The 54,253-nt window shown below is 71.1% G+C and carries 45 protein-coding genes, 3 tRNA genes and 1 rRNA gene; 11 read left to right on the top strand and 38 right to left on the bottom strand.

Annotated elements, in window-relative coordinates:
* Nucleotides 1-154: 154 nt before the first annotated feature.
* Nucleotides 155-1,618, bottom strand: a complete 1,464-nt coding sequence (locus AC5020_RS12815) for an NAD(P)H-quinone dehydrogenase (RefSeq protein ID WP_494564438.1) — start codon at nt 1,616-1,618, stop codon at nt 155-157.
* A gap of 79 nt (nt 1,619-1,697) precedes the next feature.
* On the opposite strand from AC5020_RS12815, the gene AC5020_RS12810 reads away from it, so the two are divergent.
* Nucleotides 1,698-2,552, top strand: a complete 855-nt coding sequence (locus AC5020_RS12810; protein ID WP_464988587.1) for a purine-nucleoside phosphorylase — start codon at nt 1,698-1,700, stop codon at nt 2,550-2,552.
* Nucleotides 2,549-4,336, top strand: coding sequence for a phospho-sugar mutase (locus AC5020_RS12805; protein ID WP_464988586.1), 1,788 nt, complete (start codon nt 2,549-2,551; stop codon nt 4,334-4,336). Before AC5020_RS12810 ends, AC5020_RS12805 begins: the two co-directional genes overlap by 4 nt.
* A gap of 30 nt (nt 4,337-4,366) precedes the next feature.
* Here the strand turns inward: AC5020_RS12805 and deoC are convergent, their stop codons facing one another.
* Nucleotides 4,367-5,032, bottom strand: a complete 666-nt coding sequence (deoC, locus tag AC5020_RS12800; RefSeq protein ID WP_377792907.1) for a deoxyribose-phosphate aldolase — start codon at nt 5,030-5,032, stop codon at nt 4,367-4,369.
* A 160-nt stretch (nt 5,033-5,192) separates the two neighbouring features.
* On the opposite strand from deoC, the gene AC5020_RS12795 reads away from it, so the two are divergent.
* The 3 genes from AC5020_RS12795 to AC5020_RS12785 all read left to right on the top strand — a co-directional run bounded on the left by AC5020_RS12795 (nt 5,193) and on the right by AC5020_RS12785 (nt 9,101).
* On the top strand, nt 5,193-6,752 hold the full coding sequence (locus tag AC5020_RS12795) for an HNH endonuclease signature motif containing protein (RefSeq protein ID WP_464988585.1): 1,560 nt from the start codon (nt 5,193-5,195) through the stop codon (nt 6,750-6,752).
* Nucleotides 6,753-6,854: 102 nt separating this feature from the next.
* Nucleotides 6,855-7,928: a glycoside hydrolase family 113 protein gene (locus AC5020_RS12790; protein WP_464988584.1), complete on the top strand. Its 1,074-nt coding sequence runs from the start codon at nt 6,855-6,857 to the stop codon at nt 7,926-7,928.
* Nucleotides 7,929-8,024: 96 nt separating this feature from the next.
* Nucleotides 8,025-9,101, top strand: a complete 1,077-nt coding sequence (locus AC5020_RS12785) for an NUDIX domain-containing protein (protein WP_464988583.1) — start codon at nt 8,025-8,027, stop codon at nt 9,099-9,101.
* Between the two features lie 28 nt (nt 9,102-9,129).
* On the opposite strand, the gene AC5020_RS12780 is transcribed toward AC5020_RS12785, so the two are convergent.
* From AC5020_RS12780 to AC5020_RS12745, 8 genes are all read right to left on the bottom strand, one after another.
* Nucleotides 9,130-10,452 (bottom strand): thymidine phosphorylase, encoded by a 1,323-nt coding sequence (locus tag AC5020_RS12780; protein WP_464988582.1) that lies wholly within the window; start codon nt 10,450-10,452, stop codon nt 9,130-9,132.
* Nucleotides 10,445-10,879, bottom strand: a complete 435-nt coding sequence (locus AC5020_RS12775) for a cytidine deaminase (RefSeq protein ID WP_377019862.1) — start codon at nt 10,877-10,879, stop codon at nt 10,445-10,447. Before AC5020_RS12775 ends, AC5020_RS12780 begins: the two co-directional genes overlap by 8 nt.
* A gap of 57 nt (nt 10,880-10,936) precedes the next feature.
* Nucleotides 10,937-12,274, bottom strand: a complete 1,338-nt coding sequence (locus AC5020_RS12770) for an ABC transporter permease (RefSeq protein WP_464988581.1) — start codon at nt 12,272-12,274, stop codon at nt 10,937-10,939.
* Nucleotides 12,271-13,728, bottom strand: coding sequence for an ABC transporter permease (locus tag AC5020_RS12765; RefSeq protein WP_464988580.1), 1,458 nt, complete (start codon nt 13,726-13,728; stop codon nt 12,271-12,273). Before AC5020_RS12765 ends, AC5020_RS12770 begins: the two co-directional genes overlap by 4 nt.
* The gene (locus AC5020_RS12760) at nt 13,725-15,296 is read right to left on the bottom strand and encodes an ABC transporter ATP-binding protein (RefSeq protein WP_464988579.1); all 1,572 of its coding nucleotides are present in this window, start codon (nt 15,294-15,296) and stop codon (nt 13,725-13,727) included. The genes AC5020_RS12765 and AC5020_RS12760 overlap by 4 nt, the downstream gene beginning before the upstream one ends.
* 124 nt (nt 15,297-15,420) lie before the next feature.
* A complete protein-coding gene (locus AC5020_RS12755; protein WP_464988578.1) occupies nt 15,421-16,539 on the bottom strand; it encodes a BMP family lipoprotein in 1,119 nt (372 codons plus the stop codon).
* Between the two features lie 215 nt (nt 16,540-16,754).
* Nucleotides 16,755-17,996, bottom strand: a complete 1,242-nt coding sequence (locus AC5020_RS12750; protein WP_464988577.1) for a M20 family metallopeptidase — start codon at nt 17,994-17,996, stop codon at nt 16,755-16,757.
* A 29-nt stretch (nt 17,997-18,025) separates the two neighbouring features.
* Nucleotides 18,026-19,192, bottom strand: a complete 1,167-nt coding sequence (locus tag AC5020_RS12745; protein WP_464988576.1) for a mannose-1-phosphate guanylyltransferase — start codon at nt 19,190-19,192, stop codon at nt 18,026-18,028.
* 279 nt (nt 19,193-19,471) lie between these two features.
* Here AC5020_RS12745 and sdhC point away from each other — a divergent pair, with 279 nt between their 5' ends.
* The 4 genes from sdhC (at nt 19,472) to AC5020_RS12725 (ending at nt 22,956) form a co-directional block, all read left to right on the top strand.
* Nucleotides 19,472-19,849 (top strand): succinate dehydrogenase, cytochrome b556 subunit, encoded by a 378-nt coding sequence (gene sdhC, locus AC5020_RS12740; protein ID WP_377019869.1) that lies wholly within the window; start codon nt 19,472-19,474, stop codon nt 19,847-19,849.
* A gap of 2 nt (nt 19,850-19,851) precedes the next feature.
* Entirely contained in the window at nt 19,852-20,319 is a 468-nt protein-coding gene (sdhD, locus tag AC5020_RS12735) for a succinate dehydrogenase, hydrophobic membrane anchor protein (RefSeq protein WP_377019870.1), read from the top strand.
* Nucleotides 20,320-20,431: 112 nt separating this feature from the next.
* Entirely contained in the window at nt 20,432-22,207 is a 1,776-nt protein-coding gene (sdhA, locus tag AC5020_RS12730) for a succinate dehydrogenase flavoprotein subunit (protein ID WP_377804687.1), read from the top strand.
* Nucleotides 22,207-22,956, top strand: a complete 750-nt coding sequence (locus AC5020_RS12725; RefSeq protein WP_377792920.1) for a succinate dehydrogenase iron-sulfur subunit — start codon at nt 22,207-22,209, stop codon at nt 22,954-22,956. Before sdhA ends, AC5020_RS12725 begins: the two co-directional genes overlap by 1 nt.
* A gap of 106 nt (nt 22,957-23,062) precedes the next feature.
* On the opposite strand, the gene AC5020_RS12720 is transcribed toward AC5020_RS12725, so the two are convergent.
* From AC5020_RS12720 to glyA, 3 genes are read right to left on the bottom strand one after another with little or no spacing between them, the layout of a single operon-like run.
* Nucleotides 23,063-23,884 (bottom strand): exodeoxyribonuclease III, encoded by an 822-nt coding sequence (locus AC5020_RS12720; RefSeq protein WP_464988575.1) that lies wholly within the window; start codon nt 23,882-23,884, stop codon nt 23,063-23,065.
* A complete protein-coding gene (locus tag AC5020_RS12715) occupies nt 23,881-24,780 on the bottom strand; it encodes a bifunctional methylenetetrahydrofolate dehydrogenase/methenyltetrahydrofolate cyclohydrolase (RefSeq protein WP_464988574.1) in 900 nt (299 codons plus the stop codon). Before AC5020_RS12715 ends, AC5020_RS12720 begins: the two co-directional genes overlap by 4 nt.
* Nucleotides 24,781-24,817: 37 nt before the next feature.
* The gene (gene glyA / locus AC5020_RS12710) at nt 24,818-26,086 is read right to left on the bottom strand and encodes a serine hydroxymethyltransferase (RefSeq protein ID WP_464988573.1); all 1,269 of its coding nucleotides are present in this window, start codon (nt 26,084-26,086) and stop codon (nt 24,818-24,820) included.
* A 194-nt stretch (nt 26,087-26,280) separates the two neighbouring features.
* On the opposite strand from glyA, the gene AC5020_RS12705 reads away from it, so the two are divergent.
* Nucleotides 26,281-27,183 carry an oxidoreductase gene (locus tag AC5020_RS12705; RefSeq protein WP_464988572.1) on the top strand — a complete coding sequence of 301 codons (903 nt, stop codon included), beginning with the start codon at nt 26,281-26,283 and terminating at the stop codon, nt 27,181-27,183.
* A gap of 26 nt (nt 27,184-27,209) precedes the next feature.
* Here the strand turns inward: AC5020_RS12705 and AC5020_RS12700 are convergent, their stop codons facing one another.
* From AC5020_RS12700 to AC5020_RS12665, 8 genes are all read right to left on the bottom strand, one after another.
* On the bottom strand, nt 27,210-28,079 hold the full coding sequence (locus tag AC5020_RS12700) for a helix-turn-helix transcriptional regulator (RefSeq protein WP_464988571.1): 870 nt from the start codon (nt 28,077-28,079) through the stop codon (nt 27,210-27,212).
* 40 nt (nt 28,080-28,119) lie between these two features.
* Nucleotides 28,120-29,247, bottom strand: a complete 1,128-nt coding sequence (locus AC5020_RS12695) for a UDP-N-acetylmuramate dehydrogenase (RefSeq protein WP_464988570.1) — start codon at nt 29,245-29,247, stop codon at nt 28,120-28,122.
* A complete protein-coding gene (locus AC5020_RS12690; RefSeq protein WP_464988569.1) occupies nt 29,244-29,711 on the bottom strand; it encodes a MaoC/PaaZ C-terminal domain-containing protein in 468 nt (155 codons plus the stop codon). The genes AC5020_RS12695 and AC5020_RS12690 overlap by 4 nt, the downstream gene beginning before the upstream one ends.
* Nucleotides 29,712-29,814: 103 nt before the next feature.
* On the bottom strand, nt 29,815-30,264 hold the full coding sequence (locus tag AC5020_RS12685; protein ID WP_464988568.1) for an FAS1-like dehydratase domain-containing protein: 450 nt from the start codon (nt 30,262-30,264) through the stop codon (nt 29,815-29,817).
* 164 nt (nt 30,265-30,428) lie between these two features.
* The gene (gene rpmG, locus AC5020_RS12680; RefSeq protein ID WP_114855632.1) at nt 30,429-30,599 is read right to left on the bottom strand and encodes a 50S ribosomal protein L33; all 171 of its coding nucleotides are present in this window, start codon (nt 30,597-30,599) and stop codon (nt 30,429-30,431) included.
* A 97-nt stretch (nt 30,600-30,696) separates the two neighbouring features.
* Nucleotides 30,697-30,773: transfer RNA gene (locus AC5020_RS12675), tRNA-Met, on the bottom strand.
* A gap of 54 nt (nt 30,774-30,827) precedes the next feature.
* Nucleotides 30,828-30,900 (bottom strand) — tRNA-Thr (locus tag AC5020_RS12670).
* Nucleotides 30,901-30,986: 86 nt separating this feature from the next.
* Nucleotides 30,987-31,068, bottom strand: a tRNA-Tyr gene (locus AC5020_RS12665).
* A gap of 279 nt (nt 31,069-31,347) precedes the next feature.
* Between AC5020_RS12665 and AC5020_RS12660 the strand changes: the two genes are divergently transcribed.
* The gene (locus tag AC5020_RS12660; protein ID WP_377019882.1) at nt 31,348-31,836 is read left to right on the top strand and encodes a YajQ family cyclic di-GMP-binding protein; all 489 of its coding nucleotides are present in this window, start codon (nt 31,348-31,350) and stop codon (nt 31,834-31,836) included.
* Between the two features lie 206 nt (nt 31,837-32,042).
* On the opposite strand, the gene AC5020_RS12655 is transcribed toward AC5020_RS12660, so the two are convergent.
* The 17 genes from AC5020_RS12655 to rrf form a co-directional block, all read right to left on the bottom strand.
* On the bottom strand, nt 32,043-32,312 hold the full coding sequence (locus AC5020_RS12655) for a hypothetical protein (protein ID WP_377019883.1): 270 nt from the start codon (nt 32,310-32,312) through the stop codon (nt 32,043-32,045).
* 61 nt (nt 32,313-32,373) lie between these two features.
* Nucleotides 32,374-32,637, bottom strand: coding sequence for a hypothetical protein (locus AC5020_RS12650; protein WP_377019884.1), 264 nt, complete (start codon nt 32,635-32,637; stop codon nt 32,374-32,376).
* A 312-nt stretch (nt 32,638-32,949) separates the two neighbouring features.
* Nucleotides 32,950-33,216 carry a hypothetical protein gene (locus tag AC5020_RS12645; protein WP_377019886.1) on the bottom strand — a complete coding sequence of 89 codons (267 nt, stop codon included), beginning with the start codon at nt 33,214-33,216 and terminating at the stop codon, nt 32,950-32,952.
* Nucleotides 33,217-33,263: 47 nt separating this feature from the next.
* On the bottom strand, nt 33,264-33,530 hold the full coding sequence (locus AC5020_RS12640; RefSeq protein WP_377019887.1) for a hypothetical protein: 267 nt from the start codon (nt 33,528-33,530) through the stop codon (nt 33,264-33,266).
* Nucleotides 33,531-33,843: 313 nt separating this feature from the next.
* Nucleotides 33,844-34,326: a hypothetical protein gene (locus AC5020_RS12635; protein ID WP_464988567.1), complete on the bottom strand. Its 483-nt coding sequence runs from the start codon at nt 34,324-34,326 to the stop codon at nt 33,844-33,846.
* A 119-nt stretch (nt 34,327-34,445) separates the two neighbouring features.
* Nucleotides 34,446-34,715, bottom strand: a complete 270-nt coding sequence (locus tag AC5020_RS12630) for a WXG100 family type VII secretion target (protein ID WP_377019889.1) — start codon at nt 34,713-34,715, stop codon at nt 34,446-34,448.
* Between the two features lie 155 nt (nt 34,716-34,870).
* Complete coding sequence (locus AC5020_RS12625) at nt 34,871-39,334, bottom strand: type VII secretion EssC family protein (protein ID WP_464988566.1); 4,464 nt, start codon at nt 39,332-39,334, stop codon at nt 34,871-34,873.
* Between the two features lie 73 nt (nt 39,335-39,407).
* Complete coding sequence (locus AC5020_RS12620; protein WP_464988565.1) at nt 39,408-40,121, bottom strand: FHA domain-containing protein; 714 nt, start codon at nt 40,119-40,121, stop codon at nt 39,408-39,410.
* Nucleotides 40,122-40,232: 111 nt separating this feature from the next.
* Nucleotides 40,233-41,879, bottom strand: a complete 1,647-nt coding sequence (locus AC5020_RS12615) for a serine/threonine-protein kinase (protein ID WP_464988564.1) — start codon at nt 41,877-41,879, stop codon at nt 40,233-40,235.
* On the bottom strand, nt 41,876-44,677 hold the full coding sequence (locus AC5020_RS12610; protein WP_464988563.1) for an FHA domain-containing protein: 2,802 nt from the start codon (nt 44,675-44,677) through the stop codon (nt 41,876-41,878). The genes AC5020_RS12615 and AC5020_RS12610 overlap by 4 nt, the downstream gene beginning before the upstream one ends.
* Nucleotides 44,674-45,552: a PP2C family protein-serine/threonine phosphatase gene (locus AC5020_RS12605; RefSeq protein ID WP_464988562.1), complete on the bottom strand. Its 879-nt coding sequence runs from the start codon at nt 45,550-45,552 to the stop codon at nt 44,674-44,676. The genes AC5020_RS12610 and AC5020_RS12605 overlap by 4 nt, the downstream gene beginning before the upstream one ends.
* Nucleotides 45,549-47,423: an RDD family protein gene (locus AC5020_RS12600; protein ID WP_464988561.1), complete on the bottom strand. Its 1,875-nt coding sequence runs from the start codon at nt 47,421-47,423 to the stop codon at nt 45,549-45,551. Before AC5020_RS12600 ends, AC5020_RS12605 begins: the two co-directional genes overlap by 4 nt.
* Entirely contained in the window at nt 47,420-49,930 is a 2,511-nt protein-coding gene (locus AC5020_RS12595; protein WP_464988560.1) for a transglutaminase-like domain-containing protein, read from the bottom strand. Before AC5020_RS12595 ends, AC5020_RS12600 begins: the two co-directional genes overlap by 4 nt.
* Complete coding sequence (locus AC5020_RS12590; RefSeq protein ID WP_464988559.1) at nt 49,927-51,354, bottom strand: DUF58 domain-containing protein; 1,428 nt, start codon at nt 51,352-51,354, stop codon at nt 49,927-49,929. The genes AC5020_RS12595 and AC5020_RS12590 overlap by 4 nt, the downstream gene beginning before the upstream one ends.
* Nucleotides 51,351-52,325, bottom strand: a complete 975-nt coding sequence (locus tag AC5020_RS12585; protein WP_377019902.1) for an AAA family ATPase — start codon at nt 52,323-52,325, stop codon at nt 51,351-51,353. Before AC5020_RS12585 ends, AC5020_RS12590 begins: the two co-directional genes overlap by 4 nt.
* A gap of 388 nt (nt 52,326-52,713) precedes the next feature.
* Nucleotides 52,714-53,721 (bottom strand): polyprenyl synthetase family protein, encoded by a 1,008-nt coding sequence (locus AC5020_RS12580; protein WP_464988558.1) that lies wholly within the window; start codon nt 53,719-53,721, stop codon nt 52,714-52,716.
* Between the two features lie 431 nt (nt 53,722-54,152).
* Nucleotides 54,153-54,253: ribosomal RNA gene (rrf, locus tag AC5020_RS12575) — 5S ribosomal RNA — on the bottom strand; the annotation flags it as partial.

Raw genomic sequence — 54,253 nt, 5'->3', positions numbered from 1 at the left:
TGAACACCAGGGCCTCCTACGAATGTGCGCACCCCGGCCGCCCATCGACCAGGGTGATCCACGAGTCTTCATAGCGGGGCCCTGGGCCACAAGACCTCTCAACCCCGCCACCCTCATAGCGTCTGAGACCCGGCCGGCTCGACGCCGCTGCGCGTCAGTCGTCCGCGCCGTCGAGCCGCCGCGCCACCTCGGCCAGCGACCCGGCCAGCGAGGGGTAGACGGTGAACGTCCCCGCGACCTGCTCGGCGGTGAGCCGATGGGCGACGGCGAGCGTGTAGGGAAGGATCAGCTCGCTGGCGCGCGGGGCGACCACGACGGCGCCGATCACGGTGTGCGAGCCGGGGCGCACGATCAGCTTCACGAACCCCTCGGAGATGCCCTGCATCTTCGCGCGCGGGTTGGTGTCCAGCCCCAGCACGAGCACCTCGCCGGAGATCACCCCCTCGGCCACGTCCTGCTCGCTGACGCCGACGGTGGCGATCTCGGGGCTGGTGAACACGGCCGAGGACACCTGGGCGGCGATCAGCGGGGAGACCGCCTCGCCGAGCGCGTGGTGCATCGCGATCCGTCCCTGCATGGCCGCGACCGAGGCCAACGGGTACACGCCGGTGCAGTCCCCCGCCGCGTACACCCCGCGCACCGAGGTGCGGGAGACCCGGTCGGTCTCGATGTGACCGCGCTCGGTGATGCGCACGCCCGCCTCCTCCAGCCCGAGGTCGCCGGTGCGGGGGATCCCGCCGAGGGCCATCAGCGCGTGGCTGCCGGTGATCTCCTCGCCGGAGGTCAGCGTCACCACGACTCCGTCGCCCCGGCGACAGGCGGAGGCCGCCCGCGACCGGGAGCGCACGCTCACCCCGCGACGGGCGAAGGCGTCCTCGAGCACGTCGGCGGCGTCGGGGTCCGTCCCCGGCAGGACCTTCTCGCGGGAGGAGACCAGGGTGACCTCGCTGCCGAGCGCCCGGTACGCGCTGGCGAACTCGGCGCCGGTGACGCCGGAGCCGACCACGATCAGGTGCTCGGGCAGATGCTCGAGCTCGTACAGCTGCGTCCAGTTCAGCACCCGCTCGCCGTCGCACGGATCCGAGTCGAGCTCGCGGGGGCGGGCGCCGACGGCCAGCAGCACCACGTCGGCGTGCAGGCTCGCGCTGACGCCCCCTTCGCCGTCGAGGACCTCGACCGTCTCGGGGCCGGCCAGGCGTCCGCGGCCCTCGAGGATCCGGGCGCCGGCCTCGCTCAGGCTGGAGCGGATGTCGGCGGACTGTGCGGCGGCGAGCCGCTTGACCCGGGCGTTGACGGCGGCGAGGTCGACGTTGAGGGTCTGTGCGGTGGGGGCGGAGCCGGTGTCGGCGTCGCGGATCCCGAGGCCGTGTGAGCCGGCGACCACGTCCAGCACATCGGCCGTGGCGATGAGGGTCTTGGAGGGCACCACGTCGGTCAGGACGGCGGCGCCGCCGAGGCCGCGCTCCTCGATGAGCACCGTCTCCGCACCGCGCCGGGCCGCCGCCAGGGCCGCCTCGTACCCGCCGGGGCCGCCGCCGATGATCACCACGCGCGGGCGGTCCCCGGCGCTGGGCAGACGGTGGGGGTCCGACGGGAGGGCGGTGCTGGGATCGCTCACCTCTCCATTGTGGGGCACGACGCCTTCTGCGGGGCACGATCGGGCGCGGACGAGGGAGCGCCTGCGTTACCTTCGATCCATGACGGAATCCGCCCCTGACCCGTATCTGCTCGCCCGCGACGCCGCTGCTGCGATCGCCGAGGCCAGCGGTGTCCCCTCCCACGACCTCGCCCTGGTGCTGGGCTCCGGGTGGGCCGGCGCCGCGGACCTGCTCGGTGAGACGGTGTGGCAGGCCGACGCCACCACCGTTCCCGGCTTCCGGCCCCCCGCCGTGGCCGGCCACATCGGCACCCTGCGCTCGATCCGGGTCGAGGGCAGCGGCGCCCGTGCCCTCGTGCTCGGCGCCCGCACCCACTTCTACGAGGGCGCCGGCGTGGACGCGGTCGTCCACGGCGTGCGCACCGCCGCCGCCACCGGTGCCCGCACCATGGTCCTGACCAACGGCTGCGGCGGTATCAATCCGGACTGGTCCCCCGGCACCCCGGTGCTGATCTCGGATCAGATCAACTTCACCGGCACCACCCCGCTCGAGGGCGCCAACTTCCTCGACCTCACCGACCTGTACACGCCCGCCCTGCGCGAGATCGCCCGCGAGGTCGACCCCTCGCTCGACGAGGGCGTCTACATGCAGTTCCCGGGACCGACGTACGAGACCCCGGCCGAAGTGCAGATGGCAAAGGCCATCGGCGCGAGCCTGGTCGGCATGTCCACCGCCCTCGAGGCCATCGCCGCCCGCGAGGCCGGGATGGACGTGCTCGGCATCTCCCTGGTCACCAACCTCGCCGCCGGGATCAGCCCGGAGGCGCTCAGCCACGAGGAGGTCCTCGAGGCCGGCCGTGACGCGGGTCCCCGGATCTCCCGGCTGCTGGCCGAGACCGTCCGCCGCCTCACCGGTGCACCAGCCGGGGGCGACGACGGGGCGACGGCGCGATGACTCCCCGCCTCGACCCCGCGCTGCGCTCGCGCATCGAGGACTGGATCGCGGACGACCCGGACCCGGCCACCCGGGCCGCCCTCACCTCCCTGCTCGAGCAGGTGTCGGGTGATGACGAGGCGGCGGCCGACGACGAGTCCGCCGCCGGCTCGGTCCTCGACGAGCTGACCGACGCCTTCGCCGGGGATCTCCAGTTCGGCACCGCCGGCCTGCGCGGCCGCATGGGCCCCGGCCCGAACCGCATGAACCTCGCCGTCGTCTCCCGGGCCGCCCGCGGCCTGGCCGACCACCTCATCGGCGACCTCGGTCTCGACCGGCCGCTGGTGGTGATCGGCTACGACGCGCGCTACAACTCCCAGGACTTCGCCCACCGCTCGGCGGCGATCCTCACCGCTGCCGGCGCCCGCGTCCAGCTGCTGGACCGCTTCGGCCCCACCCCGCTGGTCGCCTTCGCCGTCCGCCACCTCGAGGCCGACGCCGGCATCGTCGTCACCGCCTCCCACAATCCGCCTGCGGACAACGGCTACAAGGTCTACCTCGGCGGCCGCGCCGCGGCGGCAGGCGGTCGGGGCGTTCAGATCGTGCCGCCGTCGGACGAGCAGATCGCCGCCCGCATCGCTGCCGTCGGCCCCGTTCGTGAGATCCCCGTCGCCGGGTCCGGCTGGGAGCTGCTGGGCGAGCAGCTGCGTGAGGACTACCTCGCGGCGATCTGCACCCTGCCCGATCTGGAGGGACCACGAGAGGTGCGCATCGTGCACACCGCGATGCACGGCGTGGGCACGGAGACCGCGCTCGCCGCCCTGCACCGCAGCGGGTTCGCGGAGGTCCACACCGTCGCCGAGCAGGCCGACCCCGATCCGGACTTCCCCACCGTGGCCTTCCCCAATCCCGAGGAGCCCGGCGCGATCGATCTGGCCCTGGAGCTGGCCCGATCCGTCGAGGCCGACGTGGTGATCGCCAATGACCCCGATGCGGACCGCTGCGCCGCCGCGGTGCTCGATCCGCATCTGGACGCCTGGCGGATGCTCACCGGCGACGAGCTGGGCGTGCTGCTCGGTGACCACCTGATCCGCCGGCACGAGTACCGCGGCGTCTTCGCCCGGTCGATCGTCTCCAGCCGCTGGCTGGACCGCGTGGTGCAGGGAGCCGGTTCCGCGCTGCAGACGGCTACGACCCAGCCGGCCACGCTCGAGCCGGCCACCACGCTGACCGGTTTCAAGTGGATCTCCCGCGCACCGGGCATCGTCTTCGGCTACGAGGAGGCCATCGGGTACTGCGTGCTGCCGGACGTGGTGCGCGACAAGGACGGACTCTCCACGGCGCTGATGGTCGCCGAGATGGCGGCGCTGGCTCGCGCGGAGGGCACCACGCTGGTGGGCAGGCTCGATGAGCTCGCGCAGCGGCACGGCCTGTACTCCACCGCGCAGCTCTCGATCCGCGTCGAGGACCTCACCGAGATCTCCGTGATGATGCAGCAGCTGCGCACCGCGCCGCCGGCTCAGCTGCTCGGGGCGTCCGTGGTCGAGACCCAGGATCTCTCCGCGGGATCCGTCGAGACGACCGGCCTGCCGCCGACGGAGGGCATGCTGCTTCTCAGCGAGGACGACACTCGCGTGGTCGTGCGTCCCTCGGGCACCGAGCCGAAGCTGAAGTGCTACCTCGAGGTCGCAGAAAGCGTTCCCGCGGGAACGTCCCCGGACCAGCTGGGCGCGATCCGGAGTCGCGCCGCCGATCGGCTCGGGGCCCTGAAGGACGAGCTGAGGGAGGCTCTGGGCCAGGCCTGAGCCCAGCCGGTCGTCACCTCGCGCCCCGGCTCAGTAGCCGGTGCCGGTGCCGCCCTCGAGCACTGCGCGCGATGAGGACAGTCCCAGCCGGCTCGCGCCCGCGGCGACCATCGCCTCGGCGGCCTCGCGGGTGCGGATCCCGCCGGAGGCCTTGACCCCGAGCCGGTCGCCGACGGTGCGCCGCATCAGGGCGACGGCTTCCTCGCTGGCCCCACCGGCGGGGTGGAACCCGGTCGAGGTCTTCACGAAATCGGCGCCGGCCCGCTCGGCGGCCTCGCACACCGCGACGATCTGCTCGTCGGTGAGCGCTGCCGATTCGATGATCACCTTCAGCACGACGGGCTGCGGCGCGGCGGCGCGGACCTGGCGGATCTCGTCCTCGACGGCGGCGAACTCCCCGGCACGGGCGAGTCCGACGTTGAGGACCATGTCGACCTCGTCGGCTCCCTTCTCGACGGAGTCGGCCGCTTCGGCCGCCTTGATCGAGGGGGCATGCTGACCGGAGGGGAACCCGCACACGGTCGCCACCTTCACGGTGGTCCGCACCGGCAGCATCGACGGCGAGATGCACACCGAGTAGGTGCCGAGATCCTCGGCCTCGCGCAGCAGTGCGGTGACATCGGCCGGCGTGGCCTCGGGCTTCAGCAGGGTGTGATCGATGAGTGCGGCGAGCTGGTCGCGGTCGAGATTCGTCATGCGCTGATCTTGGCAGACCGGCCGGTCCCCGCGCATCCACGGGCACCCGCACCCATTCCTCCACAACGCGCTGGTGTCCACATGTCGCCGCGGCGCCTGGTGCGCGGCACCGGATCCTGGTCGGCTGGTCGAACACCCGTTCCCCGACCGGGAGGTCACGATGTCCCTCGCCCCGCCGTCCACGCCGCCGGGCCGCCTCAGCGCAGAGAGGGCGGCCGCGCCATCCGCCGAGCACGCAGCACCGGGCCCGCCCTCCGTACCGGACGGCCCGCTGTCCCGCACCGATGCCGAACGTCTCGGGTCCCGTATCCAGGACCAGGCGGCCCGCATCGCCGAGGCCACCTGCGAGCTGCTGCTCATGGTCGGTGAGTTCGACGCCCGCGGCGGGCTGAGCTGGTTCGTCGGCCTGAAGTCGACGGCGCACTGGTTGGCGTGGGCATGTTCGATGTCGGCCGGGACCGCCCGCGAGCACGTGCGGATCGCGCGGGTTCTGCCCACGATGCCGCGAACTCTCGGGGAGTTCCGTGCCGGACGGCTCTCGTTCTCCAAGGTGCGCGAGATGACCCGGGTCGCCGGGCGCATCGACGAGGACGCCTTGGTCGAGCTCGCCCGCGACTCCACGGCCTCTCAGCTCGCCCGCGCCATCTCCTCCTTCCGAGCGGCTGATGGGAGCCGACTGGACCAGGAGACGATCCGCGAGGCGCGCTGGCGGACCCGGGACGATGGCATGGTCGAACTGCGGGCCGTGCTGCCGGCAGAGGTCGGCGCCGAGGTGACCACCGCGCTGGAGCTGGCCATGGCCCGGGACGGGCACGATGACGCGCCGGCCGCCACGACGGTGACGCCGCATGCACGGAATGTCCCGCCGACTGGTGCGGGTCAGCCCTCCGGCGAACCGACCAGCACCGACCGTGCCGATGCGGAGGTGACCACCACGGCCACTCTCGAACAGCGCCGCGCCGATGCGCTGCTCGACGTGGCGCGGGGTTATCTCGCCGCGGCGCCCGACGACCGCTCCGGGGAGGACCGACATGTGGTGGTGGTCCAGGTCAGCGCCGACGCCCTGAGCCGTGACGTTCCCGCGGGAACGTCCCAGCGGTGCAGCACGACCGGCGGCGGTCCGCTCGAGACCCGCACCGCGGAGCGTCTTGCCTGCACCGGCAAGGTCTCCGTCGCCATCACCGACACGACCGGCGAGGTCCTCCATCTGGGCCGGTCGCGCCGACTCGCCTCCCGCGCCCAACGTCGTGCCCTGAGGCTGCGGGACGAGACCTGCGTGTTCCCCGGCTGCCACCAGAGCAGGCATCTGGACGCTCACCACGTGACGCCCTGGTCCGAGGGCGGCCGCACCGATATAGAAGGACTCGCGCTGCTGTGCCGGCGCCACCACGTCATCGTCCACGAAGGCGGGCTCCGCCTCCAGCCGCTTCCGGCATCAACTGCCGGCCTCTCGCACTTCACGGTGGTGGACGCCGAAGACCGACCGGTACAGGCACGCTGGCCCGCCATGCTCGAGAGAGTCCGGACCAGGCCGTCGCCCGGCGTCCAGGACGATGAGGCCGGCGAGGCCGCCGAAGCCGGGAAGGACGACGGTCACGACACTCCGCCACCAGGCTCTGCAGATCCCCGCCGGATCGCGGCGCGGACCGGCGGGCAGGGGTTCAGCTTGTCGGAATGCGTCGATGCGTTGTGCCAGAACGTCGTCACCCTCGCAGCGTGACCCAGGCCGGTGTACATTTCCGGTGGGGTTGCGAACGGCAGCCGGTACTCGTCGCGACGGCCCCAGCACGACGCCGAACTGGCCTCTCGAGAGCTTCCGACCATGAGCGTCCCCCGTCGTCGAACCGTCCTCACCTCCGCAGCGCTCGGCGTCACAGGCGTGGCGGCCCTCGGCACTCTCGCCGCGACGTCGTCCATCACCGCCGGCGGCGAGCCGTCATCGTCCGCGGGTCGCTTCGGCTTCACGATCGGCTCCCTCGGGCCCGAGGGCGAGGGGTCGTCGGTGGAGCGGGTGCTCGAGGACGTCGCGGAGGTGTCGGCTCTGGGCGGATCCGGTGTCCGGCTCAACGCCGGGAGCGGGACCCTCCTGGAGACCTTCGACGGCCCCGATGACGACCTCATCTGGAACGAGAGCGCCGTCGCCGAGATGCACCGAATCCTGGCCGCCGCCGCGGACGCCGGGCTCCGCGTGTGCCTCATGGTGATCAACCACTACGACGTCCCCGACGCGGGCGAGGATCGCTGGCTGTCGAAGACCACCGCCTGGTGGGAAGGCTTGGCCGTGCGCTTCGCAGCACAGGTCCAGCAGATCCAGGTCTTCAACGAGGCCGACGCGCTGCATTACCGGCGCTACGAGGCGGTGGGCGACCGTCCCCCCGCCGCGTACCTCAGGGAGCTGGCGTCTCGCATCACAGAGGCCGGCCGGATCTTCCGCGCCCACTCCCGGGACGTGCAGATCACCACGAATCTCTACGGCTGGCCGGTGGGCGACGACATCGAGGACCGATGGCACCAGGTGCTCACCGTCCTCGCTCCGACCCTGGATCTGCTCACCGTGGACGCCTACATCGATTGGGCCGATACCGGGGCCGAGACTCTGGGCGGCCTCGTCGACCGGATCGCAAGGCTGCACAGCACATACGGCAAACCCGTCGCCATCGGTGAGCTCGGAGATCCCACGTGCTCGATCTGCAGCACCCAGCAGGAGCAGGCGGAGCATTACGCGACCTTCCTCGACGTGCTCGGGGGTGCCGGCGATGAACTGACCGATGTCTTCTTCTACCAGCTGCGGGACCGCTCCGCCCGGGACCAGAGCGAGGAGACTTTCGGGGTGATGACCGAGTCCGGCTCCGCCAAGGCCGCCTACAACATGCTGCTGGATCGCGGACTGAGCTGACCCCTCCCCGAGCGCACGTGAGCGGTTCGCCTCACCACCGCCCGAACTGCCCGTCGGCCCCGGATCCGGCCCCTCGAGCGCCTAGACTCGTCGCCCGTGACCGAACCCGCCTCCCGCCCTCGCCCGCCGCGACGCATCGTGCTGCTCGCCGGTCCCTCCGGCAGCGGGAAGGGCGAGATGTCCCGCCGCTCCGGGTTGCCGGTGCTGAGCCTGGACGACTTCTACTGCGAGGCCGACGCCCCCGGCCTGCCGCATCGATTCGGGATCGTGGACTGGGACGACCCCGCCTCGTGGGATGCCGGCGCGGCCCTCGATGCCCTCACGGCGCTCGCTCACGACGGCACTGCGGAGGTGCCCGTCTATTCGATCTCCGAGTCTCGGCGGGTGGGGACCGGACGGGTCGACGCGGGTGACGCACCCCTGATCATCGCGGAAGGGATCTTCGCCGCCGAGCTGATCGCACCGCTCGCCGCCGCCGGGCTGCTCGCCGATGCGATCGTGCTGCACCGCCCCGTGCCGCTCGTGTTCACGCTGCGACTGGTCCGGGATCTGCGGGAGAACCGCAAGCCGCCCGCGACGCTGCTGCGCCGGGGCTGGGCACTGGCGCGCGAGCAGCCCGGCCAGGTGCAGGGGTGGATCCGCGCGGGCATGCGCCCGGAAGGTCTACGGGCAGGCACGCGCCACCTGCATCGGCTGACGGAGATGGCCACCGCGGAGATCAGCCAGCGACGCCTCGGCCAGCCGACCGACCTCCTGCGCATCACCGCCGTGAGCTTCCTGCGCGAGGGCTCCCGCGGCACCGAGGTGCTGGCGGTGCGCAAGCGCGGCACCGGTTCGTACATGCAGGTCGGAGGCAAGCTGGAGCCGGGCGAATCGGCACTCGAAGCAGCTGCGCGGGAGGTCGAGGAGGAGCTCGACGTCCGCCTGGATCCGGCCGAGCTCGAGCTGCTCGGCGAGTTCGAGGCCGTCGCCGCGAACGAGCCGAACACCATCGTGCGCTCGACGGTGTTCGTCGCCCGCACGCCTCTGCCGGAGCCGCTGACCGTGCGCGCTGAGATCGACGGCCACCGCTGGTTCGGGGTCGATGAGCCGGGAACCGGTACTCGGCTGGCGCCGCTGATGGCCGATCACATCCTGCCTGCGCTGCGAAAGCTCCCACCTCGAGCGCGCTGACCCGCGTGGTTGTGGTTGTACGGCTCGCTCAGGCGATGCGGTCCTTGACGATGCTGCGCGACGGCACCGGCTCCCCGGAGGGGTACATCGTCCAGGACCCCTCGATCGCCTCGACGGCCCGGGCGACACGTTCCGGGGTGTCGGTGTGCAGGCGCGCCAGGACGTCCCCGGCCTGCACCCTGTCCCCGATGTGGGCGGTGATCTCCACTCCCGCGGCGGCCTGGACGGCCTCCCCCGGACGCGAGCGCCCCGCTCCCAGACGCCACGCCGCGACGCCCACGCCCATCGCGTCCAGGCCCGTCACCACGCCGTCCTCGCGAGCCCGGAACTCCTCGACATGCTTCGCCTCCGGCAGCGGTGCGTCGACGTCACCGCCCTGGGCGGAGATCATCGCTCGCCACGAGTCCATGGCGCGTCCGTCGGCGAGCGCGGCCTCGACGTCGGCGTCGTGGACCCCGGCGGCGGCGAGCATCTCGCGGGCGAGGGCGCAGGTCAGCTCGACCACGTCGGCCGGTCCCCCGCCGGCGAGAACGTCGAGGGACTCACGCACCTCCAGGGCGTTGCCCGCGGTCCGGCCCAGCGGCGCGGACATGTCGGTCAGCAGGGCGACCGTGTGCACGCCGGCGTCGGTGCCGAGCTCGACCATGGTGCGGGCGAGCTCGCGGGCGTCGGACTCCTCGCGCATGAAGGCGCCGGCCCCGGTCTTGACGTCGAGCGTGAGCGCAGCGGTGCCCTCGGCGATCTTCTTGGACATGATGGAGCTGGCGATCAGCGGGATCGACTCGACGGTGCCGGTGACGTCGCGGAGGGCGTAGAGCTTCTTGTCCGCCGGGGCCAGCCCGGAGCCGGCGGCGCAGATGACGGCACCGGCGCTCTCCAGCTGCGACATCATCTCCCCAGCCGTGAGGTCCGCGCGCCATCCGGGGATGGCTTCGAGCTTGTCGAGCGTGCCTCCGGTGTGGCCCAGCCCGCGACCGGACAGCTGCGGCACCGCCACCCCGTAGGACGCGACCAACGGGGCCAGGGGCAGCGTGATCTTGTCCCCCACGCCGCCGGTGGAGTGCTTGTCGGTGGTGGGCTTGGACAGCGCCTGGAAGTCCATCCGCTCACCGCTGGCGATCATCGCGCGGGTCCACCGGGCGATCTCGCCCCGCTCCATCCCGCGCACGAAGATCGCCATGGCCAGGGCCGCCATCTGTTCCTCGGCGACGACGCCGCGGGTGTAGGCGTCGATGACCCAGTCGATGCGCTCGTCCTCCAGCACCCCGCCGTCGCGTTTGGTGCGGATGATGTCGACGACGTCGAAGGGCTCGACGCCGGTGTTCTCGTTGCGGTCGGCGCGATCAGTCATGTGCTCGTGTCTCCTCGAGGTCGTGGGGGCCGAAGGCCTGCGGCAGCACGGCGTCCATGCCGAGCACGCCCTGCGGGGTGAGGATCTCCATGCTCGCCGCGGCGTGCTCGGACAGCAGCTGGCGGCAGCGGCCGCACGGCATGATCACCTCGCCGGCGCCGTTGACGCACGTGAAGGCGACCAGCTTGCCGCCCCCTCCGGCGATGAGGTCACCGACCAGGCCGCATTCGGCGCACAGGGTGACGCCGTACCCGGCGTTCTCCACGTTGCAGCCGGAGACCGTGCGCCCGTCGTCGACCAGCGCGGCGGCTCCCACGTGGTAGCCCGAGTACGGCGCGTAGGCGCGTGAGGCTATGTCCCGCGCCACCTCGAGCAGCTGCGTGAATGGCGCTCCGGGTGCATCGACCCGGACAGCAGACCCCGTCATCGTTCCTCCTTGCCGATGTGCCGATCAGGGCCCCAGCCTGTCACAGCGCCGGCAGTCTCATTGCTTGACGTACGGGGTGCCGTTGGCGGCGGGCACGCGCACTCTGCCGACGATGCCGGCGACGGCGAACAGGGTGACCACGTACGGAAGCATGAGCAGGAAGTCGCCGGGGATGGAGACCCCGCCCTCCGCGGCCGCGAGGGTGCCCAGCCGCAGCTGCAGGGAGTCGGCGAAGGCGAAGGTCAGTGCCGCGAGCAGGGCGCCGACGGGGTGGTAGCGGCCGAGGATCATCGCGGCCAGGGCGATGTACCCCTTCCCGTCGGACATCTCCTCGCCGAAGGCGACACCGGTGCCGATCGTCAGTGTGGCGCCGCCCAGACCCGCGACGGCGGAGCCGAGCAGCACATTGGACCACCGGGTGCGGTTGACGGGGATGCCGACGGTGTCGGCGGCGCGCGGGTGCTCGCCGACCGCTCGCACGCGCAGGCCCCAGCGGGTGCGGAACAGGGCCACGGTCAGACCTGCCACGATGATCCACATCAGGTAGACCAGCACGTTCTGCTCGAACAGGACCCGGCCGACGACGGGGATGTCCGCCAGCAGGGGGATCCGCAGCGTGGGCAGCTTCAGCGGCGAGTTGAACCGGCCGGGGTTCTGGTCCATGACGGTGCCGGCGAAGAACGAGGTCAGGCCGATGGCCAGGACGTTCAGGACCACGCCGACGATGATCTGCTGGACCCGGTAGCCGACGGCGAACAGTGCCAGCAGGGCTCCCATCAGCAGCGCCATGATCGGGGCCGCTGCCAGGCCCACCCAGACGTTCCCGGCGAGCGAGCCGACCAGGGCGGCCCCGAACGCGCCGAAGAGCAGCTGTCCCTCGATCGCGATATTGATGACGCCGGAACGCTCGGACAGCACCCCGGAGAAGGCGCCGAAGGCGAGCGGCACGGCCAGGATCAGGGTGCCCTGCAGCAGGGAGGTCACATCCAGCAGCCGCTGCGAGATCACCCAGGTCAGGAAGGCGAGAACCCAGGCGAGCGCGAAGACGGCCACCAGCCCGCCGCGCACCCGGGCCGACGGCCGGGCGCTGCGGGCGTGCAGCGACCACAGGGCGGCCGAGGCGAGCAGTGCGACCACGGACAGCCCGATGGCGGCCGGCATAGAGGGGACGGTGACGCGCTCGGGCACGATGCCCAGCGGGTTCAGGTCGCCCTCACGGGCGAGGGCGAAGGTCGACTCGGCACCGGGGATCCCGCGCAGACCGAACACGACCAGGGCGATCAGTCCCAGGACGGTGGTGGCGGCCGGCAGGTGCCACCAGTTGTCGGGGCGACGGTCGTCGGCCTCCGCGGTGGTCTCGGTCCCGTCGGGCACGACGGCGGGTGCAGCGGTCATCGTTCCTCTCCCTGCGCGTCGTCTCGATGGCCGGGTCCGTGCTCGCGGGGCGGGTCGGCCCCGGGCGGGGGCGCGGGCGATGCCGCCGCCGGCGCTGCGCCGGGCGGGTCGCTGGGGGCAGTACGAGCGCGCCGGCGCCGGCGCGAGCCCGCCGAGGGATCGTCCACGCCCCTCAGGCCGATCAGGGTGCGCACCAGCGGCGGCGCCGCGATGAACAGCACCACGAGCACCTGGATCACCTGCACGAGCTCCTGCGGCACGTTCTGGTTGCTGTCCATGAACTGGCCCCCCGTGGACAGCCCGGCGAACAGCAGCCCGGCCAGGACGATCCCCACCGGGCCCGAGCGACCCAGCAGCGCCACGGTGATGGCATCGAACCCGATGTTGCCGGCGACCCCCTCGGACAGCCGCTTCTCGGTGCCCAGCACGTGCACGGCACCGGCCAGTCCGACCAGAGCACCGGCGACGGCCAGCACCAGGAACGAGGTGCGGGCCGGGGAGATGCCGGCGACCTGGGCGGCGCGCGGGTTCGACCCCACGGCGCGGAACCGGAACCCGAGGGTCGAGCGGCTCATCAGCCACCACAGGGCGACCGCGGCCCCGGCGGCCAGGAACAGGCCGGCATGGAGACGGAACGCCGAACCCAGCAGGGACGGCAGCTGCGCCGAATCCGCGATCGACGGCGAGGTGGGCTGCGCCTGGTTGGCTCCGGTGAACGCGGCCGTCTTCATGGCGTAGGCCAGCAGATACGTAGCGATCCAGTTCAACATGATGGTGCTGATGACCTCGTTGGCGCCGAAGCGGGCCTTGAGGAAACCGGCGATACCGCCCCACAGGGCTCCGGCGAGAACGCCGGCCAGCAGCGCCACCAGCAGGTGGATCACGATCGGCAGGTCCCACGTGAAGCCGATGTAGCCGGCGGCCATGGCGCCCACGATGAGCTGTCCGGTGCCGCCGATGTTGAACAGTCCCGCGCGGAAGCTGACGGCCATGCCGGCGGCGGCGATGATCAGCGGGGTCGCCACGGTCAGGGTCTCCGTCAGCGGACGCAGACCCGCGGCCAGCGCCGGGAACAGGACGTACGTGCCGGTGCCGCCGGCCTCGCGCAGGTCCGAGGCGACGTCGGCGAACCTGGGGCCGTCGAACACGGCGCCGCGGAACATCGCCCCGTAGGCCTGGGTGACGGACTGCCAGATGGCGATGAGGGCGTCGGAGGGCCGGTCGACGAAGTACCCCAGGGTGGCGCGCACCTCCTGGTCGGCGATGACGATGAACACCGAACCGACGAGGAAGGCGAGGACGAAGCTCATCACCACCACGAGCGTGTCGCCGCGGGCGATGGACTGGACCAGCCTGGTCCAGCGGGCCTCGGCCTCCTGCTCGGGCGGCGGAGGAGTGGGCTCACCGCCGGAGCCGACGCCCGGTGCGGTGCCCTCGGGGGCGAGGGTGCTCATACGATCTCTCCTTCGTCGGCGAGCTCCGAGTCGGTGGTGCGGGCCCCGGCGGCGACGGCCTCGCGGGCGGCCTCGACGGTGTAGCCGGCCATCATCAGGCCGAGCACGTCGCGGTCCTCGTCGCCGGCGACGATCCCGAGGATCGAGCCGCGGTACATGACGGCGATGCGGTCGGCGAGCTGGACGACCTCGTCGAGCTCGGTCGAGACGATCACCACGGGCGTGCCCTTGTCGCGCTCGTCGAGGATCCGACGGTGGAGGAACTCGATGGAGCCGACGTCGACCCCGCGGGTGGGCTGGGAGGCGATCAGCAGCGCGAGCTCACGGTGGAGGGCGCGGGCCATCACGACCTTCTGCTGGTTGCCGCCGGAGAGCGTGGAGACCGCGGAATCGGCCGATTCGGTGCGCACGTCGAACTCGGGGATCAGCGACTTCGCGTTCTCGCGCACGGCCTTCGGGGACATCGCCAGGGCCGAGCCGAACGGGGCGCGGTCGTGCTGGTCCAGCACGAGGTTCTCGGCGACGGAGAAGTCCGGCACCAGGGCGTCGTGGGTGCGGTCCTCCGGGACGAAGCCGACGCCCGCGTCGAGCACCTGCTTGGTGCTGCGGCCGACGAGCTCCCGCCCCTCGAGCCGCGCGGATCCGTGCACGCTGTGCTGCAGGCCGAGCAGCGCCTCGGTCAGCTCCGTCTGCCCGTTGCCCTGGACGCCGGCGATCGCGAGCACCTCGCCGTGGCGGACGTCGAAGGAGACCCCGTCCAGGGTCCGGTTGCCGGCCGCGTCGCTGACTCGCAGGTTCCTCACCGCCAGGGCGACCTCCCCGGCCGCGGCCTCGGTCTTGTCCTGGGCGAGGGAGACCTGGCGGCCCACCATCAGCGAGGCGAGCTGCGCCTGGTCGGCCGACGGGTCGGCTTCGCCGACGACCGCGCCGCGGCGGATGACCGTGATGCGGTCGGAGACGGCTTTGACCTCGCGCAGCTTGTGGGTGATGAAGACGATCGAGGTGCCCTCCTCGCTCAGCTGGCGCATGATCCCCATCAACTCGTCGGTCTCCTGCGGGGTGAGCACGGCGGTGGGCTCGTCCAGCACGAGCACCTCGGCGCGCCGGCTGAGGGCCTTGATGATCTCCACGCGCTGCTGGGCTCCGACGGGGAGGTCCTCGACCAGCGCGTCGGGATCGAGGTCGAAGTCGAAGCGGGCGGAGATCTCGCGCACCAGCTGCCGCGCGGCGGCGAGGTCGAGCAGACCGCCCGAGGTGGGTTCGTGGCCGAGGACGACGTTCTCGGCGACGGTGAAGACGGGGACCAGCATGAAGTGCTGGTGGACCATCCCGATGCCCGCGGCCATGGCGTCCCCGGGGTCGGAGAAGCTCACCGGGGACCCGTCCACGAGGATCTGCCCGCCGTCGGGGCGATAGAGCCCGTACAGCACGTTCATCAGGGTCGACTTGCCGGCCCCGTTCTCGCCGAGCAGGGAGTGGATCTCCCCCGGTTCGACGACCAGGTCGATGGCGTCGTTGGCCACGAGCGACCCGAAGGTCTTCGTGATCCCGCGCAGTTCGAGCTTCACAGCATTCGCTTCCGTCGGCGCCGGCCGTGGACATCGGCCGGGAGATCAAGGGGCATCACAGGCGGTCCCCGCCCACCGGTGCGGGGACCGCCTGCGTCGGGCTGGTCACGTGAGGATCAGCGGGTCAGGCGCCCTCGGGCGTCGCCGCGGACTCGACCACCACGGTGCCGTCGATGATGTCCTGCGTGAGGGCCTCGATCTCGCTGGTCAGCTCCTCGGGGACCTCGTCCTCGAAGTCGTGGTACGGCGCCAGGCCCACGCCGCCGTTCTCCAGGGTGCCCACGTACGGGGTGGAGTCGAAGCTCCCCTCGGCGGCGCCGGTGATGACGTCCTCGGTCGCGGTGGTCATCTCCTTCATGACCGAGGTGAGGATGCGCGACTGGGCCTCGGGATCGGAGGAGTTGGTCTCGTAGCCGTCGCTGTCGACCCAGATCACCATGCGGCCCTCACCCTCCTTGGCGGAGGCGAGGGTGCCGGCGCCCACGGGCCCGGCGACCGGCATGATGATGTCCGCCCCGGCGCTGTAGAACTCGTCGGAGACGGCCTTGCCCTTGGACTGGTCCTCGAAGGTGCCCACGATGGAGCCCTCCTGGGTCTCCTTGTTCCAGCCCAGCGCCTCGACCTCGGCGTCGTGGGTCTCGTTGTAGTGGGCGACCCCGTCGACGAAGCCGTCCATGAAGATGGTGACCGTCGGCAGGTCCACGCCGCCGTAGGTGGCGACCTTGCCGGTCTCGGTGGTGCCGGCGGCGAGGTAGCCGGCCAGGAACGCGGCCTCGGCGGTGTTGAACTCGAGCGGCTTGACGTTCTCCAGCTCGATCGGGTTGCCGTCGGCGTCCTGGGCGGTGGAGTCGACGGTGGCGAAGTTGATGTCCTCGTGCTCCTGGGCGGCGGCGCCGGTGGCCGGGGCCAGCAGGAACCCGACCGTGATGATGAGGTCGCAGCCCTCGGTGACCATGTTGTTGATGTTGGGCACGAAGTCCGCATCGCTGGTCGACTCCGCGGTCGCCTTCTCGATGCCGAGGTCCTCCTCGGCCGCCAGCAGGCCGTTGTAGCTGGACTCGTTGAACGACTTGTCGTCCCAGCCGCCGGAGTCGGAGACCATGCAGGCCTTGTAGTCGCTGGCGGCCCCTCCGCCGTCGCTGCCGCCGCTGCCACCGGCGCTCTCCTCGGGCGCGGTGCCGCACGCGGCGAGGGTCAGGACGCCGGCGCCGGTCAGGGCGAGCGCACGCGTGATGCTCTTCATGGATTCCTCCGGTGGGGATGCAGGGTCGGGCCGGGCAGGTCCGGCACGGGTCTCGGGCGACAGCGCTGTCTCGGTCCGGTTCGGACCCTAGCCGTGCCGTGACCGCGCGGGCGGTCCGGGCGGGGTCCGTGCATCAACCGTTATGAAATCGACGCGGATGACGCCGGTATGACCTCGAGGTGAATCGGCGGGAAACTCTCCGGCCTGGCCGCGGGTCAGGGCCCGCCGACGAGGTCCCGCCGCACGCACGCGCCGGCGAGCACGGAGGCACCGATGCCGATGGCGCGCTCGTCGATCATCAGGTCGCCCATGTGGAGGTCATAGGTGCGCCCGCCGGGGGTCCGCGTGCCCAGCCGGGCGAGCGCCCCCGGGACCTTCTCGAGGTACCAGGCGAAGTCCTCCCCGCCCAGGGACTGGGCGGTGGGATCGAGGTTCTCGCGGCCCAGCACGTCGGCCACGGCCGCGCCGAGCACCATCACGCTGGAGGCCGAGTTGGAGACCGGCGGCACGCCGCGGTCATGGGTCACGCGCGCCTCGACGCCCCAGGGTCGCACCAGGTCGGCGAGCACCGTCTCCAGCAGCTCCTCGGCCCGGTCCCAGGCGTCGTGGTCCAGGCAGCGCAGCGTCCCCTCGAGGGTGCCGTGGCTGGGGATCGCGTTGAAGGCGGAGCCGGCGTGGATGCTGCCCCAGGTGAGGTTCACCCCCGAGCGGGGATCCATGCGGCGGGTCAGAGCGGCCGGCAGCTGGGTGGCGATCGAGCCGAGCGCGTAGACCAGATCCTGGGTGAGGTGCGGCCGGGAGGTGTGGCCGCCGGCGCCGCGCACGTGGATCGTGACCGGATCGGTGGCCGAGGTGATCGGGCCGGGCTTCAGGCCGATGTGGCCGACGTCGACCCCGGGGTCGCAGTGCAGCGCGAAGATCGAGTCGACCCCCTCCAGGACGCCCTGACCGATCAGCTCGAGCGCTCCGCAGGGATGGCGCTCCTCCGAGGGCTGGAAGATCAGCCGCACCCCGCGGCGCAGAGCGCCCGCCTCGGCGACCCGCACCAGGGCGGTGGCGGCGCCGAGGACGGCGCTGACATGGACGTCGTGGCCGCAGGCGTGGGAGACGCCCTCGACGGTGGAGCGGTAGGAGACGGTGGACAGCTCCGGGATGCCCAGGGCGTCCATGTCCGCGCGCAGCGCGACCAGCGGGAGATCGGGATCGCTGCCGGGGATGTCGCAGATCGCGCCGGTGCCGCGCATGCGCTGCGGGCTCAGCCCCAGGTCCGACAGCCGCCGGACGACGACATCGGTGGTCCCGTACTCCTGGTGGGACAGCTCGGGGTGGCGGTGGAGATGCCGGCGCACGTCGCGCAGGTCGTCGGCGTGCTCCTGGATCGTCCGGGCGATGAGTCCGTCCGGGCCCAGCACCGAGGACTGCCGGGCCGTGCCCGCCGCCTGTTCAGACTGCTCCACCTGTACTCCCCTGTTCTGTCACCGCTGCCTCACCGCAGGTGCCCGAAGCCGTTCTCGCCGAGCCGGCCCACGAGCTGCGCGACGGACTGGGCCTGCTCGTCCGCGAGCACCAGCAGAGCATCCTCGGTGTCGACGATGCTGACGCCCTTGAGCCCGACCAAGGCGATGTGGCGATCTGTCGAACCGTACACGGTCGCCGTGGAGGAGATCGCGTCCACGCTCGCTCCTCCCAGCACCCGGACATCGGAGGCGTCGCCGGCCGGGTCTTCCTCCCCGGCCGGGCCCTCCCCGGGTCCGTCGTGACGCAGCTGCCGGGCCAGGGCCGCGAAGTCGCCGACGTCGTCCCAGTCGAACGGTGCCGGGACCACGGCGACCTTCCCGGCGGCCGCGAGCGGCTCGGCCAGGGCGTGGTCGATCGCGATGCTGGTCATGCGGGGCCACACGCCGGCGAGGACCTCGTCGAACTCCCCCGTCCCGTCGGCGGCGGCGATCTCCCGGGCACCGCGGGCGAGACCGGGGATCTGCGCGGCCAGCTCGTCCAGCAGCACCCGGGCACGCACGACGAACATGCCGGCGTTCCAGAAGAAGCCGCCGGCGGCCAGGAACTGCTCGGCCCGGGCCCCGTCGGGCTTCTCCACGAAGCGGGAGACCGGGTGCGCTCCGGCCGCCTGCAGGGCGGGGTCGGTCGCCGGCCCCTGCTCGATGTACCCGAACCCGGTCGCCGGGCGGGTGGGCTCGATGCCGAGGGTGACCAGGTACCCGAGCTCGGCGGCGCGGCACGCGGCGGCGACCGTGCGGGCGAAGGCGTCCTGGTCGGTGATGAGGTGATCCGCGGCGAAGGAGCCGAGCACGGCATCGGGCTGCTCCCGCTCCACGAGCGCCGCCGCCAGGGCGATCGCGGGCATGGAGTTCCGCGGATCGGGTTCGGCGACCACGCGCGCGCCGCCCGCGGCCGGCGCGCTCCGCCCGAGCTGCTCGATCTGGCGCGCCACCTGGGTCGCGTGGTCCGCCCCGGTCACGACGATCGGGGCGCGATCGGCCAGCGGCGCGAGCCGCCGCAGGGTCTGCTGCAGCAGCGAGTCGCCGCTGCCGGTCAGGTCGAGCAGGAACTTGGGGCGCGCGTGACGTGAGAGCGGCCACAGTCGCGTTCCGGCTCCGCCGGCCGGGACCACGGGAACGAAGGGAACCTGGCACATACGGCCAGCGTATAGCGGTCCGCATCGCGCCCGGGCGAGCGGCCCGCGACGCCGTCGGACACCCCTGCGGTGCACAGAAAGTGCACGTCATAGTGCTAGGCTGGCTACGCCCCTGTCGGGGGCGATGATGATGTCGCCGTGTCGTGAAACGGTCGCCCTCGCGGGCGCACCGAACTCCGCGCAGGCGGCCCGGGATCCGTTCCCCGCCGCCCACGCGCCGCACCTCCGCGGCCATGCATCCCGCCTCCCGGCGCCGTCCGACGCTTCTGGAGGATCTCCGTGGCATCCGCCCAATCCGGGACGCTCTATCGCGGTCGCGAGGGCATGTGGTCCTGGGTCGCACACCGCATCTCGGGAATGCTCATCTTCCTGTTCCTGCTCGTGCACGTCCTGGACACCGCCCTGGTCAGGGTGTCCCCCGAGGCGTACAACGAGGTGATCGGTCACTACAAGACCGTCGTGTTCGGCCTCGGCGAGGTGGGGCTGGTCGGCGCGATCGTCTTCCACGCGCTCAACGGTCTGCGGATCATCCTCGTGGACTTCTGGGCGAAGGGCACCGCTCACCAGCGCGGCATGTTCTGGGCCGTCGTGGTCCTCTGGGTCGTGCTCATGGCCGGCTTCGTCCCCCGTCACCTCATGCACATGTTCGGAGGCTGATCATGACCACTCCTCCCGCGTCCTCCGCGACCGCCATCCCGGATCCCAGCACCCGCTACCAGCGCACCGGTCAGCGCGGCATCAACTCCGAGATGATGTGGTGGCTGTTCATGCGCGTCTCCGGCGTGCTGCTGGTCATCCTCATCTTCGGCCACCTGTTCGTGAACCTCTGGCTCGGTCTCGGCGTCAAGGGCATCGACTTCGCGTTCGTCGCCGGCAAGTGGACCAACCCGTTCTGGCAGGTCTGGGACCTGCTGATGCTGTGGCTGGGCCTGCTCCACGGCGGCAACGGCGTGCGCACCATCATCAGCGACTACGCGCGCAGCTCGACGCTGCGGCTGACCCTGAAGGGGCTGCTGTACTTCGCGGTCGTCGTCACGCTGATCCTGGGCACGCTGGTGATCTTCACCTTCGATCCGTGCCCCGCCGGTGCCGAGCCGAGCCTGCTGCCCGCCATCTGCGAGGGCTGAGCCCGCGCCCGCCGGCAGCTGACCGGCCCCCGGCCGCGCCGCCCCTCTCGTTCGCCGCCCCCGTCACAGAACGTCCCACCCGGTCGACCCCGAAACGGAGCAGTCACCCGACATGCAGACCCATAACTACGACGTGGTGATCGTCGGTGCCGGCGGCGCCGGCATGCGCGCCGCCCTGGAAGCCTCCAAGAGCGCCCGCACCGCCGTCGTCACCAAGCTCTACCCCACGCGTTCCCACACCGGCGCGGCCCAGGGCGGCATGTGCGCCGCCCTCGCCAACGTCGAGGAGGACAACTGGGAGTGGCACACCTACGACACCGTCAAGGGTGGGGACTACCTCGTCGACCAGGACGCCGCCGAGGTCATGGCCAAGGAGGCCATCGACGCGGTGCTGGACCTGGAGAAGATGGGGCTGCCGTTCAACCGCACCCCCGAGGGGAAGATCGACCAGCGCCGCTTCGGCGGCCACACCCGCGAGCACGGCGAGGCCCCGGTGCGCCGCTCCTGCTACGCCGCGGACCGCACCGGCCACATGATCCTCCAGACCCTCTACCAGAACTGCGTGAAGCAGCAGGTGGAGTTCTTCAACGAGTACTACGTCCTGGACGTGCTGATGACGGGCGACCCCCGCACCGACGAGGGCGTGCGCGCCTCCGGCGTGGTCACCTACGAGCTGGCCACCGGCGAGGTCCACGTCTTCCGCGCCAAGTCGGTCGTGTTCGCCTCCGGCGGCTTCGGCAAGGTCTTCAAGACGACCTCGAACGCCCACACGCTCACCGGCGACGGGCCCGCGATGGCCCTGCGCCGCGGCATCCCGCTGGAGGACATGGAGTTCTTCCAGTTCCACCCGACGGGTCTGGCGGGCCTGGGCATCCTGCTCTCCGAGGCCGCCCGCGGCGAGGGCGGCATCCTGCGCAACAGCGAGATGGAGCGCTTCATGGAGCGCTACGCCCCGACGCTGAAGGACCTCGCCCCGCGCGACGTGGTGGCACGGGCGATGGCCAACGAGGTGCGCGAGGGCCGCGGCGCCGGCCCCAACAAGGACTACGTCTACCTCGACCTCACCCACCTCGAGCCCTCGCACATCGACGCGAAGCTCCCCGACATCACCGAGTTCGCCCGCACCTACCTGGGGGTGGAGCCGTACACGGATCCGGTGCCGGTCTTCCCCACCGCGCACTACGGCATGGGCGGGATCCCCACGAACATCCGCGGCGAGGTGCTGCGCAACGCGACCGACGTGGTCCCCGGGCTGTACGCCGCGGGCGAGACGGCCTGCGTCTCCGTCCACGGCGGCAACCGCCTGGGCACCAACTCGCTGCTGGACATCATCGTCTTCGGCCGCCGTGCCGGCATCGCCGCCGCGGAGCACGCCGGCACCGTGGACCTCCCGGAGCTGGCGCCGGACGCCGAGGCGCCGACCCTCGAGCTGATCCAGCGGCTGCGCGACCGGCCGGCCACGGAGGACCGCGTCGCCGACATCCGCCGGGAGCTGCAGGAGACCATGGACGCCAATGTCCAGGTCTTCCGCACCGATGAGACCTGCCGGAAGGCTCTCGCGGACATCGCCGCCCTGAAGAAGCGCTACGAGACCGTGGCCATCCAGGACAAGGGCAAGCGCTACAACCTGGACCTCATGGAAGCCGTCGAGCTGGGGTACCTGCTGGATCTCGCGGAGGTCGTGGCCCTGGGCGCCCTGCACCGCAAGGAGTCCCGCGGGGGCCACTTCCGCGAGGACCACGACACCCGCGACGACGTCAACTTCCTCGAGCACACGATGGCCTACCGCACCCTGCCGGGTGAGGAGGGGTCCGAGGGCAGCACGGTGCGCCTGGGCACCAAACCCGTCGTGATCACCCGTTACGAGCCGAAGGAGCGCACGTTCTGATGACTGCTGTCGCCGAGAAGCCTCAGGCCGAGGAGATCCCGACGTTCGAGGTGACCCTGCGCATCGCGCGCTACACCCCGGAGGACGACAAGGGCGAGCACTGGGAGAACTTCACCGTCACCATGCAGGGCACGGACCGCGTCCTGGACGCCCTGCACGAGATCAAGTGGCATGTGGACGGCTCGCTGAGCTTCCGCCGTTCCTGCGCGCATGGTGTGTGCGGGTCCGACGCGATGCGGATCAACGGCCGCAACCGCCTGGCGTGCAAGACGCTGCTGAAGGACCTCGATCTGAACAAGCCCGTCACCGTCGAGCCCATCAAGGGGCTGCCGGTGGAGAAGGACCTCATCGTGGACATGGAGCCGTTCTTCGACTCCTACAAGGAGGTCATGCCGTTCCTGGTCGCCGGTGGCCAGGAGCCCAGCCGCGAGCGGCTGCAGTCCGCCGAGCAGCGGGAGCGCTTCGACGACACCACCAAGTGCATCCTGTGCGCGGCGTGCACGTCCTCGTGCCCGGTGTTCTGGACGGACGGGCAGTACTTCGGCCCGGCCGCGATCGTCAACGCCCACCGGTTCATCTTCGACTCCCGCGACGACGCCGGCGAGCAGCGCCTGGAGATCCTCAACTCCAAGGAGGGCGTGTGGCGCTGCCGCACCACCTTCAACTGCTCGGAGGCGTGCCCGCGCGGCATCCAGGTGACCAAGGCGATCGCCGAGGTGAAGCAGGCCGTGATCCGCGGTCGCGTCTGAGCCGTCGGCTCCCGGTCGCCTCCGCGGCGGCCTCGCCGCGCCACGCCGAAGCGCCCCACCGGGGGAGATCTCCGGGTGGGGCGCTTTTCGGCCGTCAGGGGCGGACTCAGGAGTAGGAGATCACCAAGGGCGCGTGGTCGCTCCAGCGGGTGTCGTAGCTCGGAGCGCGGTCGACCTGCGCGGAGGCGGCGCGCGCGGCGAGCTCGGGCGTGGCCAGCTGGTAGTCGATCCTCCAGCCGGCGTCGTTGTCGAACGCCTTCCCGCGCTGCGACCACCAGGTGTACGGCCCCGGGCCATCGCCGTGGACCCGGCGGTGCACATCGACCCAGTCCAGCTCCGTGGTGAGCCGGTCGAGGTAGGCGCGCTCCTCGGGCAGGAACCCGGCGGACTTGAGATTGCCCTTCCAGTTCTTGATGTCCCACTCGGTGTGGGCGATGTTGATGTCCCCGGTGAGCACGATGTGGCGGCCGTCGGCCCGCAGCGCGGCCAGGCGCTCCATCATCACGTCGAGGAAGGCGTACTTGTCGGTCATCGTCTGCGGTTTTTCGACGTTGCCCGAGTGCATGTAGCAGGAGATGACCGTGAGGTCCTTGCCGTCGCCCAGGGGGTCCTCGAGGTCGGCCTCGAGCCAGCGCCCCGTGTGCGTCGGCTCGGTGAGCCCGGGCAGGCCCGGACGGACGGCCTCGAGATCGATCGTCGACAACGAGGTGCGAGCTGCGATGGCGACGCCGGCGCGGCCCTTGAGCTCCGAGGCCTCCCCGATCACGCTCCAGTCCTCCCCCACCAGGCCTGCCAGCAGCTCGCCGGGAGCGCGCACCTCCTGCAGGGTGATGACGTCGGCCGTGGTGGCGGCCAGCCAGTCCGTCATGCCCTTGCGCGCCGCGGCGCGCAGACCGTTGACGTTGACGGTGGCAATGGTCAGGCTCATGCGGTCTCCTCGATCCCGGCGGCTCGCTCAGCCGCCTCGACGACGTTCTTCAGCAGCAGCGCACGGGTCATGGGGCCGACGCCGCCGGGATTGGGGCTGAGCCAGCCGGCGACCTCGGCCGCGGCCGGGTCGACGTCGCCGACCAGCTTCGCCTTCCCACCTGCCGGGTCCTCGCGCCTCGAGACGCCGACGTCGAGCACCACGGCATCGTGCTTGATGTCCTCGGGGCCGACGAGATGGGCGGAACCGGCGGCGGCGACGATCACGTCGGCCCGCTGCAGGTGAGCGGAGAGATCCTGGGTGCCGGTGTGGCACAGGGTCACGGTCGCGTTGTACTGGCGGCGGGTCAGCAGCGCGCCGATCGAGCGGCCGACGGTGACGCCGCGGCCGACGACGACCACGTCCTTGCCGCGCAGATCGATGCCGTAGTGCTCGACGAGCTCGATGACGGCCCGCGGGGTGCAGGGCAGCGGGGTGTGGATCGGGGTGTAGGCGTTCAGCACCAGGCGGCCGAGGTTCATGGGATGCAGACCGTCGGCGTCCTTGGCAGGATCGATCCGCTCGAGGATCGCGTCGGTGTCGATCTGCTCCGGCAGGGGGAGCTGGACGATGTACCCCGTGCAGGCCGGGTCCTCGTTGAGCTCGTCGACGATCGCCTCCACCTCGGCCTGGGTGGCGTCGGCGGGCAGCTGCTTCTGGATCGAGTGCAGGCCGATCTGCTCGCTGTCGCGGTGCTTGCCGCGCACGTAGGCGGCGCTGCCCGGGTCATCGCCCACCAGGACCGTGGCCAGGCCGGGTCGCTGATGCCCGGCCTCGACGAGCCGCGCCACGCGGCCTGTGAGCTCCTCCTTGATCGCCGTCGCTGTGGCTTTGCCGTCGAGGGTCTGCGCCGTCATAGGGAGCTCCTTGGTCGGTTCTCTCGCGGGATGATGATCAGTACTGCTGGAGATCGGCGTACAGCGGCTTCGCGTCGGCCAGAGCGCCGGTGCGCCGGCGCAGGGAGTCGATGTCCGCGCCGCCGGTCAGCGCCAGGGCGATGACGTCGGCGACCTCCGAGAACTCCTCGGCGCCGAACCCTCGGGTGGCCAGGGCCGGGGTGCCGATGCGCAGGCCGGAGGTCACCCGCGGCGGGCGCGGGTCGTTGGGCACGGCGTTGCGGTTGACGGTGATGCCGACTTCGTGGAGGCGGTCCTCCGCCTGCTGACCGTCGAGCTCGCTCCGGGTCAGGTCGACGAGCACGAGATGCACGTCGGTGCCGCCGGAGAGCACGTTGACGCCGGATTCGCGGGTATCGGCGGCCTGGAGGCGGTCGGCGATCAGCCGCGCCCCCTCCAGGGTGCGGCGCTGGCGATCGACGAACTCGTCGGAGGCGGCGACCTTCAGCGCGACCGCCTTCGCGGCGATGACGTGCATGAGCGGCCCGCCCTGCTGGCCGGGGAACACGGCGGAGTCGATCTTCTTGGCCCACTGCTCGGTGGACAGGATCATGCCGGAGCGGGGCCCGCCGATGGTCTTGTGGATCGTGGTCGAGACGACGTCGGCGTAGGGCACGGGGCTGGGATGCAGCCCCGCGGCGACCAGCCCGGCGAAGTGGGCCATATCGACCCACAGCGCCGCGCCGACCTCGTCCGCGATCGAGCGGAAGGCGGCGAAGTCCAGCTGGCGCGGGTAGGCGGACCAGCCGGCGACGATCACCTTGGGCTGCTCGGCGAGGGCGAGCTCACGGACCCGGTCCATGTCGATGCGCCCGGTGGTTGGATCCACCTCGTAGGCGACGATGTCGTAGAGGCGACCGGAGAAGTTGATCTTCATCCCGTGGGTGAGGTGGCCGCCGTGGGCGAGGGAGAGCCCCATCAGCTTGTCGCCCGGCCGGGCGAGAGCATGCATGACCGCCGCGTTGGCGGTGGCACCCGAGTGGGGCTGGACGTTGGCGTGCTCGGCGCCGAAGAGCGCCTTCGCCCTCTCGATCGCGATCTGCTCGGCGACGTCGACCTCTTCGCAGCCGCCGTAGTAGCGCCGGCCCGGGTACCCCTCGGCGTACTTGTTGGTCAGCACCGAGCCCTGGGCCTGCAGCACCGCCCGCGGCACGAAGTTCTCGCTGGCGATCATCTCGAGCGTGCGCTGCTGACGGCCGAGCTCGCGATCGAGCACCTGGGCGATGTCCGGGTCGAGCTCGGCGAGGGACTGGTCGAGGGCGTTCACAGGGCCTCCTGCAAGGTCGGGGTCGGGCGGCACGGCGACCGCGCCCCCATCCTAAGAGCTGGGGCCGATACCCGACGCCACGCCCGGGGAGCGGGCGCCCGCCGCGGGCGAGGATGGGCGACCGGGTGGCCCTGCTGGTCCCCCGGAACAGCAGGTCCTGGTCCGCGCGCCGCCCCCGGCGAAGGATCGTGGTCATGACAACACCGCACCTGACCACCACAGGCCACCTCGGCACCCTCCCCGTCTCCCGCATCGGCTTCGGCGCCATGCAGCTCGCCGGCCCCGGCGTGTTCGGACTGCCCGCGGACCCGGACCGCTCGCGCGCCGTGCTGCGGCGAGCCGTCGAGCTCGGCGTGGACCATCTCGACACCGCCCAGTTCTACGGGCCCGACGTCGTCAACGACCTGATCCGCGAGGCGCTGCACCCCTACCCCGGCCACCTGCGCCTGGTCACCAAGATCGGTGCCGAGCGGGACGAGCAGGGCGCCTGGCTGCCCGCCGGCCGGCCGGAGCAGCTCGTCGAGCAGGTCGAGCAGAACCTGCGCAGCCTGCGGGTCGATCGGATGGACATGGTCAACCTCCGACGGTTCGACCTCGACGCCCCGGAGCTCGACCAGCCCGCTCTCGAGGACCAGCTGGAGGTTCTGGTGCGCCTGCGGGACCAGGGCACGATCGCGCAGATCGGGATCTCCAGCGTCGGCGCCGAGGTCGTGCGGCGCGCGGTGGAGATCGCCGGGGTCGTCTCGGTGCAGAACCCGTACTCGATCCTGGACCGCTCCGGCCAGGACAGCCTCGAGGCCGCCCGGGAGCTGGATCTCGCCTTCGTGCCGTACTTCCCGCTGGGCTCGGCATTCACGGGCGGGCCGGCGAAGATCGCCGCGGAACCGCGTCTCGCCGCCGTCGCCGCCACGTACGGGGCGAGGCCGGCGCAGGTGGCGCTCGCGTGGCTGCTGGCCTCGTACGAGAACATGCTCCTGATCCCCGGCACCAGCTCCGTCACTCACCTGGAGGAGAACCTCGCCGTGGGGAGCATCGCCCTCGACGCCGAGGACATGGCCACCCTGGAGGAGGTGGAGCAGGCACCGGCGGGGCACTGAGGCCCTGGGGCTCCGAGCACGGGGCGTCAGCGGGCGGCGACCAGAGGCGTGACGGCTCCGGCGCCGCCCGCCGTCGTGCTGAGCCGGGCCAGTGCCTCGGCGTCCTCGCTGCCCGGGGCCGCGGAGTAGACGATCAGCTTCACGTCCGAGCCCGGGGCGCTCAGGACGTCACAGTCCAGATCGACCTGACCGATCACGTCGTGGACCAGTCGTTTGCGCATGCTGCGGTGCGCGGTGGCCCGGCCGTCGTCCCACAGCCGCCGGAAACGCTCGCTGCCGTCCCGCAGGCGCTTCACGACAGTGGTGAAGCGCGGATCCTCCCCGTACTCGGCGGCGGAGCGGCGCAGGTCCGCCACCAGAGCCTCCTCCAGCGCCTCGTGGTCCTCGTGCCGGGCCGGGGTCGGGCCGCCTCCGCGCCCGAGGAACGTGGCCACAGCGAGGTTCAGAGGCTCTGCGTCGGCCTCCATCACACCGGCGAACAGTGCTGTCCACGCGGGGGTCGAGCGCAGCATGGTCCAGTCGGCCGCGAAGGCGGCCAGCGGAAGATCCGCCATCCGTTCGATCATCCGCTCGATGCCCGGGGGAACGCGCTCGTCCATCCGGCCCCCGCCCGGCGGCAGCAGGTTCGCACTGCGGAACAGCACCGCGGTCTCGTCCTCGTCCAGCTGCAGGGCCCGCGCGAGGGAGTCAACGACCTGTCCCGAGGGCGCCGAGGCGCGTCCCTGTTCGAGGCGGGTGAGGTAGTCGACGCTCACCCCGGCCAGTAGTGCGAGCTCCTCGCGGCGCAGCCCCGCCGTGCGTCGCGCCCCGCTCGAGGCGATCCCGGCGGCCGCAGGAGACAGGCGCTCGCGCCAGGTGCGGATCAGGGCGCCGAGGGAATGGATCGCAGCTGTCATGCTCTCCATTGTGCGCCGGTCCCGGGCAGCCGGGAACGGGTCAGAGGTCGACGCCCAGGCGCACCGGCTCCGGCACCAGGTGGATCCCGAACGCGTCCCGGACCCGGCCCTGGACGTCCCGGGCGAGCTCGACCACGTCGTCGCTGGTGGCGCCGCCGCGGTTGGTCAGGGCGAGCGAGTGCTTCGTGGAGACGGCGGCGCGCTCCCCCACGGCATGCCCCCGCTCGATGCCCGCATGGCTGATCAGCCAGGCCGCGCTGGTCTTGATGCGCCCCTGGCCCGCGGCGAAGCGCGGAGCGTCCTCGGGAAGCAGGTCGGCCTGAGCGACGTCGAGGATCGGGTTGGTGAAGAAGCTGCCGGCGCTCCAGGTGTCGTGATCCTCCGCGTCCAGCACCATCCCCTTGGCGCCGCGGATGCGCAGGACGGCCTCGCGCACCTCGTGCATGGGCGCCCGCTCCCCCACCTGCACGCCGAGCGTCTCGGCGAGCTGGGCGTAGCGGATCGGGGCGGAGAGGCGGCCGACGGTGTGCTGGAACGTCACCGAGAGCACGACGTAGCGTCCGGTGGCCGACGGGACCGGGCCGGCATATCGGGTGCGCTTGAAGACGCTGTCGCGGTAGGAGAAGTCGCAGTCCGCCGCGAAGAACGTGTGCACCGCGTTCTGCTCGCGGTCCCAGGTGCGCACCCGGGAGATCGTCGAGGCGACCTCCTGCCCGTAGGCGCCGACGTTCTGGATGGGGGTGGCGCCGACGGTGCCCGGGATGCCGGAGAGGGATTCGATGCCGACCATCTCGCGCGCGATCGCGTACTGGACGGCACGATCCCAGCGCACCCCGGCGAAGTGCTCCGCGATGACTCCCCCGCAGCTGGGATCCAGCGGCGTGAGCTCGGCGGGGTCCACGGCCACCCCGTCGGGCTCCCCCGAGGCCGGGATCTCGCAGGCCGCGTCCAGCAGCGGGGGCTCCTGGGGGTCGCGCAGCAGCACCACGGTGCCGTCGAACGGCTCGTCGGAGGCGACCAGGTTCGAGCCGCCGCCCAGGACCAGGAGCTGCTGGCCGGCCTCGTCAGCGGCGCGGACCGCCTCGATCACCTCGTCGGCGGTGCGGGCCTCGACCAGAGTGCGGATCCGCCCGCCGATGCGGAGGGTGGTGAGATCGGAGAGCCTCATGCGGAGGCAGGTTCCGTGGCGGCGGGCGCGAGAGCGACGGTGGCGCGGGCCCGGCCGAGGACCTTGGTGCCCTCGACCTGGGCGGTCAGATCCACCCGCGCGGTGCCGGCGCTCTCGTCGACCGCGCCGACCACGGCGACGACCTCGAGCGTCACCGATCCGGTGGCGGGCACCGGGATGGGGTTGGTGAAGCGCACCGAGTACTCACGCACGGCCGTGGGATCGCCGAGGGCGTCGACCAGCCCGGTGATGGCGGTGCCCATGGTGAGCATGCCGTGGGCGATGACATCCGGCAGGCCGGCGGCGGCGGCCACCGCGTCGTTGTAGTGGATGGGGTTGAAGTCCCCGGAGGCCCCGGCGTAGCGCACGAGGGTGTCGCGGGTGATCTCGTGCTGCGTGCGCGCGAGCTCCTGCCCGACGGCGAGGTCGGCGGGGGTGAGGGGGGAGGCGGGAGTTGCAGTCATGTCTGCTCCTGGGTTCCGGGGCCGGTGCGCCGGCGCGCGGGGTGCGCCGGGACGGCCGGGTGTGACGGGCGTCGGGTCGGGGTGCCGGGGCGTCGCGCCGCGGTCAGTCCCCGCGGACCACGATCATGCTGCGCACGGCGGCCACGTCGGCTCCGTCCTCATCGGCCATGTCCACGCGCGTCGTGACCATGGAATGCCCGCCGGCGGCGCGCACCGACTCCACGGTCAGAGTGAGCACCAGACGGTCGCCGGCGACGACGGGACGGTGCAGCGTGAAGGACTCCTCGCCGTGGACCACACGGGAGAAGTCGATGCCGGCAGCCGGGTCCTGGATGTACTGCGCCTCGGTGGCCTGGGCGAGGGAGACCAGGAACGTGGGCGGGGCGATCACGTCGGCGTGACCGGCCGCGCGGGCCGCCTCGGCGTCGGTGTGCAGGGCAGAGGTCGCGCCGGTGGCACGAGCGAACTCGGCGATCTTCGCGGCCGAGACGGTGTGCACCGGCCCCGGCGGGTAGCTGCGGCCCGCGAAGGCGGGATCGGGGGTCGTCGTCATGTCATCTCCCGAGGAGGGCTCGGCCTGGGCGGCCGACGGATGCTGTCGGATCCGATGATCTCATCGTCGCCGGCCCGGAGCAGACTCACCGCAGACTGACTCAGACGCACGAAAGGCCACCCGGGACAATGCCCGTGTGGCCTTTGGTGAAGTGCTCGTCCCGCTCAGCGGGTCTCGCGGTGAGCCGTCTGCTTGCCGCAGGTCGGGCAGAACTTCGAGAGCTCCAGCCGATCCGGCGTGTTGCGACGGTTCTTCTTGGTGATGTAGTTGCGCGCCTTGCAATCAACACATGCCATGGTGATCTTGGGACGCACGTCAGAGGTCTTGCTCGCCACGGTTCGCCTCTTTCCGTCCGGGTGACGCGCCCCGCGGCGCGCCTCGTGGGTCCCCGTACTGGGGGATGTGGATCATGCACTCCGGTATGGACCGGCGTGGTACCGAGGGCGGGGATCGAACCCGCGACCTCACGATTATGAGTCGTGCGCTCTGACCGTCTGAGCTACCCCGGCCTGACCGATGAAACGGCCCGATCTCGAACGAGAACGGGCCGCCGCATCCATCAGAGCCCTGAAAGGGAATCGAACCCTTGACCTTCTCCTTACCATGGAGATGCTCTACCGACTGAGCTATCAGGGCAACCCGGAGGACTCTACCCAACTCCTCGCCGTGACGGCAATTCGTCGGGAAGCCCCGGTGCTTCGGGTCACAAGGACCTTCCGCAGTGGCAGGTGAGGGATTCGAACCCACGAAGGCAATGCCAGCTGATTTACAGTCAGCTCCCTTTGGCCGCTCGGGTAACCTGCCGGAGAACCTCGCCTCCGGTGCCCGCCGGCCGAGGCCGGAGGTCCCATCAGCGAAGCGGACCTGGAACAGCATACCGGTGCACGCTCGGCGGTGCGAACCCGTAGGCGCTCTGGCGTGCATGAAGATGGTCACAGGGGCCCTCCGGCGCTCCCCCGCAGGGGTGCGGCAGGCTCGGAGCCGCACACTCCGCGGCCGTGCCCCGCCCCTCGTGCACGGGCCGTCGCACCGGAGAACATCGACCGGCCGCCCTCACGGCGGCCGCACCAGGAAGGATTCACCGTGGCAGATTCATCGTTCGACATCGTCAGCAAGCTCGACCGCCAGGAGGTCGACAACGCGGTCAACCAGGCCGTCAAGGAGGTCGGGCAGCGCTACGACTTCCGCAACACCGATGCCTCCATCAGCTTCAGCGGGGACGAGATCGCGATGAGCGCGAACGCGGAGGAGCGAGTCCTCGCGGTGCTCGACGTGCTCCAGACCAAGCTCATCCGTCGCGGCATCTCGCTGAAGGCGCTGGATGTCGGCGAGCCCAAGCAGTCCGGCAAGGAGGTGCGGCTCAGTGCGGCTCTGAAGGAGGGCATCAGCACCGAGGACGCCAAGAAGATCTCCAAGCTCATCCGGGACGAGGGCCCCAAGAGCGTCAAGGCACGGATCGAGGGCGATGAGCTGCGGGTCTCGTCCAAGAGCCGCGACGACCTGCAGTCGGTCATCGCCATGCTCAAGGGCAAGGACCTCGACGTCGCGCTCCAGTTCGTCAACTTCCGCTGAACCGCCTCCGGGGGCACAGTCGGCCGGCGTAGGCGCCGCTGCGTGTCTCGGACCCGTGCCCGGGTGGCCCGTGCCGCCGGTGCCGGGGGTCGACGAGTGGGCGCCGGCAGGAGCAGACAGCACACGAGCAGACAGAGAAGGGTCCCGCTCCCCCTGTGGGAGAGCGGGACCCTTCGGCGCAGAACGGACGAACCGCGGATGCAGGATCAGTTCTGGTTCGAGGTCGTGTCCTGCTCGTCGGCGTGCCTGTTCAGCTCATCCTGCTTGGCTTTGAACGCCTCGACGAGCTGATTGACCGGACCGGAGAGGAAGGAGTTCCACTCCTCCCGGTACGCGTCGTAGTCGGGACCGACCCACTCCACCGAGTTCACGAGCGTCGTGGCCGTATCGATCGCCTCGAGGACCTGCCCACCGGCATCGTGGATTGCATTCGCAACCTCGCGGCCCTGTTCCGGATCCATTCCCTTGAAAGCCATAGTGCTACCCCTTTTCCGTCGTCAGAACAAAGAATCTATGAAGCGTGCCCGAGAGCAGTTCTCAGGCGGACGCCTCGCGCTGCTCGGTGGCGTTCTTCGTCGCGCGCTCCGAGAATTCGGTGCACTGCTGGACGATCTGCTGGACCAGGTTGCCGAGGTCGCCCTCGAAAGCGGAGACGTACTTGTCACGGTCCTCGCCGGTCCAGTCGAACTCCGTCACGCGGCCCAGGACCTGCGTGTATATCTGCTGCGCCTGATCTCCGGCCTGCGTGATCTCGGTAGCCATCTTCTCGACAGCTTCCGGATTCATACCCTTCTTCGCCATGATGTCCTCCATCTCGTGACTGAGTCTTTCCACCCGGGGCAGCCGACCGTCGAAGCCGAAACCGCGTCCCGCCACCTGTCCTCCAGGTGATGACTCAACTCTAGACGGGCTCCCCGGGCTTCGCGATGGGGAGCACTCCCCATGCCCCTCCCCAATTCCACGACCGATTCTTCTGCCAGCTCAGAGCCGAGATCGCAGGAAACAGCGGCTGTGGACGGAGCAGGCGGGACGACGACGGACGCCCCGTCTCCCGATCGGGAGACGGGGCGTCCGCCGTGCAGTGGACCGGGCCGCGGACGGCACCGGACGGAGTCACTGGTTCGAGGTGGTGTCCTGCTCCTCGGCGTGCTGGGTGAGCTCCTTCGCCTTCTGGTTGTAGGCGTCGGAGAGGTTGGCCAGCGGTCCGGAGAGGAACGCGTTCCAGTCCTCGGTGAAGGAGTCGTAGTCCGGGCCGACCCAGGCAACGCCCATGATCGCGGAGGTGCGGGTATCGGTGAGGTCGTTGACGACGGTGCCGGCCTCGTCGACCAGCTGCGCGGTATCGCGACCCTCGTCCGGATTCATTCCCTTGAAAGCCATGGTGTTTCCCCTTAGTGAGATCGGTGAGTTCTGTGGTCAGACGCTGATCAGTTGCTGGAGGCCTCGCGCTGCTGCTGCGCATTGGTGCGCATGCGGTTCGCGAGCTCGGTGAGCCGCTGGATGGCCGCCGTGTTCGCCTGGCCGACGACGCTCTCGAACTCGGAGATGTACTTGTCGCGGTCCTCACCGGTCCAGTCGAGGTCGGTGACGTGGCCGAGACGGCCGTCGTAGATGGACTTGAAGTTCTCGACGAGCTCGTCGACGTCGTTGGCGATGGCCTCGACGGCCTCCGGATCCATACCCTTCTTGGTCATGGTGTTCCCCTCATAGTGCGATTCTTCGGACATCAGCCAGGAGGCGGCCTCCGCGGCGCTGTGGCCGCTTCCGTGACGTTCCCCCTCGGTGATGACTTCACTCTATGGCCCGCGCCACGGAGCGTCGATGGGGAGAACTCCCCACCCGTTCCCGGCCGGCGACCGCCCTCGCGGCGCGCACCCACGGCTCGCACGCGACGCGCGCCATCGGGGCGGGAACCATGCACCCCGCACGCTCCGCACCACCCCGTGCACATGAAGGACCCCGGGCCTGGCGCGCAGGTCCGGGGCCAGGAGGCAGGTGCCCCATTGCTCAGTCGAGGTCCAGCTGTACCGAATCCTGGATCGCGCGGACTGTTTCGATCTCGTCCTCGGCGCTCTCGGCGCCGCAGCTGCCGACCACCTCGAGCACATCGGTGGCAACGCCTCCACGGTCGATGACGGCGTAGCGGGCAGCCTGGACCACCGTGGGCCGGCCTGGTTGCGTGTACCCGTACTCGCTGGCGATCCAGGCGGTCCCGTCCACGTCGATCTCCCCCGTGCCGAGCTCCTCGAGCTCGGGCAGCGCGGCCTTGCGCTGGTCGAGTCCGGCCTTGGCCGCCTCCAGGGTGAAGTCCGGACCGAACCGCTGCACGGTGACCACGACATTGGCCCGGAACCGGCCCTCCAGGCGCGGCTGCGCGACGGCGAGCTGCACACCGGGGACCGTCAGCGTCTCCCAGTCGTCCGGCACGTCGATCGCGATCCGCGGCGGGCCGGGGAAGTCCGCGCTCGGATACGAGATTGTCTTGGCCATGAAAATGCTCCGTTTCCTCCCACCGTGACGGCGCTCAACCTATCAGGGAAGCACGAGGGCCCGAGCGGCGCGTCCGCTCGGGCCCTCGTGCGCGGCCGCCTCTCGGACCTGCCGCCTCATCAGCTCGACGAGGTCGCCTCCTGCTCGGAGGCGTTGCGATCGGCGGTCTCACCCAGATCGTTCACCGAGTTCATGACCTGCTGCAGTGCGGGAACCATCTCCCCGCTCCACTGACCGCGGAAGCGCTCCGCGTCGGGCCCGGTCCAGTCCACGCTCTCGAGGCCGGAGGTCAGATCCTGTTCGATCCGCGTGATCTCCTCAGCTGCCTCGCGCAGCTGGCTGGACATCCGCCGGACCTCTTCGACATTCATACCCTGCGTGGTGTTCACGGTTCGGGTTCCCCTTCCTGAAGTCTCGCCTGCGCCCCCGATCCGGTGCACCGGCCCCTGCCGTCGTTCGACGTCCTCACTCTAGAGCGAGGACGCAGGAGGGACCATGGGGAGGAGTCCCCATGGGGATAACTCCGCGTCGGCACGGCGCCGGATCAGGCGGTGATCTGCGCGACCTGCAGCTTCATCGCGCGACCGCTGTAGACGAGGAAGCCGCGGCCGGCGGGGAAGTCCGCACGACGGATCCGCCCCAAGCTCGTTCCCAGCAGGGAGTCGCCGTCCATGTCCCCCGGCTGCAGCAGCAGACCGCGCCGGCCCGCCTTGAACGGCTGGGCGAGCACGTAGGCCTGGGACCACGACGCCGATTCGTTCTCGCCGACCACGAACTGGCCCTCCCGAGTGCACGCGCGGATCAGCTGATCGAGATCCTTCTCGACGCCGGTGCCGGTGAAGTCCGCGACGCCGTCGATGAACAGGGCCAGGCGCCCCTCCCCCACGGCTCCGGATTCGATCGTCCCGCGCAGCTGCCCGGCGAGCTCCTTGACGGTGTCCGGGTCGGAGCCCTCCACGTCCCACACCGGCAGACCCGTCAGCGGGGTGCGCCGGGACGAGAAGCGGACCAGCCGCATGGGAGAGGGCATCGCCTTCAGCCCGGTCGCGATGGTGAGCATCGCCGTGGTGCGCCCGGAGCCCATCGGTCCAGTGACCATGAAGGCGCCGCGCGGCTCGTACGTGATCTCCGAGAGCGTCTCGTCGGCCAGCCCCAGCACGGGCCGGCCCTCGACCACGGGCCGCAGGTCCGCGAACTCGACGCGCTCGGGCAGCCGCCGGATCTCGGGCGCCTCCGGCATGCCGGCGCGCCGCATGGCCTGCGCGAGCTTGCTGACCTCCCGGGATTGGATGGCCACGTTGGCATCCCCGCCGTGGACGGCGACCTGAACCTCGTGGCCCCCGAGGATGGCGCGCCCCGGAGGGGAGTTGGCATCCAGCACGTCCTTCGGCTCACCGAATCCGGCGTAGTCGTCGTCGCTGGCCATGCGGTGGATCAGGCGGCGCTGGATGGACGAGCCCAAGGAGGTGGGGATGGCGTTCGGGCGGTCGCCGGTGACGATGACGTGCACACCCACCTGCCGGCCGTCCGTCGCGATCTGCACGAAGGCCGTGAACCACTTGGTGAGGTTGGAGTAGTCGTAGGCCTCCCGGAAGGCGGCCATGCCGTCGACCAGCAGCAGGATCCGGGGCGTGTCCGGCTTCCCGGCGAGCTCTCGATATTCGGACACCGAGCCGGCACGGACCTTCGCGAACTCCTTGGCGCGCTCATCGATCAGCTCGCGCAACGTGCGCAGCAGTCGGATGACGCGCTCCTCGTCGTCGCCCGAGACGATCGCGCCCACGTGCGGGAGCTCCTCGAGCATGGTCAGGCCGGAGGCGCCGAAGTCGAGCCCGTAGACCTGGACCGGACCGCCGCGCACGGTCGAGGCGGCCGAGATCGCGATGGTGCGCAGCGTGGTCGACTTGCCGGAGCCACCGGTGCCGTAGATGGCCATGTTGCCGTCCCGGTCCGGGTAGTAGGAGACCGTCGGCTGGGCCTGGTCCTCGGGAACGTCCATGACGCCCATCAGCAGCTCCTCGTCGGTGCGCCGGCTGGGCAGACGGGAGAGGTCGTAGGCGTCGGCGAGCTCGGACAGCCACGGTTTGCGGGGAGCAGGGACGCCGGCGGTCTCCGCTGCGGCGATGATGGTGGAGACCACGCGGGAGATGTCGTTGGGGCCGGGGTCCGTGACCTCCTTGGTGGGAGGTGCGGGGACGTCCCACTGCTCACCGGTGCCGAAATCCTTCTCCACGATGTCGATGCGGGCACGTTCGGGCTCGTCGGTGGTCCAGCCACCGGCATACCCCGACTGGAACGTCGCGATCCGCCCGGGGCCGGTCTTGGCCGCGGCGCGGCCGGGGATGCTCGGATCGAAGTGGGCGGCCATCTTGTCCCCCAGGATGTCCTTGGAGTCGGCCTCGTCGGCCATGCGCAGAGCGATGCGCAGGTTGGTGTTGGCCCGCAGGTTGTCCTTGATGACGCCGGCAGGGCGCTGGGTCGCCAGGATCAGGTGCAGGCCCAGGGAGCGGCCGCGGGCGGCGACGTCCACGACGCCGTCGACGAACTCGGGGATCTCCTTGGCCAGCGCCGCGAACTCGTCGACGATGATGATCAGGCTCGGCGGGGTCTCCGGGTCGCCGGTGCGTTCGAGGGAGACCAGGTCCTTGGCCTTCTTCCGGTTCAGCAGGTGCTCGCGATACTGCAGCTCGGCGCGCAGTGAGGTCAGGGCGCGGCGGACCAGGTGCTGGGAGAGGTCGGTGACCAGGCCCACCGCGTGCGGGAGGGCGATGGCGTCGGCGAAGGCGGCGCCGCCCTTGTAGTCCACGAACAGGAAGGTCACGCGGTCGGGGCTGTGCGCCGTGGCCATGCCCAGCACCCAGGCCTGGAGGAACTCCGACTTGCCGGCACCCGTGGTGCCGCCGACGAGGGCGTGGGGACCGTTGGTGCGCAGATCGAGGTGGAAGGCGTCCTGGCCGTTGTGACCGATGAGTCCGCGCAGATTCGCGTCGTGCTTGCGCCGCTGCGGCTCGGAGCCGTCACGCGGGGTCAGGGAGTTGTTCTCCTTCCACCGCTCGATGATGTAGTTCGGCTCCTCGGCCATCTGCATCCCACCGAGCTTGAGATACGAGATGGAGCGCGGCAGGTCGGAGTCGTCGTCGATCGGCACGCCGGCGTCGACCACCGGGGAGAGGTGCCGGGCCACGCCCGAGGCCACCTCGATCGAGACCGTCTCGACGGTGACCGGGTAGAACCGCTCCCCCACCCGGACGTGCCCGGCGCTCGCGCCCTCGACGGTCTCCTCCACGGAGACGTACGTGCGGCAGGCGGCCGGCAGCGCCGCCACGTTGGAGGCGCTCCAGATCACGTGGACGCCCACATCCGGGCCGCGCTCGGCGATGCGCACCAGGCGGGCGCGATCGACCGGGGCGTCGTCCTCGATGATCACCACGAGGTTCGGCGCGACCGGCTCGGGCGGGACGGGCGGGTCCTGCGTGATGTCCGGGGTCATCGGAGTGCGCAGCGCCGCCGGAGCGTCCCCGGCGCGCTGTTCGATGAGCTCCTCGATGCGGGAGAGCAGCGAGGTGCCGCGGCCGGGGGTGTCGGCCAGATGGTCACCGGGCAGCGGGGAATGCGGGCTCGAGGTGTGCGGCAGCCACTTCAGCCAGTGCCACATCTCGCGGCTGGAGCGGGAGGTGATCGCGGCGATCGCCATCTCCGCCGGCGAGTGCAGGGAGAACATCTGGGTCACCAGGCCGCGAGCCACACCGTCGGCCTCGTCCCCTCCGCCGGCCACCCCGATGTTGCCCGCGTAGCGGAGCTCGGCGACGATCGGCACCCCGGCGATCATCTTGTACTCCTCGTGCATGTCATCGAGCATGTCGTAGTACTTGGGGATGGCGTCGTTCTCCCCCGGCATCTCGATGCCCACCCGCGACTCGGCGATCCCCAGGCCCAGGCGCACCGTGGCGAAGGCGTTGTGCTCGGGGCGGTGGGTCCACAGCAGCCGCCCCAGCCGGAAGGCCGCATCGACCGTGTCGGCCGCGGACGGAGCTTCGACCAGGCGCACGGCCCGCTCGAGGTCCTGCGCGGCCGTGACCCGGCGTTTGAGGGAGGCCAGACCGTCCTCGAAGTTCTTGATCTGCTGTTCGAGCTGCTTCTTCTGCTGGAACTTGCGGTTCAGATACCCGGCCGTGGCCATCATCGGCATCATGAACACGAACATCAGCGAGAACGGGCTGCGAGTCAGCGAGAACATGAAGGCGCCCATGAGGATCGGGGCGAACATCATGAAGATGGGGAAGAACTGCGGGGTCGGTTCCTTGGGCGGCGTGGGCGCCTTCAGCGGCCGATAGGGGAACCGCGGCACCACGCGCGGGGAGCGGTTGAACTCGACGACCGGCGAGCTGGGGGTGGTTCCTCCCAGCCGGTGCAGGGCGATCACCGAGAACGTGGTCTGGCCGATCAGGACGGTGTCGGCCGGACCGATCACGGCGCGCTGGACCTGCTCGCCGCCGATGACCACGCCGTTGGAGGAGTGCAGGTCGACGATCTCGATGGAGTCGCCGACGTTGATGCGGGCGTGGCGCTTCGAGAGCATGGGGTCGGCGATGCGGATGTCGAGGTCGCCTTCGCGGCCGACGACGCTCGAGCCGCTGGGCAACGGATACTCCCGACCTGCCTCCGGACCGGACAGCACGCGCATGAGAGCGACCGCCGCGCCGCGGGACTCGGAGCGGGTGGCGTACTCGGACGAGGAGCGGGCGATGGAGACCACACTGCCGGAGCGCAGGCCGGCCTGGATCAGATCGATCTCGCGGTCCAGGGACCGCACGCCGTTCGCGCCCGGGCCGGCGCCGGGATCCTGGACCTGCAGCGTGAGGCCTTCCGGAGCCTCGACCTCGCTGCGCAGCGGGTCCGCGAGATACAGCGCGCGCGCCACGTCGGCCACGGTGGCCGTGGCGTCGGCCGTCACCTCGAGGTCCGTCAGCCGGTCTTCGGGCCTGCGCAGAGTGAGTTTGATGCGCATAGGTGTCTCTCCCCCTGGCGGGCGCCTCGCCCGCCGTCCGGATCAGCCTCGAGGGCGATCCGATCCGTCGTTGCTAGTCCTCATCCACCTCGTGCGACCGGTCCAGCTGCGGCAGGTCGTCGGTGGTGACGAGCCGGGAGAACACCGCGTGCTCGACCAGCCTCGCACGACGGTTGCTCGCGAGCTTCCCCGGACCACCGCGCAGCCCGCGCACGCCGAGCCGGTCGAGCTTGTCACAGACGTTGTCGAGCTTGCGGTTGAACTTCGTCAGCTGCCAGCCGAGGCGCTTGGACGCCTGCGCGGACGTCGGCACGGAGCTCATCCCGGAGGAGCCCTCGCGAGTGAGCATGGGCTCGGACAGGGCGAGGACCAGCAGCTTCTGACTGGGAGTGAGCTGCACCGAGCCCACGGTCGTCTCCCCCGCCGGGTCGTCGGGCCCGGCGGTGCGCTCGAACTCGGGGGACTCGGCGTGGATGGAGAGGTCGTAGGTCGTCGGGCCCGCGGTGAACACGACCCGGGTCTCATCGAAGACGAGCGGGATGCGGGCCCCGGGCGCGAGCCACGCCTGCATGGAGCCGGAACCATCCGTGATCGTGGCCGACAGCCGCGAGCCGATATTGACCAGCCACCACATGGACTCGACCTGGACGATCGAGAGGAAGCGCCGATGGAGGAACGGGTTCTCGTCGTCGACGCTGAGATCGGCCTCGCGTCCGATCGTCATCTCCTCGCCCTCGGCGACCCGGAACCATTCGCCGCAGAACTCGACCGAAATCGTCGACGCCATCGTCACTCATCCCCTCTCTCGCGGCGCTCGCCACGTCGTGTCCACTCGCCCATGTCCGCCACCGCGGCATTCTGTTCCCGCTGGTCCCCGGCCATCAGTGCACCGTACCCGTCAGCCCCCATCGAGACAGGCCTCCACCCACTTGCTCGCCGGGCCGTTGGTGTCGACGGTCTGCACCTCGACGCAGCGATCCGGGAGTCCGGGCGGGATCTCGACCACGTGCGACGTGCGCCCGAAGACTTCCTGGGCGGCGGCATAGCGCTCGTAGTTGCTGGGCATGTCCTTCCACCGCACCTTGAAGAGCTGGCCCTCGCGGAAGTTCTCCGGTGCCTCCCAGGCCACCCGGGCGCGCCCGGTGACGCTGCCCTCCTCGGGAGCGATGATCTCGACCGTGGGGTCCTGCGGCGGCCCGGGCGGCTCCGCGGCCCCCGTGGCCACATTGATGTCGGAGGTGGGGGCCGCTTCGGGTGGCTCCACCACGAACATCCGCACCGCGAGGGTGGCGCCCACTCCGAGCACGATGATCAGCACGGCGGCGAGGGTGACGAACGGCCAGGCCGGCGTCTTCCGCTGCTCGGGGGGACGCTGCTCGTTCGCCTCGGGGGGCGCGGCCGACCCGGCTGACGCGAGCGCCGCCCCGGCCGGCCGCAGCATGGTCGACTCCCCCTCCGATTCAGCGGCGGAGGCGGTCGCGGGCGTCCCGACCGGCTGAGCCGACGGCGCAACGTGGGCGGGGGCCACTCCGGCGTACGGGTCCAGTGGCCGCTTGCGCTCGCGCGAGGCAGGCCCGCCGGAGTCCGGGTCGACGGTGGCGACCTTCCGGATCCGAGTATGCATGTCCAGCTCGTCATCCTCGGAGCCGTGCGTGGAATGCGTGCCGCGGTCGTCGAGCACGTCCATCTGGGTGACCGGCAGCGAGAGGGAGAGCTCCACCTGCTGCAGCCCGCGGCCGAAGGCCAGAGCGGTGTCGTAACGACTGGCCGGGTCCTTGGCCATCGAGATCGAGAGCACGCGGTTCAGCTCGGGCGGGATGTCGGGCCGGTTCAGCGGAGGCAGCGGCTCGGAGGTGATGCGGTGGATGAGATCGGAGGCGGAGTTCCGCTGCCCTCTCAGCTCGAACGGGGTCTGTCCCGCCAGCAGCGAGTACACGGTCGCGGCCAGCGAGAACACGTCGCTGCGCACGTCGGCGCGCGGAGGGTCGGCGAAGAACTCCGGCGGGGACCACGGGATCGACATGCCCTGCGAATCATCGACATCGTGCCCCTGTCCGGTCGCTATGGAGATGCCGAAGTCGGTCAATGCCGGCCGGTTGTAGTCGGTGACCAGGATGTTCGCCGGTTTGATGTCGCGATGGAGGATGCCGGCACGATGGGCGGTCTCCACAGCGCCCGCGATCTGGACTCCGACGCGCAGCGCTTCGGCGACGGTGATGCGCTCCTTGCGGAAACGGACCCCGTAGTTGGGCCGCGGACAGTACTCCATGACGATGTAGGGCCGGTGGTCGTCGGAGACCTCGGCCTGATGGATCGTCACGATCGAGGGGTGCGTGGACATCTGCGCCATGACGTTCGCCTCGGCGTCGAACTGCCGCCGCACCGTGTCGTCCAGCACGTTCGAGAGGAGGACCTTGATCGCGACCCGTCGCTGCGGGCGGGACTGGCGATACAGGAAGACGTCGGCGAAGCCTCCGGAGCCGAGCAGCTGCTCGTACTCGTATCCGGGAAGGCCGGGCGGCGGCGAGGGCGGTCTCGGACTCATACCCGCTCCCTCATCAGCAGATGCACGCCGTCACCGAGATCGAGCCGGTCCCCGTCGTGCAGGACGACGCCTTCGCGCGGCCGCAGACGCACCGGGTCCGTCCCGGCGCGGTGCAGCGTCGTCCCGTTGGTCGCTCCCAGGTCGACTGCCACCACGTGCCATCCCTCGAGCCGGAGTTCGAGGTGGGAGCGGGAGATGTCCTGCTGGGGGCTCGGCACGGTGATCAGCTGCGGGACGTCGTCGCCGCTGACCCGGGAGGCGCGCGGCCGGCGGCCGATGATGGCGGTGCGGTCCAGCACGAACCTCTCGCCCGTGGAGGACTCCACGACCCCGAGCGGAGGCCGGGCCACCGTGCGGGTCGCTCCCTGCAGAGGGGCCCCGCAGGCCCGGCACTGCGAGCGCTCCGGAGGATTGGCATGCCCGTTCTGGCAGACCAGGCCCGGCAGCGCCACGGCCCCTCCGGCAGGATGGCCGGGGCCGGCGGTCGGGGCGCCGGGCGCCGCGGACGTGGCCGGCGGGGCGCTGCCCGGCGGCGGCGCCGGTGGCCGCGGGCGGCCGGCTCCCGCTCCGGCGGGCTGCGCTGTCGGGACGCCCGGGGCGTGCGACGAGGGTGCGGAGGCACCGGGAGCCGGCGGCTGCTGGGACGGGTAGGCACCGCGGTGGTGAGAACCCGGGCTGGGCGCGGAGTATCCGGGCGGCCCGGCGTATCCGGCGTGCCTGGGGTCGCCGGCCGCCGGCGCCCCGCTCATCGGTGCGCCCGGGAATCCGACCTGGTGCCCGGCCGCGGCCGGGTCGACGGGCGCGTTGCCGTACTGAGGTCCGGCGCCCTGCGGCGGGGAGGGGTATCCGACCTGCTGCCCTGCGTACCCGCCGCTGCCCTGTCCCCCGTAGCCGGGGGCCGGGGCCGGCGGGCTCTGGGTTCTGTGGTCGTCCGGCCGGACCGCCGCGGGGCGGGAGCCGGTCTGCGGAGCGGGCGGCCGCTCTGCCATCTGCACCTGCGGATATGCGGGCTCGGGTCGCGGCTTCTCGGTGGCACGACGAGCCGCGGCCTGCGCGATCTCGGGTGCCGTGCGGCCCACTCCGGGGACCCAGTCGATGAAGTCGCCGTGGCTGTCGGTGGCGGGCTCCGGGGCAGCCGGTTCCGGTTCGCCTTTCAGCTCGTCGTCCTCGGGCTCGGCAGTGGTCGGCGACTGCGCCGGCTCCTCAGCGAGAGCTGCCGGGTCCTCGCTCGCCGCGGCCTCGTCGTCCTCGTCCTCCTCGGATCTCCGCACGGCCGCGTCCTCGATCCGACGGAACACCGTCTTGCCGAACAGGTCGTCGTAGGCTCCGGTGTTCTCCAGATCGGGTAGTGGCGAGACGGCCGCCGGGCGCGGCCGTGGAGCACTCGGAGAGGCTGCGGGCTCGTCGTCCTCCGGCCCCTCGCCGTCGTCGATCGGCGCGATCTGGGTGGGCGGGGATTCGAACTCGTCGTCATCGGGCGGCTCGGGGGTCGGGATCGAGCTCGACGGGTCCGGCGCGATCGTGACGTCGGAGGGGTCCGTGCCAACGGACGACGAGCCGGGGTTCTCGAGGTGCTCAGGGGCGTCGGGGGCCGATGGTGCCGGGGCCGGCTCCTGCGGAGCAGACGGCTGAGGAGCAGACGGCTCAGGAGCGGAGGGCTCGGGAGCGGACGGTCCGGGAGCAGACGGTTCCGGAGCGGACACCTCGGGACTCGGCTCCGGCGGGCCGGCGGCAGAGGACTGCTGGGGCTCCGCGCCGGCGGGACGACTGCTGCGTCGCGTCCGGTCGAAGAGCGACGTGCTCACGAGGCGGCGGCGACCCGCCTCGGCACTCTCCGCACTCCGGGGAGGCGGAGCAGGGTCGGCCGGTGCGGCGGAAGCAGCCGCGGAGGTCGTCGAGGCCTCTGCCGACTCGGCCGGAGAGCTCGGGGCGGCCTCCTTCGAGGCCGGCTCTGCCGGCTCGCTCGGGGCCGGGGCCGCTGGGGGCCCCGGCGCCTCCGGCTCGGGCTTCTTGTCGGCGAAGAGATCGTCGAACATGTTCGGGCCGCTGTCGGCCGGTTCGGAGGCGGCGGAGGCCGCTGGTGTCGCGCCGCCGGAGACCGACGGCGGCATCTCCCCGGGCTTGCGGGTCGCCATCATCGGTCTCCGGTCCGAGGAGCCGGAGGAGCCCGATGAGCTGGTGCTGCTCGCAGCCGGTTTCGGGGCCGGCTTGGGGCGCTCGGCGCGGCGCTTCTTGGCCTCGGAATCCTCGATGGACCTCCCGTCGTTCTCGACCTGCTCGGCGAGCGCCGCGCGGGCGTCCTCGTCCAGTTCTGCGGGGTCCACGGTCACGTGCACGAATCCCCGCACCCGGGCGATACCTGCCGCGACGCGCGGCGCGCCCACCGAATCCTCGGCGGGAAGGTCGCCGAAAGCGGTGCGGCGCACATCCTCGAGAGTCTTCAGCACGAAGGGTTCCTCGTCGGTCCCGGCGATCTGGATGGAGCCCTCCGGGGTGTAGACCGCGATCGGAGTCTTCCCCTTCACGCCGAACGTCCCCGTCGTGCCGTCGAGGAAGCCGAACAGGATCGCGGTCAGCTTGTCCGCGCTCTCGAGCTCCGCCGCCTCGACCAGCTTGTCGAGGAACTCCTCAGGGGCCGGGTTCTCGCCGAGCACGGTCCATGCGGCCTCGGTGACCTCCTTCCGGAGCCCCGGGACCAGCACCACCCAGCCGGCCTCGCGTACGACGAGGGTGGCGGGGCCCTGCTGGGTCCACGTCCCGGGCCCGAGCAGAGTCGTCTTCTCGTCCTCCTCGCTCATCCCCTCTCGCCTCCCTCACCCGGGATGGCCCGGGGCAAGGTGTCCTCGTCGACCTCGAACTCCTCAGCGGGCGTGGCGACGTCGGCGGCGGAGGGCCGGGGCCCCAGCGCCGCCCCCACCACCTCGACGGCCTCGACGATGACCACGCTGACGTTGTCCCGACCGCCGCTGTCGAGCGCGAGGCGCACCAGGTCCTCGCTGAGCGTGCGCACGTCCGAGGGCGCGCGCAGCATCCGTTCGATCGTGGCGTCCTCGACCTCGCCGGTCAGGCCGTCGGAGCAGATCAGCATCCTGTCGCCGGCCTCGGCCGGGATCAGCCAGTAATCGGGCTCCGACTCCGGCCCGGCGCCCAGCGCGCGGGTGACCATGTGACGGTAGGGGTGCACCCGGGCCTCATCAAAGCTGAGCTCTCCGCGGTCCATGAGTTCCTGCACCACGGAGTGATCGACGCTGACCTGTTCGAAGATCTCCCCGGAGAGTCGGTACACCCGAGAATCGCCGAGATTGAGGACGACCCAGTACCCGATCCCGTCGAGCACCATCGTGGCCACGACCGCGACGGTCGTCCCGGCCCCGAGCGTGGTCTCCCCGCCGAGTTCACCGATCCTCTCGGCGGCGGCGCGCAAGGCGTCACCGAGCTGCTCGACGGTGACGTTCTCCTGGATCGTGAGCTTCTCGAACTCCTCGACCGCGATAGCGCTGGCCACCTCGCCGGCATTGTGACCCCCCATGCCGTCCGCGACCAGGTAGATCGGCGGCGCATTGAGAACGCCGTCCTCGTTGGTCGCGCGGACGTGGCCCACGTGCGTCACGGCCGCCGAGACGGCCCGGATCGTGCCCTGGATGTCCGGATCCGACAGAGACCGGTCGATCACTGCTCCCTCTCCACGGACAGGGTCCTATCCCCCAGCGTGACCTTGGCCCCGGCAGGCAGGACGGTCGGGGTGTTGGGGACGAGGTGCTCGCGGGAACCGTCCTCGCGCAGGATGGTCGATCCGTTCGTCGACCCGAGATCGGTGACCGTGATCTCCTCGCCGGTGCCGTCGGCACGGAGGTGGGTCTTGGAGACCGAGCGGGTGTCGTCCTTCAGGACGAACAGCACCTCTCCGCCCGCAGCCGTGGGATTGCGCCCGATCACGACGGCCCTGTCCACCACCCGATCGGTGCCGGTGTCATCGGTCAGGCGGAGCTTCCTCGCCGGCGGCGGCGAGGCCACGGAGACCCGGGTCTGCTCGAGATCCTCCAGCGGCTCATCCGGCGCGGTCATCCGAGTCCGCTCGTCGACCTCGCCATCACCGGGGTCCCAGGCATCCGCGGTGAGCTCGCTCGGAGCAGGGACCGGCTCCGCAGCAGCATCGGGGTGATGCTGCGGCTCGGGCGGCTGTGCGCTGCCGGGAGCCGGCGGGGCGGCAGCAGCCGGTGCCGGCGGGGCAGCTGCCGCAGGCGGCGGGCTCCACAGCTGGGGCGCCTGCGTCTCGGGATGCTGCGGCTCGTCCCACGATGAGGGCTGCGGCTGCTGCGGTGCCGGCACCTGCTGAGCAGGGGGCGGGGGCGCCCATCCGCTGTCCTCGCTCTGCTGCGGCGCAGCGGACTGATTCTCCCATGACGCCGGCGGCGGGGAGGACCAGGGAGAAGCGGAGACCTGGGGCTCCGAGGCGGAGGAGCCCGACGGGGCGGGCGGCGCGTACGGGCTCTCGGCCTGTGGCTGCGCGGCCCACGCGCCGGAGGACGACGGGTGCGCCGCGGCCGATGCGCCGGTCCCCTGGGCCTGGGCGTCTCCCCTCCATGCCGCACCGGGCTCGGCCAGGAGATTCTCGTGGGCGTCGACGTGCACCGAGGAAGCCCCGAGGTAATGCTCGGCCCCGGGCCGTTCGAAGTCGTCGGGTCGCGGCGTGAAGGGATTGCGGCCGGCCTTGATGTCGACCACCACGGAATCGACCGCCCGGTCGTGGAAGCCCCTCAGCACCTTGCGCGGATCCAGGAAGATCGACAGCGCCATGACCGGCCAGATGATGCCGTAGAGGAACCAGCGACCCAGCGCGCGCAGGAATCCGATCGGCCCACCCTCGCTGTATCGGGTGATGCGCAGCCCGAGGATGAGCTTGCCGAGACTGATTCCCTTCGCACCGGACAGCCAGATCATCAGCACGGCATAGGCGGCGGGAAGAGCGGCGCCGACTCCGATGAGGATCTGCGGCAGCAGGGTGATGGGGTCCTGGATCAGCAGCAGGATCACGCCGATCAGGAACGGGACCAGCACCACAAGGGCGATCACGGCATCGATCAGCGCCGCGAGAAAGCGCTTCAGGGGCGTCGCGGGCGCGCAGCCGTCCAGGGGTGGGCCCAGTTCAGGGCTGTTCGGCTCCTCGGGCGCCGGCACGGAGCCCGGTGACCCCGGCCCGCTCGGCTGGCTGAACGATGCGCCGGGACCGCTCTGGTTCATCGGTGGCTGAGTGACCATCACCTGATCGTACTGTTCCTGGGAGCGGAGTGCCGTCGCGCCCGGCTGCTTCGGCTCGAGGGCGTCGCGCGAGATCAGTTCGATCCCTTCCTCCTCCGGCTCCTCCGATTCGCGACCGCCGAGGTCGCGTGAACGGGGCTTGGGGGGCTGTGACCATGCCCCTGGGGCGTCCGTCGCCCGCCGCTCGTACGGCGACGCCTGATAGCGGGCCCCGCACTCGCCGCAGATCGCGGCGCCTTCCATCAGCAGAGTCCCGCAGGTGCTGCAATAACGCGTCTGGTTCATCGGGACGGGCCCCTCCTCGGCGACTTCTTCGCGGCGCTGGTGGACATGCCCCGCAGCGTGCCGCGTGAGGACCGACGACGCATCGCCTCGGTGCGACGCCGGGCCTTCTCACGGGCGCGTTCGGCGGCGCGGGTGCGCTTGCGATCGCTGCGGCGATCCGCCGATCTCCTGCGGAAGGAGCGCAGCGACACCGCCGCGAACATCCGCTTGTACCACGGCACGGCGGCAGACATGGTACGCCGGGCCGCCATCACGTGGGACCAGTACTCCTCGGCCGCCGCGTCCGGCAGGTCGTCGGGCCCGAACACGGCGCGGTCGGCCCGGCCGGCCAGGGTCAGCGCCCCCATGGCCGGGGTCGCCGCCTCCAGGCGCGCCGCAGTCTCCGCCCGGGTCATCATCGGGTCAGGCCTCTGACCGAGGTCCGTCATCAGGTCGAGGATCTCCTGCCAGCCGCCGTCGATGCGTTGGGGCAGGGGCCCGCGGCTGCGCCGTCGGCCGCGCCGGACGGCCTTCGCCACGATGATGGCCGCCAGCGCCATCCCGATCACGAGCGGGATCAGACCGGCTCCGACGTACACGGCCCAGGAGACGGTCTCGTCCTGGGGGTCCTCCTCGTCGTCGGTGTCATCACTCATCGCGCCGGGCGGGGGGCTCGGCGGCTCGGCGGGCGGAGGCGGGGGCTGAGCGACCTGAGGCAGGGGCTTCTCGACCTCCTTGGGTTCGGGCTGGGTCGGCTCGTCGTCCTCGTCCGGGGCAGGGTCGAAGCGCACCCACCCGAGTCCGTCGAAGGCGACCTCGACCCAAGCGGTGACGTCCCCACCCGTGATGGAGACGGTCCCCTCCTCGCCCTCGGGGACCTCGAATCCCATGACCACGCGCGCCGGGATGTCGATCGAACGCGCCATCACCGCGGTCAGGGCCGCGAACTGCTCCTCGTCGCCGATGCGCCCCAGCGGTTGTGCGTCCGCCTGCTCCTCGTCGAAGCTGGGCTCCTCGAGCATCGCGAGCAGCCGGCTCACGCCGTGCCCGGACAGTGAGGCGGTGTCGTCGTCCAGGCCGTGCGAGAAGTAGGCGTCGGTCTTGATCGACCGCGACAGGTTCTGGAACTTCTCGTAGTCCGAGCCCGGCTCGCCGGCCCATTCCTCGGCGAGCGCGCTGATCTCGTCGACCCTGCTGTTCTCCGGCAGGTCGACATCAGCGAATCGAGCCGTGCGCGTCTCCTCAGTGGTCGGCTCGGTGTACGGCTCGTAGCGCAGGTCATAGGTGTCGCCCTCACGCAGCCCGACGGCGTTGACCGCGGTCTGCGACTTCTCGTTGAGATAGAGGTTCTCAGCTGTCACGCCCGCTCTCTCGGGCGGCAGATCGCCGAGATCGATACGGTCGGTGCGCGCGCCCAGCGTGGGCAGCCAGACCCCTGTGTACGCCCCGATGGTGACGGTCGAGGTCCGTTGCTGCTCGCTGGGGTCGTGAAGGTTCACGCCGCCTGCAGTGCGCAGGAATGCACCCGAGGCGGTGTTCTTCTCCTGGCTGCCGGCGACCTCGTAGACGTGCAGGTCATACTTGTCCATCGTGGCCAGGCGGACGTGCTCGCCGCTGGTCACTCCCGAGATCGTGAACAGCTCCTCCTCGCGCTGGTCCTTGAGATAGCCGCGGAACTGCGTCAACGGGGAGACGTATTCGCGCGGGTCGAACGGCGGGGTCATCTGGTCCCGCTGGGCGTATCGCGTCGTCCCCTCGGGCGGGTCCAGCAACGAATGCGCACCGAAGGCGGCGGCGCCCGCGATCGCCATGATGACGGCACCTCCGATCACGCGGCGGCGCAGCACGGGGTTCTGCCAGGAGCCGGGCCGGACGGTGTCGGAGATGATGGTGGACTGCGCACTGTCCAGGCGGCCGCTCTCGAAACGCCAGGTCAACCAGGCCACGGAGATGATCGCGAACAGGACCCCGCGCACAAGGGGCAGGAAGGCCTCGTGGGTGCCGAAGAGGACCGACAGCAGCGTCAGCGCGAGGGGGAACAGCCACGCGAGGACGTAGCGGCGGGTACGCATGACGATGGTCATCGACAGCAGCGTCAGCAGCAGCATGCTGATCCAGACCACGGCGAGCACGCCCTGCGCGGATCCGACGGGCGGGGCCACGGTCAGGGCGGACTTCCAGCTGGTCACGGGGGCGAACAGCAACTCTTTCAGCGAGCCGAGGGAGGGGATGATTCCCCAGATCGCCCGGGTGGGAGCCGCGAACATGGAGCCGAACAGGAAGTACACCACCAGCAGCAGCGGGGTGATCCGCAGCGGCCTCCACCGCCAGCGGGCGCCGATCAGGGCGATCAGGGTGGCGAACGCGAGCGCCATGATCCCGGTCAGGATGTACTGCACCCCGCCGTAGACGTGCTGGAAGCCCAACAGGCCCAGGACGAACAGGGCGGCCAGGACGACGATGTCCGTGGCGCGGCGAGGGGTCGACACGGACGCGAAGTAGGTGGCGCGAGGATCGGTGGCGGTCATCGACCCACCGCCCGCAATGCTCGGGCCAGCGTGTCCAGGCTCCCGACGGTGACCACGTCGAGGCCCCCGATCGCGGACCGGCGCACCTCGGCGTCGTCCACGCACCGGATCGCCACGGCCATCACGCCGATCGGAAGCTGGTTCGCGGCCGAGTTCAGCTCCCGTGCCGTCGTGTGGGAGCCGACCACCATCATCACCGCCGAGGCGTTGGGGGCCAGATCCGCCGCCTTCTGCCCGAGCTCATGCAGGGCGAGCTGCCCACCGAGCTGGTCGATGACCGTGTAATCGTCCATCAGCTGGCGGAAGCTGCCGGTGCGCTGACGCCTGTCGAAGGAGAAGGGAGTCAGCTCCTTCTCCTCCCGCAGGGTCTGGGCCGAGATGGAGGCGGCCGCGGAGACGGCGAGCTCGAACTCCCCCTCGGTGGCGTAGTGCTCGGCGAGGTTGTCCAGTGCCACGGCCACGTGGGAACGGCGGGTCTCCTCGAACTGGCGGACCATCAGCTTGCCGGTGCGGGCGGTGGTGCGCCAGTGGACATGGCGCCGGTCATCGCCGGGCGCGTAGTCGCGCAGCGCGTGGAAGGCGATGTCGGAGCTGGAGAGATCCGAGGAGGGGGTGCCTTCCAGGTCGCGGAGGAAGCCGCTGGCGGCCTCGTCCAGTCGCACCGTGCGGGGATGGACGTACAGCTCCTGCGACTGGGCCCAGGTGACCTGGCGGCGCATCAGCGAGAGCGGATCGTCGCGGACCGAACGCACCGGCCCCACCACGAGCACGGCACGACGCTTGGTGGGCACGGCGAACAGCTCCTCGTGAGCGGCGTTGGCGGCCAGCCGCGGCACCATGAACTGGGCGGTGGCGGAACCGACCGCCAGTTCGATGCGCGAGGGCAGGATGGTGCGCTGGGTGGGGTTCGCGACCTCGACGCGACCGACGGCGCGCGTACCGACCACTACCCGGTGCGTCTGGAGATCGAGCGTGACCCGATACGAGGCCCGGCCCAGGACGAACAGCGCCGCGACCACCAGAGGCACTGTGAGGGCGAGGGCGACCACGTTCAGTTCGGTCACGTGCAGCCAGAGGCCGACGATCCAGCAGAATGCAGCGACCGCGAGGACCGCCCACCCGATCGGCGAGACGACGTCGAGGACCGGATGGATGCGCCGCATCCACAGCTCGGCGCCCCGATCGCGCCATGCGGCGAGTCCGGTGCTGGAGGCGGCCCCGTCCTCGCCGCCGGGGCCCACCGCGTCGTCGGCCGACGGGGCTCCCGCCCCGGCGGTGCCGTGGCGAGCGGCCCTGGTCTGCTTGCGCCGCCGGCGTGCTTCGGCTCGGGCCTCGGCCCTGGCCGTGGCGCGGCGTCGCTTCGCCTCCGCCTTGGCGACCTCGGCCTCGGCGGTATCGGTGGGGAGGGGCGTCTCGGGGCTCATGCGGACTGCTGACGCGCCTGCGGAGGCGCCACCTCGCTGAGGATCTTGGTCATCACGGACTTGGCGGTGGTGCCGGCGAACTCGGCCTCGGGATCGAGGACGAAACGGTGGAGCCACACGTGCTCGACGAGGTGCTTGACGTCGTCCGGGATGACGTAGTGGCGTCCGCTGACCGCCGCCCAGACCTTGACCACGCGCATCAGGGCGAGCGCGCCGCGGATGGACACGCCGACGCGTACCTCGGGAGCCATCCGCGTCTCCTCCATCAGGCGGGAGACATACTCCAGGACCGCCGGGTCCACGTGCACCGTGGCCGCGAGCTCGGTCATGTCGTTGACGGCCTGCAGGGAGATCCGGGGAGTGAGGTGGCTGCTGCGGTCGCGCAGCGCGGACCCCTGGAGGATCTGCACGCTCGAGGCATGGTCCGGGTATCCGATCGACGTCTTCATCAGGAAGCGGTCCAGCTGCGCCTCGGGAAGCCGATAGGTGCCGGCCTGCTCGATGGGGTTCTGGGTGGCGATCACCATGAAGGGGTTGCCCACCTCGTGGGTCACGCCGTCCACCGTGACCCGACCTTCTTCCATGACCTCGAGCATCGCCGACTGGGTCTTCGGGGAGGCGCGGTTGATCTCGTCGGCCAGGACGACGTTCGCGAACACTGGCCCCTTGTGGAACTCGAAGGACTTCGTGTTCTGGTCGTAGATCGTCACGCCCGTGACGTCCGAGGGCAGGAGGTCCGGAGTGAACTGGATGCGGGTACTGGTGCCCTGCACGGTGGCAGCGATCGACCGCGCCAGCGACGTCTTGCCGGTGCCGGGAGCGTCCTCGAGCAGCACGTGGCCGGGAGCCATCATGGCGGTCAGTACGAGGCGGACCACCTCGTTCTTGCCGAGAACGGCCTGGCCGACGCTCTGGACGAGCTTGTCGAACGTCTCGGCGAACCAGCGGGCCTGTTCGGGGGTCATGCTCATGTCAGGGGCGATGCTCTCTGCTCGGAGGGGTGGGCGGCTCTCACGTGGTCAGGATTCGTCCGGTGGACCCGCGCCGGGGCTCGAGGCCGGCGGCGCGAAGAGGACCGGGAGCACGGCGCTCGCGGGGGCGCCGTGATGCCGCCGCAGCCGCGTCACTCCAGCGGTGACCGACATGATGGATCCCCCCGAACACGATCGTGGTCGACTCGCCGTGCGCATGGTGACCCCCGGCCGTCCTGACGGGTAACGCCCGCGGGCGGGCCGCCCCTGGCGCGCGCACGACGGTCACAGGGTACTCGTCCGGAGTTGCCCATGCCACGAGGGACCGCTCCAGCGCGATCAGTCGGGGATTTCAGGGCACCGACCCTGGGGACGGGTCACGCGCGGCTCACCGCCGGCGCTGGACCAGGGTCCGGGTGAACTCCGTGAGCGCCTCGCGAACCGGTCCGTCGGGAAGCTCAGCCAGAATGGCGACTGCCTCGTCAGCTGTGCGACGGGCCAAGTCGCGGGTCTCCTCCAGTGCCGGGTCCTCGCGCAGCAGGGCGACCAGCTCGCGCAGCGCGTCGTCGCTGCTGATATCCCCGTCCAGCCGGGCCACGATCTCGCGGCTGCGCGGGTCCGCAGCCTCCGCGGCACGGCGACGGATCAGCAGGGTGGGCATGGTCGGCACGCCCTCGCGCAGATCGATGCCGGGGGTCTTCCCGCTGGTCTCGCCATCACTGGCGAGGTCGAGGGCATCGTCGGCGAGCTGGAAAGCCACACCGACCTTCTCCCCGTAACGCCGCATCACGTCACCGGCTCCCTCGGGGGCACCGGCCAGCAGAGCCCCGAGCTGACCGGCCAGAGCGAGCAGCGAGGCCGTCTTGTCGGAGAGCACCGAGATGTAGTGCTCGAACGGGTCGTCGGACGGAGTCGGCCCGACGGTCTCGTGGAGCTGACCGAGGCACAGTCGTTCGAAGGTCTCCGAGTGGAGCCGGACCGCCTCGGCGCCTATACGCGCGCTGAGGGCGCTGGCCCGGGCGAACAGGAAATCGCCGGTGAGGATGGCGACGTTGTTCCCCCAGAGCGCGTGGGCGCTGTCGGTGCCGCGGCGGGTGGGCGCGGAGTCCATCACGTCGTCGTGATAGAGGCTCGCCAGATGCGTCAGCTCCACCAGCACCGCGGCATCGAGCACGCCGTCGCGCTCGATATCGCCGAGGGAGGCGGCGAGCAGGACGAGCATCGGGCGGACGCGCTTGCCGCCGGCATCCATCAGGTGGCGAGCCGTCCACCGGGCGATGTCATCGGAGGTGGCCACGGACTCGCGCAGCTCGCTCTCCACGGACGCGAGGCGCTCGGCGACGCGCGAGGCGAGCTGCTCATCGATGTCGGGCACGACCGGCAGCGAGGACGGCATGGCTCTCCTGGGGCTGGGCGAGGGCGGCGCCTGGGACGCCTGCCCCCGACACGGACATCGGGCGGGTCGGCGGCGGTCGACGCTGCCGAGCATGCGCCGGCCACTGAAGGAACACAACACGCACGCGGCCACCAAGTCTACCCGCGCGAGCCCGCGCCGCCCTGTGGGGTCGGTCCCGGCGTGACGGGGAGAACGCCCAGCGGCCGCTCGCCGGGCGGACGGGCCTGTTCTGCCCGGTGCACGCGGCGCTGGGGCGGAGCTTCCGTGCCGGCTCTCCCGAGTACCTGGGACCGCCTCCCGCGCGCCCGCATCCCGGGATCACAGAACTGCGCTGGGGCCGGTTGTTTTCGGGCGCGAAAAAAAAGGGAGTGGGAGGAGCGAAACCCCCTTGTTCAAGGGGCCTCCAGCTCACTCCCACTCCCAGTGAAGATGTCCGGCGGCGACCTACTCTCCCACACCCTCGCGAGTGCAGTACCATCGGCGCAATCGAGCTTAGCTTCCGGGTTCGGAATGGAACCGGGCGTTTCCTCGA

The organism is Brachybacterium sp. SYSU DS0246, from assembly GCF_059391765.1.
This window is presented reverse-complemented; position numbering and strand designations above follow the sequence as displayed.

Bases quoted from the DNA above. Each gene is read 5' to 3' on its own strand.
- AC5020_RS12810 (WP_464988587.1), top strand. From the start codon at position 1,698: ATGACGGAATCCGCCCCTGACCCGTATCTGCTCGCCCGCGACGCCGCT.
- AC5020_RS12805 (WP_464988586.1), top strand. From the start codon at position 2,549: ATGACTCCCCGCCTCGACCCCGCGCTGCGCTCGCGCATCGAGGACTGG.
- deoC (WP_377792907.1), bottom strand. From the start codon at position 5,032: ATGACGAATCTCGACCGCGACCAGCTCGCCGCACTCATCGATCACACC.
- AC5020_RS12795 (WP_464988585.1), top strand. From the start codon at position 5,193: ATGTCCCTCGCCCCGCCGTCCACGCCGCCGGGCCGCCTCAGCGCAGAG.
- AC5020_RS12790 (WP_464988584.1), top strand. From the start codon at position 6,855: ATGAGCGTCCCCCGTCGTCGAACCGTCCTCACCTCCGCAGCGCTCGGC.
- AC5020_RS12780 (WP_464988582.1), bottom strand. From the start codon at position 10,452: ATGACTGATCGCGCCGACCGCAACGAGAACACCGGCGTCGAGCCCTTC.
- AC5020_RS12775 (WP_377019862.1), bottom strand. From the start codon at position 10,879: ATGACGGGGTCTGCTGTCCGGGTCGATGCACCCGGAGCGCCATTCACG.
- AC5020_RS12770 (WP_464988581.1), bottom strand. From the start codon at position 12,274: ATGACCGCTGCACCCGCCGTCGTGCCCGACGGGACCGAGACCACCGCG.
- AC5020_RS12765 (WP_464988580.1), bottom strand. From the start codon at position 13,728: ATGAGCACCCTCGCCCCCGAGGGCACCGCACCGGGCGTCGGCTCCGGC.
- AC5020_RS12755 (WP_464988578.1), bottom strand. From the start codon at position 16,539: ATGAAGAGCATCACGCGTGCGCTCGCCCTGACCGGCGCCGGCGTCCTG.
- AC5020_RS12745 (WP_464988576.1), bottom strand. From the start codon at position 19,192: ATGTGCCAGGTTCCCTTCGTTCCCGTGGTCCCGGCCGGCGGAGCCGGA.
- sdhD (WP_377019870.1), top strand. From the start codon at position 19,852: ATGACCACTCCTCCCGCGTCCTCCGCGACCGCCATCCCGGATCCCAGC.
- sdhA (WP_377804687.1), top strand. From the start codon at position 20,432: ATGCAGACCCATAACTACGACGTGGTGATCGTCGGTGCCGGCGGCGCC.
- AC5020_RS12725 (WP_377792920.1), top strand. From the start codon at position 22,207: ATGACTGCTGTCGCCGAGAAGCCTCAGGCCGAGGAGATCCCGACGTTC.
- AC5020_RS12720 (WP_464988575.1), bottom strand. From the start codon at position 23,884: ATGAGCCTGACCATTGCCACCGTCAACGTCAACGGTCTGCGCGCCGCG.
- AC5020_RS12715 (WP_464988574.1), bottom strand. From the start codon at position 24,780: ATGACGGCGCAGACCCTCGACGGCAAAGCCACAGCGACGGCGATCAAG.
- AC5020_RS12705 (WP_464988572.1), top strand. From the start codon at position 26,281: ATGACAACACCGCACCTGACCACCACAGGCCACCTCGGCACCCTCCCC.
- AC5020_RS12700 (WP_464988571.1), bottom strand. From the start codon at position 28,079: ATGACAGCTGCGATCCATTCCCTCGGCGCCCTGATCCGCACCTGGCGC.
- AC5020_RS12695 (WP_464988570.1), bottom strand. From the start codon at position 29,247: ATGAGGCTCTCCGATCTCACCACCCTCCGCATCGGCGGGCGGATCCGC.
- AC5020_RS12690 (WP_464988569.1), bottom strand. From the start codon at position 29,711: ATGACTGCAACTCCCGCCTCCCCCCTCACCCCCGCCGACCTCGCCGTC.
- AC5020_RS12685 (WP_464988568.1), bottom strand. From the start codon at position 30,264: ATGACGACGACCCCCGATCCCGCCTTCGCGGGCCGCAGCTACCCGCCG.
- AC5020_RS12655 (WP_377019883.1), bottom strand. From the start codon at position 32,312: ATGGCTTTCAAGGGAATGGATCCGGAACAGGGCCGCGAGGTTGCGAAT.
- AC5020_RS12650 (WP_377019884.1), bottom strand. From the start codon at position 32,637: ATGGCGAAGAAGGGTATGAATCCGGAAGCTGTCGAGAAGATGGCTACC.
- AC5020_RS12645 (WP_377019886.1), bottom strand. From the start codon at position 33,216: ATGGCTTTCAAGGGAATGAATCCGGACGAGGGTCGCGATACCGCGCAG.
- AC5020_RS12640 (WP_377019887.1), bottom strand. From the start codon at position 33,530: ATGACCAAGAAGGGTATGGATCCGGAGGCCGTCGAGGCCATCGCCAAC.
- AC5020_RS12635 (WP_464988567.1), bottom strand. From the start codon at position 34,326: ATGGCCAAGACAATCTCGTATCCGAGCGCGGACTTCCCCGGCCCGCCG.
- AC5020_RS12625 (WP_464988566.1), bottom strand. From the start codon at position 39,334: ATGCGCATCAAACTCACTCTGCGCAGGCCCGAAGACCGGCTGACGGAC.
- AC5020_RS12620 (WP_464988565.1), bottom strand. From the start codon at position 40,121: ATGGCGTCGACGATTTCGGTCGAGTTCTGCGGCGAATGGTTCCGGGTC.
- AC5020_RS12615 (WP_464988564.1), bottom strand. From the start codon at position 41,879: ATGAGTCCGAGACCGCCCTCGCCGCCGCCCGGCCTTCCCGGATACGAG.
- AC5020_RS12610 (WP_464988563.1), bottom strand. From the start codon at position 44,677: ATGAGCGAGGAGGACGAGAAGACGACTCTGCTCGGGCCCGGGACGTGG.
- AC5020_RS12600 (WP_464988561.1), bottom strand. From the start codon at position 47,423: ATGAACCAGACGCGTTATTGCAGCACCTGCGGGACTCTGCTGATGGAA.
- AC5020_RS12595 (WP_464988560.1), bottom strand. From the start codon at position 49,930: ATGACCGCCACCGATCCTCGCGCCACCTACTTCGCGTCCGTGTCGACC.
- AC5020_RS12590 (WP_464988559.1), bottom strand. From the start codon at position 51,354: ATGAGCCCCGAGACGCCCCTCCCCACCGATACCGCCGAGGCCGAGGTC.
- AC5020_RS12585 (WP_377019902.1), bottom strand. From the start codon at position 52,325: ATGAGCATGACCCCCGAACAGGCCCGCTGGTTCGCCGAGACGTTCGAC.
- AC5020_RS12580 (WP_464988558.1), bottom strand. From the start codon at position 53,721: ATGCCGTCCTCGCTGCCGGTCGTGCCCGACATCGATGAGCAGCTCGCC.